The following is a 56077-nucleotide window of genomic DNA, read 5'->3' as shown; positions in this document are numbered from 1 at the left end:
AGATGCCGGTGGAAGCACGGATGAGGATACCGACCGTGACGATGGCCGTGGCGGAAGCAGCACTGGCGGCACCCCGGCCCCTTCCAGCAGCGGAGGTGAAGTCAGCTCCGGCAGTGACATCCATGAGGGACAGCTCCGGCTCAAAGGCGCCCAAAAAGAGTCCGTCGAGAATGGGACCGTACTGGTAACCGTCGACGCTGCGAAAGCGGCCGAACTTATTGCCAAAGCTCCGGAGAATGTGTCTGTATTCCGGCTTGAAGTCCTCTCTGAAGGAACAGCGGTGAAGGTGGAAGTCCCATCCGAGCTGTTAAAAGCACTCTCCTCGAAGAAGCAGGAAGCGATCCTGCAGATCGATTCGTCGAACGGCAGCTACAGCCTTCCGGCAAAGCTGCTGGATCCCGCCGCTGCTGCCAAGCAGCGGGGCGTGTCCGAATCGGATGTGAAGCTGTACATTATGATCGAGAAGGTTCAAGGCGACAAAGCCGCGGATGTGAACGGGGCGGCTTCCAAGCTGGGAGCGAATGTCCTGACAGCGCCGGTCGCCTTCGACATCATCCTTGATGTGAAAGGCAAGGCAGAGGAAATCAACGGGTTCGATACGTATGTAGGACGGATGCTGAAGCTGCCTGGAGAAGTAAACCCGCAGACGGCGGCAGGGGTGATGTATGATCCCGAAACGCAAACGCTGGTGCCGGTTCCGACCGTCATTGAAGGCTCCGAAGCCACCCTGCTGCGCAGGGGCAACAGTATCTATACGGTAATCGAGCATGGGAAGACGTTCGGCGACCTGAGCGGTCACTGGGCGAAGAAGGATGTGGAGACGCTCGCCGGCAAGCTGATCGTAGGCGGCGTATCCGAGACCGAGTTCGCACCGGACGAACAGATTACACGTGCCGAATTCGCGGCGCTGCTTGTACGCGCTCTGGGCTTGACCGAAGAGTCTGCTGCAGGCTTCAGCGACGTCCGTGCCGAAGATTGGTTCTCCGGCGCTGTCGGGGCGGCACAGAGGGCGGATCTGATCGGCGGCTTCGAAGACGGATCGTTCCAGCCCCAGGCGCCGATCACCCGCGAGCAGATGGCGGCCATGATCGTACGGGCGCTGAAGCTGGGCGGCCAGGAAGTCAAAGCGAAGGAAAGTCTGCTTGAGCCGTTCTCCGACCGCTCGGAGATCTCGGGCTGGGCGCAGGTCGCTGCCGCGCAGGCTCTGGCGGCAGGCATCATCCAAGGGACGACGGACTCGACCTTCTCGCCGCAGGAGAAGGCCACCCGCGCCCAGGCCGCAGTCATGCTGAAGCGCACGCTGCAGACCCTCAAGTTCATGAATTGATAACCTCTAAGGGTGCTCCCAGGTTCTATCCCGGGAGCATCTTTTTTTGCTTTCCGGCAGCATGACAGGGAACTTCCTCATACAGGCGTACATAGGAAAAAATGAAGATCTTTGGTCCCCTGATTCAGCTGCAGGGACGTGACCTCGAACGACTCCCCTGCTTCGAAGCGGATGACGAGCCCCGACTTCCCCCTGACTTCGTAGCGGCCCCAGAGGTTTTGGAAGAAGGGACTCCTGCTCATGAGCTCCGGCACAAACTGCGATACCCAGGGGTCCCCGGCATTCCGGTCGCAGAAGGAACGGAATACCGCCGCCGCATACCCCGCGCATTCTTCCCAATTGCTGATCCGCTCTCTAAGCGAGTCATTGGAGAACCACTGCCAAGTCATATTGCGCTCCTGCAGAGGGAGCGAGGAGAATTCGGTGAAGTACCGGGAGGAAGCGGCGTTCCAAGCCAGTACGTCCGAACGGCTGTTTACGATCATAGCAGGATGGGTGAGATCATCAATGAGATTCTGAAGGGATGAAGGCAGTGGTGAGGTGTGATCCATCATGGGGCCGGGCAGAGGGCCTTGGGCAAGAAAGAGCATATGGGCATATTCGTCTTCATTGAGCCGCAAAGCACGGGCAATGCTCTGAAGAACTTCGCGGGAAACATGGATATCCCGGCCCTGTTCAAGCTAGGTATACCATGTCGTGCTCACTCCGGCCAGCAGGGCGGCCTCCTCCCGTTTGAGGCCTGCCGTTCTGCGCTTGGAATGGCTGTCGGGCAATCCGGTATCACGAGGGGTTAACCGGGCACGACGGGATTTTAAGTAGTCTCCCAAGCCCTTCAGCCGGTATTGGTGACGATCCATGGAATGCACCTCCTCAGCTGTTACTGGTAGTGCTATTATAACTAAAATGTGGAAGGCACCCAACGGCAGTGGCACAATAAAAGAGACGTCATCCCAATGATGCCCGCAGAAGAGAGGAGAAGCTGTGATGGAAAGCGTACTATTGAGTTTTTTGGCAGGGGTATTCGGTGCCAACGCCCTGCCGCATTTCGTGAAAGGGATCACGAAAGAGCCTTTCCCTACCCCCTTCGGTTCATCACCGGTCATTAATGTTGTCGCGGGGTGGGCCATGTTCATTCTGGCCGGATTCCTCGGATACGGGGCGCATATCGGGCAATACCCCGCGGCGACCCTCCCCTCCATCGCTCTGGGCGTTCTCCTCATGGGGCTGTTCCATGCCCGGATCGGTGCGTTCGGCAAGAGAACCTAAGATACCATCGCTCACGTTCAAAAATGAAGATGCTCTCCATCTTGAGGGATCACGACCGAGTCCGACAACTGATGCTGCTCCACATATAACGCCAGCTCTTTTCTCGTTAACGTGCAGTGACGAATCGCCTCCATATGCACGGCGATCACTTTCGATGCGGGCGCTGCCTTCAGGATCTTCACGATATCCTGCGGAGTCATGGTTATAATGGAACCGAGCAGCATCTGGGCTCTAGGCGCATTCACGATACATACCTCAGGCTGCTCCTGCTCGAAGACCCGGTGGAGTTCGTCGGTGAGAATGCAATCTCCCACAAGGTACAGGGAGTGCTCCGGGGTGCTTAGGATATATCCGGATACGGGGCCCAGCAGCTTGGACACGATCCCTTTGGCATGCCTGCCGCCGATTCGCTTGAACGTAATGCCATGCCACTCATGGGCGTCCTCTATGGAATGAACGCTGCGGAAGCCGCAGGATTCAATATGCTTCTGATCCGCAGGCTGACAAAGCACCGGAATGTCCTTGGACAGCACTTTCTTGGCCTTTTGATCGAAGTGGTCAAAGTGAACATGAGTCAAGAGTATGGCATCAATCCGGTCGAACGCGGCTAAAGGCACGGGGAGAGGCACGGTGGGGTTCCTGCGGAGGGTCCTTGTAAAAGGAACGGGAGGGAGTTCCCCCACATCACTCAGCATAGGGTCGACTAGAATGAGTTTCCCGTTGATCGTAAGAAGTGAGGTGGCATTGCGGATGTGTTGGACAGTAAGAGACATGGATATCATCCTCCCAGAAGTTTTGAAGCAACGAATTTAAAACCGACCGGTCTGTCTTAAATTAACAGAGCAACGGCTGTTCTGCAAGATATTTTTCATATTGACTTGGGAGGCCAAAGTTTTTCGGACTTGTTTTCCCTATCCGAGGTATGCTAATTTAGGACCAATCGGTATGTTTTGAAGAGGGAGGCTGCCCTATTGCGCAAAGGTGAAATTACCAAAGAGCATATCATCCGCGAGTCGGCGGGATTATTTAATACAAAAGGATACAGCGGGGCTTCCTTAGCCGACATTATGGACCGCTGCGGCCTTCGCAAGGGCGGGATCTACAATCATTTTGAGAACAAAGATGAGCTTGCTCTGGCAGCCTTCGATTATTCGTTCCTGCAGATCTTGGAGCTTTTGTCCGGGGGCGCGGCGAATGCAGCGAATGCCAAAGAGAAGCTGTTTGCCATATGCCATGTTTACGTCGATCTCATCGAGCGCGATACCCTGGAAGGGGGCTGTCCCCTATTAAATACAGCCGTTGAAAGCGACGACGGACACCCCCTGCTGAAAGAACGGGCGCAGCAGGCAATGACCGTGTTGATCGGGAAGTTAACGGCGATCCTCGTAGAAGGAATCGATCAGAAGGAGTTTAAGGAAGACCTATCGCCCGAAGAGGTGAGCACCTATATCATTGCCGTCATTGAGGGAGGCGTTATGCTCAGCAAGCTGTATGACGACAGCAAGTATATCCGTCATTGTGTAAAGAATCTAACTCAATATATCCATGATCGGGTGCTGATCTAAGAACCGACGAATGGAGATAAGAAACTTATGTCATCTCCCCAGACTGTCCCCCGTGGGTTTTGGCGCGATGAGATGAAAATCGGAATTTGTGAAAAAGATATAGGGGATGCAAATGGTGTTGCAGGGGAATCTGTGATACGATGGAGTCTTACAAGGACAAAGGACGTGATTAGGTCGTGACGATTAGCATAACCATCCCGACACCGGAGGTTACGATTACCAAGCAGGAGAACCCGCAGCTGAGCCACATCTACGGCTTCACGGATTTTCACCTGATTACCCGGGAGAAGGGCGGCTTCTTCCTATTCTACAACGACAAGGACGAGCTTCTCTTTGTCGGCAAGGCCCGGAAGCTGCGCCAGCGCATCAAGAAGCACTTCGAAGATACGGTATCCCCGATCAAGAACCATCGGGATGAAGTGACGAAGATCGAGGTATATATCGTGGAAGATCCGGTCGAGCGGGAAATCTACGAAACGTATATCGCGAACAAGCTGAATGCGAAGTACAACCCGGACAAAGTGTCGGGCAGCTGAGCCCAAACCCAAAAGCAGCAAGCACCATCCCTAAGCGGGATCGGGCTTGCTGCTTTTTTTGAAATCTAAGAATTGATATCTCGCCAAGGCTCGATCCCGTGCGGCTCCAGTCCATCTACGAGGAGTTCCAGCTTCGAACCTAGAAGCCGGGACTGCCTCGCCGGGATAGGGACCGCCCTTACGCGGCCGCGGCCCTGCGCTCCGCGATATAACAGGCCATGCCGAGCATCAGCGCCAGTCCGACCAGAACCGCTCCTACCCAAGGCAGAGCGGTCAGGGACAGATGCATAATCACCCAGCCCCCGATGAACGCCCCGGCCGCATTGCCGAGGTTACCCGCCGAGTGGCTGGAGGTGGACGCAAGGGCGGGAGCCGCCTGAGCCAGGCTCATGATCCTTACCTGCAGGCCGGGCATGACGGCGAAGGAGCCGGCACCCCACAAGAAGATGGTGATTACGGCGGCGACGGGACTATGAACGGTCCAGGTGAAGATGGCGAGGATGACACAGACGGCCGAGTAAATCCCAAGGATGGAAGGCATGAGCTTCCAGTCCGCCAGCTTCCCGCCCACAATATTGCCGAAGGTCACGCCGAAGCCGAAGAGAATAAGGATCCAGGTGACACTGTGCTCCATGAAGCCGGTAACCTGGATGAGCAGCGGAGCAATATACGTAAATACGGCGAAGAGACCGGCATTGCCGAGCGCCCCGATGAGCAGGAAGAGCAGGAGCTTGGGACTGGCCAGCGCGGCAATCTGCTGCATGATGCCGGCCGGCTTGTCCTGCCGGAGCTGCGGAATGAAGATCAGGATGCCGATCAAAGCCAGAATCCCCATCAAGGCAATGGCACCGAAGGACGCGCGCCATCCCAGGTGCTGGCCGATGAAGGTACCCAGAGGAACACCGACGATATTGGCAATGGTGAGGCCCGCCATCATGATGGATACGGCACCGGCGCGTTTGTCCGGATGCACCAGGCCGGAAGCGATGACGGCCCCGACGCCGAAGAAGGTCCCGTGGGTCAAGGCCGTAATCATACGGGCGATCATCAGGACGGCATAATTCGGCGCGATCACGGAGATGCCGTTGCCGAGGATAAACAGAAGCATGAGCAGACAGAGCAGCTTCTTCTGGGGTATCCGCTGGGTGAGAATCGTAAGGATGGGGGCTCCCACCGCCACACCGAGGGCATACATCGTAATGAGCTGGCCGGCCGAAGAGATGCTGACCTGCAGATCCTCGGCGACATTAGGCAGCAGGCCCATGATGACGAACTCCGTCATGCCGATCGCGAAGGCGCCCACGGTAAGAGAGAGGATCGAGATGGGGAACGGTTCTTTGGCCGTTTGTTTCCGGGCTATACGTTGAGATAATTCCATGATGTCGATGGCAACCTTTCTGGCTGAATGTATAATCAAGTAGTTTACATAAATTAAAGCAGCCGGGCAAGAACCATTTCCAGGATAAGCTGTTCGTGGTGATTGTCTCCAGAGGGAAGCAGGCAAGAGGAGTTCTCGTTTTCCCCCTTGTTTTACTAAAAACAATCTGGGACAATAATGAAAGAGAGTGCAAACGATCTTGGTCCCTATAGACTAGACTTCCAAGTACCGAAAAGAGGATAACGAATCATGAAACCATCTATATATGGATTAACGCTGGAGCAGCTGACCGCGTGGCTCGGGGAGCGGGGGCACAAGAAGTCCCGCGCGGCCCAGGTATGGGAATGGCTGTACCGCAGGCGGGTGACGGATTTCGCCGAGATGACGGATGTGCATCCGGAGTGTACGTCGCTGCTCGGGGAGCATTTCGTCTTCCGGACGATGAACGAGCATACGAAGCAGGAGTCGGCCGACGGTACGGTGAAGTTCCTGTTCCAGCTGCAGGACGGCAACCTGATCGAGACGGTGCTCATGCGCCACAAGTTCGGTCTGTCGGTCTGCGTGACGACGCAGGTAGGCTGCAACATCGGCTGCAGCTTCTGTGCGAGCGGTCTGCTGGCGAAGAGCCGGGACTTGACGAGCGGCGAGATCGTGGAGCAGATCATGAAGGTTCAGCTGCATCTGGACGCGGCGGGGAAGGACGAGCGGGTGAGCCACATTGTCGTCATGGGCATCGGCGAGCCGTTCGATAACTTCACGAACCTGATCGACTTCCTGGAGGTGGTCATCGACCACAAGGGTCTGGCGATCGGCGCCCGGCATATCACGGTGTCGACCAGCGGCCTGACGCAGAAGATCAAGGAGTTCGCCGATCTGAACATGCGCGTGAACCTGGCCATTTCCCTGCATGCGCCGAACAATGAGCTGCGCTCGCGGATCATGAAGATCAACAATGCGCTGCCCATCGAGAAGCTCATGGAGGCGATGGATTACTACTGGGAGAAGACGAACCAGCGCGTTACGATCGAGTATATTCTGCTGAAGGACGTCAACGACCGTCCGGAGCATGCCCTGGAGCTGTCCGAGCTGCTCGCAGACCGCAAGCAAAGCGTGAACGTCAACCTCATCCCGTACAACCCGGTGGATGAGCACAGCCAGTATCAGCGGACGGAGAAGGAATCCGTGCGGGCGTTCTACGATACGCTCAAAAAGCAGGGACTGAGCTGCAGCGTACGCCTCGAGCACGGCACGGACATTGATGCCGCCTGCGGTCAGCTGCGCAGCAAGCAGCTGAAGGAAGACCGGCCGGCGGCCGAGTCGGCTTTGAGCTGAGCATCGGCCCCGAGGAAGCCAAACACCACACCGCATACCGTTGACACATAGGAATCCCCCTGCCGGACTGCCGGTCAGGGGGATTTTGGCGTGCAGAGGGAGCGATCAGCCTGGGCACCTGCCGAAGCTGATGAAGCCGGGGTCGCGGACGCGGGATCTCACGGACGCGCCAATATCCCCTGACACAGAGTCAGGGGATGGGGGAGGTTATTTGATCCCCTTCATGAAGCCTTGAATCCGGCCCGAGAGCAGGAAGAGGAGCAGACCCAGCAGAATGGAAGCTCCGCCGATGACGCCGAAGTAGACCATCTCGGTCTCCGGCGTGTAGAACTTGACGATCTGGGCGTTGATGGCCTGCGCCGCGGCGTTGGAGAGGAACCACAGGCTCATCGTCTGAGCCGAGAAGGCGGCAGGCGCCAGCTTGGTCGTGGCCGAGAGGCCGACCGGCGACAGGCACAGCTCACCGACAACGACGATGAAGTAGCTTAGCACGAGCCACAGCGGGTTCACCAGCGCATCGCTTCCGCCGAAGTAGGCCGGCAGCAGGATCACGAGGAAGGACAGACCGGCGAACAGCAGGCCCAGCGAGAACTTCCGGGGGATGGTCGGCTGCCGGTCTCCAAGCTTCACCCACAGCCAGGCGAAGACCGGGGCGAAGAGTATGATGAACAGCGGGTTCAGCGACTGGAACCAGGCCGGCGAGATGTGGAGGCCCGCGAAGTCGAGCTGCGTCCGCTTATCCGCGTAGTTGGCCAGAATCGTCGAGCCCTGCTCCTGGATCGCCCAGAACATCACGGAAGCGATGAAGAGCGGAATATAAGCGAGAATCCGGGAGCGTTCCACGGCTGTGGTTTTGGGACTGCGGTACATGACAATAAAGTAGAGGGTAGGGATGAGAATCCCCAGGATCCCGACCAAGGCGATGAAGCCGCGGAACGTCAGCAGGCCCGTCGGAATCGCGACGGCGATGAGTACGGCAGCGGCTAGAATCCCGAGTCCGAGCCGGGTGAACACCGATTTCTTTTCTTCGGGAGAGAGCGGGTTCGCGACCATCGTACCCGCCAGTCCGAGATTGCCTTTCTTCGTCAGGATGAAGACGGTCAGACCGAGCAGCATGCCGATGGCCGCGAGACTGAACCCTAGATGGAAGTTGTATTTCATGCCGAGAGTGCCTACGATCAGCGGAGCCAGGAAGCCCCCAAGGTTGATGCCCATATAGAAAATGCTGAAGCCGGCATCGCGGCGGTGGTCCCTCTCGCTGTAAATTTCACCAACGACACTTGAGACGTTGGGCTTAAGAAGCCCCGTCCCAAGAACAATTAGAACCATCGAGGCGAACAACATGGCAGCGCTTCCAGGTATTGCTAATAAGAGATGCCCCAGCATGATCAAGATCCCGCCGTAGAACACCGCCCTGGATGTGCCGAAGATCCGGTCGGCCAGCCATCCGCCGATGATGCCGGACATATAGACCAGAGAACCGTAAATGGACATCACGGCAAGCGCCGTGCTTTCATCGATGCCAAGGCCTCCTTTGGACACCTCGTAATACATATAGAAAACAAGGATGGCCCTCATGCCGTAATACGAGAACCGTTCCCAGAATTCCGTGAAGAAGAGTGTGAATAGCCCCTTGGGGTGTCCGAAGAATCCCTGCTGGGGTACACTCGCGATGATGGTTTGTTTGTCTGGGCCTGTCATGATATTCCCTCCTATTCTTCTATTATAATACGGGTTAGAGATTTCCATTGTCAAAAACACTTTGGTAATATATGTAATTAATCTTGTTTGAATCTGAAGGAATTATGTATGAAATAATGTTATTTAGCCCGGATTTAATGGGACATCAAACACTTATGCTATCCATAGGTTAATTAATTGCATCGGAGTCAGTAAAAATTTCCCATAAAAACGCTATTGAAACAGCCGGGCAGACCGTGTAAGATAGATAGATAACTTCATAAGACTCGTATAATTTTGGGGATATGGCCCATAAGTTTCTACCGGATGACCAATGCAATCATCCGACTATGAGTGAAAGCGCAGCGGCCCTCTGTGCCCGTTCCCCCTTTTTTTGGCGGATGGGACACGGTTTGGAAGCGGTGCGTACAATAGATTTGTTATTGGTACCATGAGGTTATTAGCGCCCGGGGACAGATTTCACTTGAGAGAAACCATGCTCAAGGAGATCTGTCCTTTTTTATTTTGCACACAAAAGGAGAGCTTGACGCATGAAATTACTCGAAGAACGCATACGCCAAGAAGGCCTGATTCTGTCGGATACGGTCCTGAAGGTGGACTCCTTCCTGAACCATCAGGTAGATACGGAGCTGGCGCTGGAGATCGGCAGGGAGTTCGGCCGGGTCTTCGCCGGCCGGGGGATCACCAAAGTGCTGACGATAGAAGCGAGCGGCATCCAATTCGCGATGGCGGCGGGCATCGCTCTGGGCGTCCCGTTCGTCTATGCCAAGAAGAAAAAGGCCGTCACCCTGGCGGAGAGTGTCTATACGGCACCTGTTCATTCGTTTACCAGGCAGGAAACGTACCAAATCAGCGTCTCGCAGAAATACCTGGGTCCGGAGGACCACATTCTGATCGTGGATGACTTCCTGGCGACAGGCGCCGCGCTCGTCGGCCTGGTGGATATCGTTCATGCCTCTGGAGCGAAGCTGGCCGGTGTCGGCTGCGTCATTGAGAAGAGCTTCCAGGAGGGCCGGAGTCTGCTGGAGAACAAGGGCGTGGAGATCCACTCGCTGGCCCGGATCTCGAGGATGGCACCGGGTGAGGTCTACTTCATCGAGAACGACCGTGTATATCAATCATCTTAAGGAGCGTACATCATGTTAAGCAGACAAAAAGTGTTTACCCTCGGCTTCCAGCACGTGCTTGCCATGTATGCAGGCGCGGTGGTTGTACCTCTGATTGTCGGCGGGGCCCTCAAGCTGACCGGCGAGCAGATGGCGTATCTGATTGCGGCCGATCTCTTCACGTGCGGTCTGGCTACCATCCTGCAGGTCATGGGCACGAAGTGGTTCGGCAGCCGGCTGCCGGTCATCCTCGGCTGTACCTTTACGGCGGTAGGGCCGATCATTGCGATCGCCTCCACCTCGAATCTGGCGACAGCTTATGGCGCCATCATCCTGTCCGGCTTATTCGTCGTTCTGGCGGCACCGCTCTACGGCAAGCTGCTGAAGTTCTTCCCGACCGTTGTGACCGGGTCGGTCGTCACGATCATCGGCCTCTCGCTGATTCCCGTGGCGATGAACAATGCCGCCGGCGGCCAGGGGGCCCCGGACTTCGGGGCGCCCCGCAATCTGCTGCTGGCCTTGGTTACGCTGATCGTGATTCTGCTCCTGAACCGCTTCGCGACCGGCTTCCTGCGCTCGATCTCGGTGCTCGTCGGATTGGCGGCGGGAACGGCGGCGGGCTACGCGATGGGGATCGTCAGCTTCGCTTCCGTAGGACAAGCTTCGTGGGTGAGCATCGCCCAGCCGTTCTACTTCGGTGTGCCGCAGATCAGCATCACGGCGGTCATCACGATGATTCTCGTGAATATCGTCAGTATGGTCGAATCCACCGGCGTTTATTTCGCGGTGGGTAAGGCAACAGACCAGAAGGTCGAGCAAAGCCAGATCGTAAACGGCTTGCGCTCCGAAGGTGTGGCCATCATGCTCGGCGGGATCTTCAACGCATTCCCGTACACGGCGTTCTCCCAGAACGTCGGTCTCATCTCGCTGACCCGCGTGAAGTCACGGGATGTAATCTTCGCCGCGGGCGGCATCATGGTGGTGCTGGGGCTGCTGCCGAAGCTGGCGGCTCTGACTACGGTGATTCCAAGTGCTGTGCTGGGCGGCGCGATGATCGTCATGTTCGGCTCGGTCGCGGCTTCCGGGATCTCGATCCTGTCGGCAGTCGACCTGCGCAAGGACAGCAATTTGTTGATTGCGGCCTGCAGCATCGCGGTCGGCCTCGGTTCGGCTACGCTGCCGCAGATGTTCGACCAGCTGCCGGGCTTCGCGAAGATGCTGCTGCAGAGCGGCATCGTCTCCGGCTCCCTGACGGCCATCGTACTCAACCTGTTCCTCTCGGGAACAGGGGAAGCCTCGGCCGTCGAGGGACCGGCTGAAGCCGGCTCCGCGGCGCAGCATGCGTAAGGCTGCTGCTGTGTCGACGGCAGCGGCAAGCGGGCAATAACACAAGAAAGAGACCTTCCATAGGGCTGATGGAAGGTCTCTTTCTTGTGGGTGGAGATGATCTCTGATCAGCGGGACGGGTCAGAAGTCGAAGTTATCCGGGTCGGGACCGACCCGCAGGTTCCGGTTCAGGCCGCTGATGCGCTCCATTTCCCCGGCGGTCAGCTCGAAGCCGAAGAGATCGGCGTTCTCGGCGATCCGGTGCGCCTTGGTCGACTTCGGGATCGTTACGACGCCCTGCTGCAGGTCCCAGCGCAGGATCACCTGGGCAACGGAGACGCCGTGCTGCGCCGCGATCTCCTTCAGCACCGGATCCTCCAGCAGACCGCCCTGCATGAGCGGGGACCAAGCCTCAGGCTGGATGCCCTGCTCGCGGCAGAACTTCAGCAATTCGGTCTGGGTGAGCTGCGGATGGAATTCGACCTGGTTCACCATCGGCTTCACCTCGGCATCCTGCAGGATGTCCTCGAGGTGGTGAATCTGGAAGTTGCTGACCCCGATCGCCCGGACGCGGCCTGCCTTGTAGAGGGTCTCGAGGGCTCTCCAGGCATCCTTATACTTGCCGGCGACAGGCCAGTGAATGAGATAGAGGTCGAGATACTGCAGGCCGAGCTTGGCGAGGCTTGTCTCATAGGCAGCCAGGGTCGATTCGTAGCCGAGATCGGCGTTCCACACCTTGGAGGTGATGAAGAGCTCCTCCCGGGAGAGGCCGCCCTCCTGCAGGGCTTCACGGATGCCCTGCCCGACGCCGGCTTCGTTGCCGTAAATCGCCGCGGTGTCGATGCTGCGGTAGCCATGGAGGATGGCCGTCTTGACGGCTTGCACGAGCTCCTGGCCTTCTTCGACCTGGAAGACGCCGAGGCCGAGCACCGGCATGGTAACCCCGTTATGCAGGGTGGTGGTGGGTTGAGTGAATGCAGTCATGGAATGGAAACCTCCTGAGGAATGAATGATAGTAGAATAAGGGTTGGTATGCAAAATGCGGGCTGGCCGCCGAGGCAGCGTTAGGAATTGCGGAATTCACACTGAAGCCGGCGACAGCAAGTTCAGAGCCCGGGGCTGGTCAGCGGACGGTAACGCACTCCGCAGCCTCGGCTGCAGGTGCCTGCTCCGGCTGGTCCCGGCGCTCGAGCGACCGGCTCCAGGCCGTGAGCAATACTGCGCCGAGCACCATCAGAGCGCCGACCCAGGTCGTATGAATCAGGCCGATCGTGTCGGCAACGATGCCTCCGAGGTAAGCCCCGATGGCGATGCCTGCATTGAAGGCGGCGATATTCACAGCCGAAGCGACATCCACCGCCCGCGGGGCGAAGCGCTCGGCCAGGGTGACGACATACACCTGCAGGCCGGGAACATTCATGAAAGCGAGCAGCCCGAGGCAGAAGAGCGTGACCAGTCCGGCCGCCTGGAATGGCGCCGTGAAGAACAGGACGAAGAGCACCAGCGCCTGCAGGGCGAACATGAAGAACAAGGCGGTGAGGGGCTGCCGGTTGGCCGCCTTCCCGCCCACGACGTTGCCGATGGCGATCGCGATGCCGTAGAGCAGGAGGATGGCGGCGACCGTGCTTTCCCGGAAGCCGGTGATCTCGTGCAGCAGCGGCGACAAGTAAGTGAAGACGACGAAGGTGCCGCCGTACCCGAGAGCCGTCATGGCGAAAGCAAGCAGGAGACGGCCGTTTCGGACCAGGGGCAGCTGATCCGAGAGCTTGGTCGGCTTGCCCTGACGCAGCCCGGTAGGGATCAGCAGCAGGTTGGCGACGAGCGCGAGAAGGCCTACGGCCGCAATGGCGATGAAGGCGGTCCGCCAGCCCCACTGCTGTCCTAGCAGGGTGCCGAGGGGCACGCCGGTTACCGTGGCGATCGTGAGCCCGGAGAACATGATCGAGATGGCACTGGCCCGGCGGTTCTCGGGTACCAGATCCGCGGCGATCGTGGAGCCGATCGACATGAAGACGCCGTGGGCGAAGGCCGACACGACCCGCGCAGTCAGCAGGAGGGCGATGCCTCCGGCCATCGCGGCCAGGCTGTTGCCCGCCACGAAGACGATCATGATCCAGAGCAGCAGCGTCTTGCGGGAGACCCGGGATGTCAGCGACGTCAGGATAGGGGCGCCCAGCGTGACGCCGAGCGCATACAGCGTGACGGTCAGTCCTGCCGTCGTCAGGGATATGTGCAGGTCTTCAGCGATCAGGGGCAGCAGGCCCACGCTGATAAACTCGGTTGTTCCGATCGCGAAGGCGCTGACGGCGAGCGCCAGCAGCGCCAGGGTACTTCTTTTGGAATCCAGGGACATGCTTCTCACTCCTATATGGTAATCACCGGCCGGTAAGTGGTATTATGAAGTACTCGGACGGATATGAACAGTACGTACCTTGAAGTACTATAGGTACTGTGAAGTGCTATAGGCACTAAAAAGTATCCATACCCATATAGATCAGGAGGGATGGAGCATGACAACCCAAGAGAAGAGCGGCAAAAAGTACAATATCTCGGTGGAGGCCACCCTGGAAGTCATCGGGGGCAAGTGGAAGTGCGTGATTCTCTGCCACCTGACGCACGGGAAGAAGCGGACGAGCGATCTGAAGCGTCTCATGCCCGGCATTACGCAGAAAATGCTGACCCAGCAGCTGCGGGAGCTGGAGGACGACGGCATTGTCAACCGGATCAGCTACAATCAAGTGCCGCCGAAGGTCGAGTACGAGCTGAGCGAGTACGGGTGGAGCTTGAGGTCGATTCTGGATTCCCTCTGCGCCTGGGGCGAGAGGCACATTATCCGGGAATACGGGGACAAGTTCACGGTGCTCGAAGACAATGTCCTCAACCACAAGTCGATGGAGGGCGCCCTGCCGCCAGCATCGGAAGAGAGGGAGCCGGTAGGATGACAGCCGATTTCAGAAAATACAGTCTCAGTGAAGACATCCTCCGTGCGCTGGATACGCTCGGCTATACGCAGCCGACGGAGGTGCAGGTGGCGGTGATTCCCGCTGCCCTGCAGGGGAAGGACATTACGGTGAAATCCCGGACAGGCAGCGGCAAGACGGCCGCCTACGGAATTCCGATTTGCGAGCGGGTCGAATGGGAAGAGAACCGGCCTCAGGCCCTGGTGCTGACCCCTACACGCGAGCTGGCGGATCAGGTCAAGGAGGATCTCACGAACATCGGCCGCTTCAAGCGGCTCCGGGTGGCCGCGCTGTACGGCAGGCAGCCTTTTGCCAAGCAGAAGACCGAGCTCATGCAGAAGGTGCATATCGTCGTAGGCACCCCGGGGCGTGTCATGGATCATATCGAGCGGGGGACCCTGGAGCTTGGGCAGATCACTACGGTGGTTCTGGACGAAGCCGATGAGATGCTGAGCATGGGATTCATCGAGCAGGTGGAGGCGATCCTCGGAGAGCTGCCGGAGAACCGTGTGACGATGCTGTTCTCGGCCACGCTGCCGGAAGGTGTGGAAGAGCTGTGCCACCGCTACATGGTAGATCCGGTCGATATCGAGATGGCTTCGGCGGAGGGAACGGCCGTCCGGATCGACCACTCGATGCTTCCGGTGGAGGAGGAGGGGAAGCCGAAGCTGCTGGAGGACGTGCTTGTTACGGAGAATCCCGACAGCTGCATTCTTTTCTGCCGGACCCAGGTGGGGGTGGACGAGCTCTACGAGAGGCTGGAGCAGCTTGGCAGCTCCTGCGGCCGAATTCACGGCGGCATGGAACAGGACGACCGCTTCGCGGTGATGCATGCGTTCCGGCGGGGGGAGTTCCGCTACCTGGCTGCAACGGATGTGGCGGCCCGGGGTATCGACATCGACAATATTACGCACGTGATCAACTATGACCTGCCCCTGGACAAAGAGAGCTACGTGCACCGGGCCGGAAGAACGGGACGGGCGGGCAGGCAGGGGACCGCGATCTCCTTTGTAACGCCGGAAGAGGAACAGGCTCTGCATACGATCGAGGGGTATATAGGGCAGGAGCTCCGCCGGCGGGAGGCCCCTTCGGCAGAGGAAGTGGAGGCCTCCCGAAAGGCCTTCGAGGCCAAGATGAAAGTGAAGCCCGCCCCCAAGCAGGAGAAGAAGGGCCTGGTCGACCGGGACATCATGCAGCTGTATTTCAGCGGCGGGAAGAAGAAGAAAATCCGGACCGTCGACCTCGTCGGCACGCTGACCAAGATCGAGGGCGTGACCGCCGGCGATATCGGCATCATCAACATCCTCGACAACGTGTCTTATGTAGATATGCTCAACGGCAAAGGACCGCTCGTTATTGAAGCGATGAAGACGATGACGGTCAAGGGCAAGCAGCTCAAGGTGCACGAGGCGGTCAAAAAGAGGTAGAGGCGACGGAAGGGGGCGGTCCGCGTGACGGATACTTTGTCGGTGGTGCTGATCGGCGCGGTGCTGCTCGCCGCCTTGTCGATCGTCTGGGTGAGCTGGAAGAACGGCATTACACCTATGCCCTCCTCGGCCGTAGTACGGCAGGCGGTGATGCGGGAGGTGAGCCGGTTCCCGGAGCACCTCCGCATCGTGGAAGCAGGCTCCGGCTGGGGCCAGCTTGTGCTGCAGCTGGCGAAGGGCTGTCCGGGCCGGCAGCTCGTCAGGATCGAGAATTCACCGATCCCGTACGGGTTCTCGCGGGCCGCGGCGGCCGTGCTCTCCAGGCTGCAGCCCGGAGTCTACGGGGCAGCTGGTGGAGGGCGCATCTCCTTCGTCCGCCGCGATCTGTACCGGTATCCTTGAGGAGGCGGACCTCGTCGTCTGCTACCTGTTCCCGGGTGCGGATGCGGCCCGGGGCGCGTATTGTGAGCATTTACTTTGCCCTGCCCGGGTGGCAGGCGGAGCGGATTGTCACCTGCGGGGATTTTCACCGCACAAGGATTTATGTATATGAGGTGCCGTGAGGTGTCAATCGCTCGGCAGGAAGACCTGCCTAAAACACGGCTTCCAGGCGTCCAAAACCTCCCGCCGCCCACAAGAGGCCACTGAAAAAGTCCGTCTAAAAAAAGCACAGCCCTTCAAGAAACTTGAAGATGCTGTGCTTTTTTTGACGTATAATTGAGTCATCACGAAAAGCGGGTGAGACGGATGATTCGACAACAACAAAGTTTGGTTCTGAGTCCTTATGCAGCTCTGTACGATATCGTCGTGCCGAAGGACAACATGCTCCGTCAAATTAATGAGCTGGTGGACTTTACCTTCATCTATGAGGAACTGGAAACAAAATATTGTTTGGACAAGGGACGTAGCGCAATTGACCCCATCCGAATGTTTAAATATTTGTTGCTAAAAACCATCTTTGAACTATCTGACATGGATATTGTCGAGCGTTCCAAGTATGACTTGTCGTTTAAATATTTCTTAGGCATGGCACCGGAGGACCCGGTCATCGACCCGAGTTCTCTGACAAAATTCCGCAAACTGCGGCTCAAAGACATCAACTTGTTGGATATGCTCATTGGTAAGACGGTAGACCTCGCCATCGAACTGAAAATCCTGAAGAGCAACTCCATTATCGTTGACGCCACGCATACAAAAGCACGCTACAATCAGAAGTCTCCGCTAGAAATTCTGCAAGACCGTGCAAGGAAGCTGCGAAAGTCCGTTTACACGATGGATGAATCAATCAAAGCCAAGATGCCCGCAAAGAACATGAACGGTGTACTCGAAGACGAAATTGAGTATTGTCAAAAGCTTATAACCTTCATCGAGATGGAATCCGGGATCGCGCAAGTGCCAAAGGTTTTGAAGCCGTTAAACCTGCTGAAGGAAACGGTGGAGGATGACATCGAGCAGCTTCGTCTTGCGGCGGACCCGGATGCTCGGGTTGGACATAAAAGCGCCGATTCTGCATTCTTTGGATATAAAACGCACCTGGCCATGACGGAAGAACGCATCATAACGGCAGCTGTCATTACAACAGGCGAGAAGAATGACGGCAAACAACTGCAGACGCTCATCGAAAAAAGCAAGACAACGGGAATGCAAGTGAGGACCGTCATTGGCGATACCGCCTACTCCGAGAAAGATAATATTTTGTACACAACGAACAATGATATTGAACTTGTAGCGAAACTCAATCCGTTGATTACGCAAGGCAGCCGCAAGAAAGAAGAGGAGTTTCTGTTCAACAAAGATGCCGGCATGTATGTATGCCCGGCTGGTCACATGGCGATTCGAAAGGCCCGGCAAGGCAAGAAAGACGTCGGCAAAAACCAGCAGGATACCTATTATTTTGACGTAGAGATCTGTAAGAGTTGTCCCTTCAAGGAAGGCTGTTATAAAGAAGGCGCCAAAAGCAAAACGTATTCCGTAACGATTAAGTCTGAAGTACACTCAGAACAAATGGCGTTTCAGGAAACGGAATATTTCAAGGAGAAATCCAAAGAGCGCTACAAGATTGAAGCAAAAAACAGCGAACTCAAACATAGGCACGGGTATGATGTTGCCACATCCTCGGGTCTGCTTGGCATGGAAATGCAAGGTGCAATGGCCATATTCGCTGTAAATCTTAAGCGGATATTGAAACTGGTGGATTGAAAAGCGCGTCAAGCAGGCCCATTTTGAGCCATTAAAAAAGACATCTGTCTCCAGAAAAATGGAAACAGATGTCTTTTTTGCGATTTATGCAAGGCCCCCGAGGAAAAAGCGTGAGTTCTTCAGTGGCCTCCGCCCACAACAGGCTGTTTTTCCAAGGGTCATCCGTCTGCTGCAGGGAAGATGGGGCCTGCTAGGGTCGCTGCCCCCGCCCATCCGCCTGTATAACACAAAAAGACCTCTCTCCCGGTTGGAGGAAAGGTCTTCTTTGCGTTTCTGTGATCCCTTTTTATGGAGCAATAAATTACTCGGATGGAGCATCCACGACGATCTTCCATGCGCTGCCGATCGGCGGCAGGCTCTTCGTCATCACGGGGCCGTAGACGCCGATGACCTTGGTGCCTTGGGCCAGCGTGCTTGCCGGAACCTTCTCGCCCTTCAGGTTCACGACCGGTGTCTCTGCGCCGATCCGGAGCACAATCTCGGTCTGCGAGCGGTCGGTCAATCCGGTACCTTTGAGCACGACGGAGAAGTCATCCTTCGTGTCTGCGCTGCGCACTTCCTGGATTTCACCGGCTGTAGCCAGCAGGTTCGTCCCTTTCTCTGGGTCAAGCACCGTGATCCGGAAGGCGGAGGTCTGAGGCGGCAGGCTGAGCGTCATCCGATTCGGGTGCTCAACTTCCACGGTCATGCCGATGTGCAGATCGGAGAAGCCCAGCTTCGTGCCGTCCTTCATCTCGAATACCGTCTCCTCGCTGACATGGAGCACCGTACCGTTCATGCCGGTCCCTTGAATCTGCAGGGAGCGGTAATCGTCCTTATAAGTCACGGCCGTTACGACTCCTGTCGTCACGACGTTCTTCTGTGCTTCCGCCTCTGGGGTGATGACAACCGCTTGGCCTTGCACGGATGCTTCCGTATGGAGCACCTTGTTTACGAAGGAGGCCGGAACATAGAGCTTGTTGTCCATGAGAGCCGGTGCCGCGCCAAGCGTGGTATACATACGGTTGATGACGTATTGGTCTTCGCCGGTCTTTACGGTTGTGAAAAGATTTCCCTTGTGCAGATCAACCGAGAGCGTCTCCTGCTTCCACTCGAGCGTGAAGCCGAGCTTCTCGGCCGTGCTGCGCAGCGGAATCATCGGCTCAGCGGCACCTGGCGTCTGGTAGCCGGTTTCAACAAGGGTCTCCCCGTTGATCTTAATCAAGAACGGGACGGCAGCTGTTTCCGGCACGGACACGGCGGATACCGGCTGTGGCACGCTGTCGGTCGAAGCGTAAGCGGCTCCCGTCGTCATCAGGGCGGTGGACAGGGTAAGGAGGGTCAAGCTTTTTTTCATGGATGCTTTCAAGTTGGCGTTCATGGTCCTGCTTCCTCTCTTGATGTGAAGTATAGTGATGTCTGTTTCTCTCACCCTCTCAGACGGGGGGGTTCGCGGATATGTTGCAGGAAACGATACGGGAACAGGGTGCCAAAATATGGAAAACACCCCAAGCCCTAAGGCTGGGGTGTCTATCTGCAGAAACCTACTCTTTCAATTTACCGATGCCCTGCTGGACTTCGCCCTTGAGCTTGTCCATCTTGCCTTCGGCTTGAAGGGAGGCATCGTCGGTTGCGTTGCCGATCTGGTCTTTGACTTCGCCCTTCACTTTGGAGACTGCGCCTTTGACCTTGTCGCTGAGTCCTTGACTGCTGTTCATGTGTATCATCTCCTTGGGGTAAGGTTACTTCTAATTACCCGCTAGGGGGACTACTTAAACGTACGAAGCCGTTAAGCTAACGCTCGAACCGAACATCTGGGTTGAGCGATGACGCGTCAAGAGCCGCCCTGACGAGCGGGCATGGATCTCGGGGACTGCAGCACGGCCCGCTCAACAGGCCCGTAAACAGGAGAGAGCAAGCATCATCGGCATTCCAGGCGCCGGTCTGTACCCGCCTTAACCAGCGAAGCAGGAGCTCAAGAGGCAGGCGCAGAGCTTCAAGAGCAGAGCTTCTGTGCAAGAATGTTATGCTACACTAGGTTGGTAAGGCAAGATGCAGATAGGTGTGGCAGACTTGGGGAACAGAAAGGGGGCGGAGGAGCCATTGAATCCGTATACCGAACGGGTGATCCGAATCATCAAGAGCATACCCGAAGGCTCGGTGATGACCTACGGCCAGATAGCAGCCACTGCCGGAAGTCCGCGGGGGGCCAGGCAGGTCGTGCGCATCCTGCACGCCATGAGCCGCTCCCATCAGCTCCCCTGGCACAGGGTGGTCAATGCCAGAGGCGAGATTGCGCTCCGGGATGAAGAGTCGCGGGCGAAGCAGCTCCTGTACCTGGCCGGCGAAGGGGTGGATGCAGGAGCGGACGGCCGTATCGACCTGGAGCGGTACAGGCATGACCCCGGGGACTTCTTCTAGTAACGATACTCACCCTATGAGGGTGGGGCACAGGAGGCTAGACTTAAGAGAAGGAACGTGCAGCCGAAAGGGGGAAGAACGAATGACCTTGATCGATCGACCCGGCATTCTGCTGCTCACAGGCATCATGGCCAGCGGCAAATCCACGGTGGCCCAGCTGCTCGCGGAGCGCTTCACCCGGTCGGTGCATCTGCGGGGGGACGTGTTCCGCCGCATGATCGTGCAGGACCGCAGGGAAGTACGCCCGGACGACGCCGGGGATGGGCTGGAGCAGCTGCGTCTGCGCTACCGGCTGGCCGCCCAGGCCGCGGATACGTACTTTGAAGCCGGCTTTACCGTCATCGTGCAGGATGTGGCGGTAGGCCGGGTGCTGCCGGAGTTTTTGTCGTATATCCGCAGCCGCCCGCTGTATGCGGCAGTTCTGTGCCCGAGTGTGGAAGCCGTGGAACAGAGAGAGGCGGCCCGGGACAAAAAGGGCTACGGCCTCTGGACGCCGGCCGCACTGGACGGTGTGCTGCGGGAGGAAACCCCGCGGATCGGGCTGTGGCTGGATTCCTCCGCCTGGACACCGGAGGAGACGGCGGGTGAGCTGCTGAAGCGGGTGTGGGACGAGGGAAGAATCGTATGAAGAATCGTGTGAAGGGCTTACCGGGCCTCTCCTCCGCAGGAGGGGCTTTTTGCTGTCTACGGAAGGGGGAAGGGGGCTCTGGGGCATCGGTACGGCAGCATTCCGCAAGGAGGACGCGGTGAAGCCTGGAATCCGTGAAAGTTGAACAGCCTTTCTCCCAGGTCTCCCCAAGTCTCCCCAGGACGCTGCCAGGAAGTCAATCCGGTGTAAGCCTGGAGCCGCCCCCCAGGAACCTCTGCCCGCACGTACAGAGGTTCCTGGGGGGCGGAACCGTGATAGGCTACTCCTTCGGCCTGATGTCGGGGGGAGCCTCCGTTCCCTCAGCTGCCCCCGGAACGGAAGGAGGGGATGCAGCCTCAGGCTTCCTGGCTACGGTGAAGCTGTATTTGCGCAGCACGAGCACAAGCAGGAAGACGAGCAGGGCCAGCACGACGAGCCCGCCGATGATGTAGAGGATCAAGGTCAGGGACAGCCCCGACTGGTCCTGGTTGTTGTTGATCGCCAGGCGCGACTCCGAGATGAAGTTCTGGATATAGGGATACCCGGGGTTGAGCTCGTTGACCTCCCTGAATTTCTCCAGCGCCTTGCTGTACTTGCGGCTGTTGTAGAGGGACAGTCCTTCCTTGTAGATCTTGGTCAGCTGGCTCTCCGACGGGGTGATGTTGCTCTCGTTCAGGAACTGCTTGGCGATGCTGATCGGGACAGCAAAATTCATCCCCTGCACCTCCGCGCCGCTCCCGGTGTTGATGCTGCCGAACGTGGCGATGCCGATGACCTCCCCGCTCTCGTCAAACACCGGACCGCCGCTGTTGCCCCCGCTCATGGCGGCGTCGACCTGCAGAATGTCCCAGCCGCCGGGCATCGTCTTACGGGCGCTGACCAGACCGGAAGTTAGCGTTGATTCCACGACGCTCTCTGTAGCGAGCATAGGATTGAAGGTCGCCGCCCCGGGGTAGCCGACAACATAGATTTTGTCGCCTGTCCGCAGCTTCGAGTCGTCTCCGATCGTCACGGTCGGCAGGTTCGTCTTGTCGATCTTGAGGATCGCCACATCCTTGCCGGGCGTCGGCTCTCCCCGGCGCTTGAGCTCGCTGGGGAATCCTTTCTGCATCACCTGGATGCCGGGGATCGCAACCCCCATCTCCGTGAAGATCTGGGTCTGCACGTTGCTCAGCTGCGCATATTTGACGTAGAACTGGGCGGCGGCCTTGCGAAGCCCGTTCAGGATGTCCTCCGAGGGCTTGTAGTTGTTGCCCTTGACGTCATTGAGGAAATCCGCCACGTCCTTGTCGATGAGCTCCTTGAGCCCGGTTTCGATCAGAGCTACCTTCAGCGTCTCCTCGGGGGTATAGACCACGTGGGCGTTCGTGACGATATACCCGTCCGGCGTTACAATAAATCCGGTACCGACCGAGCCCGTCTGCACCTCCCGGGAAGTAAACGTATCGGTGGGCACCAGATACTTCAGGGGATCCTTGAACAGCTCGAGCAGCAGGGCATCGATGATAGCGTTCGGATTGTTCGCGACCGCCCCGCTCAGGAGGTCGCCGGCCAGCTTCTGCTGAAGTCCCTGCAGTGACTCCTGGGACAAATAAACCTCCGGTACCGAGATGCTCGCCTTGTACAGGGTGGCGATCATAACGACGCCAGGCTTGTTCGTATCGGCCAATACTCTTGGATCCATTGCGGCTGCCGCCTCACCCTGAGCCCCTTGGTGTCCTGCGGGAAGCAGCAGGACGGCCGTCAAGAGGAAGGCCAGCAGAAGCCGCAGGCGTGCGGTACGCCGGGGCCGCCCTACGTTTTGACTGCGCATCATCCCTCCGTGTTCCTCCTCCAAAGGCCCACCCCCGGGATGCCGCCCTGTGAAGAGCCGGCCAGCTCTTGTTTATCCCAAGTGGCCGCTTCTCGGTACGGTCTTCCTCGCGCAGGTGTGCCGATTCATTTCGGTCTTTCGGCAACATATCCATTACCCCACGATTGTATTAGGCTTTGGCGGCAATAGAACGAGTTGATTCAGATTTAACACAGCGGACAGAAGCCGCAAAGCCTTAAGACTGCTTTAGATTGTAGAAGCATCCGTATAATACTGGTAATATATTCATGTTTAGGGAGCCGGAGGAGAGATGGAGGAAGCGTAAGTGGCAGAGGAATCGGCAGAGGTAAGGCAGCTGGGACGCAGGGCTGTCGTGATTGGCGGGAGTATAGCCGGCATGCTGGCGGCCAGGGTGCTCTCGGAGACATTCGGCGAAGTGATCGTGCTGGAGGCGGATCAGCCGCCGGAAGGCATGCTGCCGCGCAAACGGGTGCCGCAGGGGCATCATTCACATCTGCTGCTCCTAAGCGGGCAGCAGGTGCTTGACCGGCTGTTCCCCGGGTTCACCGGGGAGCTGGTGGCGGCCGGCAGCGTGGAGACGGATTTTACGGGGGATATGGCGTGGTATCACTTCGGGGAGTGGAAGCAGCGGTTCCGCAGCGGCCTGCGGAATCTGCAGCAGACCCGGCCTTTCCTGGAGTGGCATCTCCGCAGGCGGCTTGGTGCCTGCCGGAACGTGACCGTTCGGTATGGTGCCATCGTGGAAGGACTGGTCTTGACGCCGGGAGGGGACTATGTCAGCGCCGTGAAGCTGCGGGAAGGCCGGGGAGGCACGGAGGAGCTCTCGGCCGACTTCTTCGTCGATGCCAGCGGGGCCGGATCGCAGTCCCTGCAGTGGCTGACCGGCAGGGAGCCGTCCGCGGAGACAACGGAGAGCGTCCGCATCGGCCTCTGCTATGCAACCCGGTATTATCACGGCCGGCCGGAGGACAAGGGACGCCCATGGAGGAACCTGCTGATCTCGTCTCAGCTGCCCGAGCTGCCGGGCTTCGGGGTGATCCTGTCCTATGAGGACGGCAAGACCGGTGTGACCGTCGGATCGTATCTCGGGGAGGCGGCCGCAACCGAAGAGGCGTTCCTGAAGCAGGCACAGTCCCTTCCCCAGCCGCACGTCTATGATTATATCCGGGAGGCGGAGCCGCTCGGCGAGATCCGGACCTACCGGATTCCGGCGCAGCAGAGGCGCCGCCCGGATCGGATCAGCCGGCTTCCCGGCCGGCTCGTCATGCTCGGGGACGCCTACTGCCGGTTCGATCCGATCTACGGACAGGGGATGTCGGTGGCGGCGATGGAAGCGGAGCTCCTTCAGCGGGAGCTGTCTGGCCTTGCGAACGGTAGCGGGCTGGATACCCTGCACCGACGCTATTACCGGGAGCTCGTCAAGCTGACGGATTATCCCTGGGAAGCTGCGCTGACGGAAGCGTTCCGGCACCCGGCCATCCCGGGGGACCGGCCTCCCGGTCTCCGGCTGAAGCAGTGGCTGACGACGAAGATCTACCGGGCGTCGGCAAAGGATGAGCTGGTGTATACGCGGCTGGTGCAGGCTATGAATCTGACGCATGCCCAGAGCGTATTACTGCATCCTTCGGTGCTGGTCAGGCTTCTGAGATGAAGGTGGGGGGGCGGCCTTGAAATGGCGCTCCCCCTTATACTATACTTTTGGAAACCAACTAACGGACCGGAACCGGGAGCGGAAGACCGCTTCGGGTGCAGCTAGGAGAACCCCATGGACCAATCCCAATCGAATCCCGCCTACGAGGTCGTGCAGGTCTGTCTGCTGGCCGGCAAAATCATGCTGGAGAACGGCGGGGAGACCTACCGGGTCGAGGATACGATGACCCGCATAGCCGGTGCCTTCGGGCTGCCGAACGCCCACAGCTTCGTGACGCCGACCGGAATCATCTTCTCGGTCGAGGGACCGGGCCAGACGACCCGGCTCGTCCGGATCTCGGAGCGGTCGACCGACCTGCGCAAGGTGACGGACGTCAATGCCGTCTCCCGGCGGATCAGCGGCGGTGAAATGACGGCGGCCGAAGCGTACCGCGAACTCGCAGCGATCGAGGCGGCGCAGCCGAGGTATCCCGTAGGGGTCAAGATCGCTGCCGGGGCCCTTGCCAGCGGCTGCTTCCTGATCATGTTCGGCGGGTCTTGGCGGGATTTCATCCCGGCCCTCTTGACCGGCGGAGCGGGGCTGGCCTTTCTTCTCTACTTTCACCGGCTGGTGCCGATCAAGTTTTTTGCGGAATTCCTGTCCTCCCTGCTCATTGGGACGCTGGCCTTGCTTATGCGGAGGCTGGGGCTCGGAGGGGATCTCGATAAGATCATGATCGGTTCGGTCATGCCGCTCGTCCCCGGGCTGCTCATCACCAACGCCGTGCGGGATCTCATGGCCGGCCACTTCGTGTCGGGCCTGTCTAAGGGGGCGGAGGCCTTCCTGACGGCCTTTGCGATCGGGGCGGGGATTGCGTTCGTCTTCGCTTTCTTCGCCGGGGAGGGGGGCCTATGAAGCTCATCGAACAGCTTGCTACCAGCTTCATCGCAACGGCCGCCTTCGCCATTCTCTTCAACGTGCCCAAGGGAACGCTGCTCCAGGGCGGGTTCGTCGGCATGCTGGGGTGGGCTCTGTATCTGGCATTCCTGGAGGTGCCCGTAGACCCCGTCGTCGCCACGCTGCTGTCGTCCTGCTTCGTGGCGGTGGTCTCGCAGGTGTTCGCCAAGATCTACAAGACGCCGGTGATCGTCTTCAGCGTATCCGGCATCATTCCGCTCGTCCCGGGCGGGCTTGCGTATGATGCGATGCGCAGTGCCGTGCAGAACCAGTACGATCTCGCGGTGCCGCTGGCCGCCAAGGCATTCATGATGTCCGGAGCCATCGCGATCGGGCTCGTATTCTCGGAAGTTATCAATCACCTCATCCGGCGGTTCCGGCAGGGATAGGGGAAGGGAGCCCATCCATGTTCAAAAAAGCGGGACTGGCCGTCATCTACCTGGGGGCGACGGGATTGTTCTACTTGTATGGCGACAGCATCCTGGTCTGGCTGCGGCAGGAGAGCAGTCTTCTGCTTGTAACCGGCATGGCGGTTCTTCTCGCCTTGTTCCCCGTACTGCCCTATCCGGTGGTCGGGGGCGTGATCGGTGCAGCTTTCGGCCCGGTCCTGGGCGGGGCGGTGACCTGGGCGGCGTCGACGCTGGCTTCCGTGCTCATGTTCCTGTTCGTCCGCTACGGCTACCGGGAGTGGGGAGCCAAGCTGCTCCATGGACAGAGCGGCCTTGCCAGGCTGAACGGTTACTTTGAGAGGAATGCCTTCCTGGCCGTTCTTTTCGCGCGGATGATTCCTTTCGTCCCGTCGATTGCAGTGAATGGATATGCCGGCTTGAGCAGGATTTCCTTCCTCGTCTACGCATCCGCATCCGCCCTCGGCAAACTGCCGGCCATGCTGCTCTTCGCCCTGGTAGGTGACCGTCTGACCGGGGACCCGAGGCAGGCCTTGGTGACCCTCGGAATGTATGTGATGTTCCTGGGCATCGTCTTCAGTCTGTACCGGTTGTGGAAACGCAGGGGCAGGTCTTCGCAGGTGTAAGGGAAGATGCAGAGATAAAGAGAGGGTGGCGGCGGTCCGTCACCGGTGATCGGATCAACCCACTAAGGCTGCTCCATGCCGTACACCGGCAGGGACAGCCTTATTTGTGCTGTCTGGGGACGGAAGGGAGAGCCAGTAGGAAATTGTTCCCCGGGGAACAAAATTATGGTGGAATTTGGGTATGGGTTGCTCTGGCGCGGAATGGGTAAAAAAGAGGGGGACTGGGCGCACCGGATTCTCTTTTTACATAGAAGATCATTATGCCGCAGCGGCTGTCTGCGGGCAGCAATGGGCTTGCTGCTTGGGGCTGATTTGTCGGGAGTCCCGTGACGCTGCTACCTGGCTGAGCGCCGGCGCAGCCACCAGACCGGCAGGACCGCCAGCACCAGAACGAGGACGAGCGCGGGAAGCAGTGCGGGACTGAGGCCGCGGGATAAGTGGTCGCCGAGAAAGCTGTAGGCGAAGGTGACGGGGATCGTCCCGAGCACCGTGCCGGCAAGGTAAGGGAGGAAGCGGATGGGCGAGAGGCCGGCAGCCAAGGAGACCACATCGAACGGAACGATGGGGATCAGGCGCAGGGATGCGACGGTGAGAAACCCGCGTCCAGCCAGACGCTCCTGCCACTGCCGGATGCCGCCCTCGGGAACGCGGATGAATCGTGCCCCATAACGGCGTGCCAGCAGGAACACCAGCACAGAGTCCCCGGTGAAGCCGAAGATCGTATAGACGGTGCCCCAGTAAGGCCCGAAGGCCAGTCCTCCGGCAAGGCATAGGACCGTTGCGGGAAAGAAGAAGAGGGGCCTTACCGTATAGACCGCAATATAGAGCAAGGGGGCCCACACGCCAAAGCCCACTATCGTATCCCGGACCCCTTGGGGAGTAAAGTGAAAATAATAATGGTTGATGAGCCAGAGCGATAAGGCAGCGGCAAGAACGAGCAGGATTTTGAATCGGTTCATGGGGCTCCCCTCCAGCCTGGAATAGAAGTACTTCAACCTACTATCCCCAGTACACCCACATTGTAACATACGATTCCGGGCGTATGGCGGCCGAAGTACAGAGGGGGGTGACACGGGAGAAGGGGCGGGGAAAGTAGGGGTTGCCTGATGAAGCGCTTTCTTTTACACTTGTAAGGTGACTACCCACGATATGGGAATTGAAGAGGGAGGGATATTGGTAAAAGGCTCGTTAAATTTGTTATGAATATTGACACGTGGTTAGTTATCAACTAGAATGAGGAACATTCATGTTAGGAATAGTTACATAACAGGAAGGGCCGTGCATTCCAGTATGGTAATCCCTTGTCATACGGCGTTCACGGAAAATGTATCAACACAGCCAGGGGCAGCTCCCAGGCGGATTATCCAAGAGGAGGTTTATTCTCATGAAAAAAGTCGGGTCTTTCCTTCTAACAGCACTTCTTGCACTGTCGATCAGCGCCTGCGGTACAAGCGCAGATCAGACAGCCGGTACGTCGCCGGATACGGCCAAGCCGGGTGAAGGAGCGAAGAAGTACGTGTTCGGGACGGATGCGACCTATCCGCCGTTCGAGTTCGAGAAGGACGGGAAGTATGTAGGCATCGATATTGAACTCATCAACGCCATCGCCAAGGAAGAAGGCTTCGAGGTGGAGTTGAAGCCGATGGACTTTAAGGGCATCATCCCCGCCATTACGGCGAAGCAGCTGGATGGAGCCATCGCAGGGATCAGCATCACCGAAGAGCGCAAGCAGGTCGTCGCCCTGTCGGAGTCTTATTACAAGGCAGGATTGTCTCTCGTCGTACGGGAGGACAACAATGAGATCAAAGGACCCGATGACCTGAAGGGCAAAGTGATTGCCATCAAAAAAGGTACGACGGGTGCCAAACAGGCGGAAGAGCTCGGCAAGAAGCACGGCGCTCAGGTCAAACATTTCGATGACAGCCCGGCGATGTTCCAGGAAGTCGTGAACAAGAACGCCGATGTCACCATTGAAGACTATCCGGTGGTCTCCTATAAGATTGCCGTCGATCCGGCATCGAAGCTGAAGATCGTTGGTGACCGGCTGAACGGCGATTTCTACGGCATTGCTGTAGGCAAAGATAACGCGGAGCTCCTGAAGAAAATCAACGACGGGCTGAAGAAAGTCAAAGACAGCGGCAAGCTGGACGAAATCATCAACAAGTACATGAAGTCCGAGTCCAAATAAACGGCAGGATACCATTACAGAAGGGACTGGAAAGTGGATGCCGTCATCATGGCAAGTAATTCTCGATGCAGTCCCCGTGCTGCTCGAAGGCACGCTGATTACCCTGAAGCTGGTTACGATCTCGCTCGCCATCGCTTTTGTGATCGGTCTGATCTCCGGACTGATGAGTACTTCTTCCAACAAGCTGCTGCGCATGCCGGCCCTGTTCTATGTGGATCTCATCCGCGGGACCCCGCTGCTCGTCCAGGTGTTCTTCATCTATCTCGGACTGCCGGTGTTCCTCGACATCCGGATTCCCGCGGAAGCCGCCGGCATTGCCGCCATCTCGCTGAATGCGGGAGCCTACATATCGGAGATCTTCCGCGGGGGGATCGACTCGATTCACCGGGGCCAGATGGAGGCGGCCCGGTCGCTTGGGATGAGCAAATTCCTCACGATGCGGCTGGTGATTCTGCCGCAGGCCATCCGCCGGATGACGCCGGCCTTCGTGAACCAGGTGATCGTCAGTATCAAGGATACGTCCTTGCTGTCGGTCATCGGGATCCGGGAATTGACCCAGAGCGGGGAGATCATCATCGCCGAGAATTTTCGCGCTTTTGAGATATGGGGGGTCGTCGCGATCTTCTACTTCATTATCATCTATGCGCTGTCCTGGCTGGCCCGCAGACTGGAGAGGAGGTTCGCAGTCAAATGATCACCGTGCAGAATCTACAAAAGCGGTTCGGATCGCTCGAGGTGCTCCGGGATATCTCGACCACCATCCGGGAGAAGGAAGTGGTGTGTGTGATCGGGCCGTCGGGTTCCGGCAAAAGCACCTTCCTGCGCTGTCTCAACCTGCTTGAGGAAGTAACGGCGGGTACGATCCGTATCGGTGAGACGGAAGTGACTTCCCCGAAGACCGCAATCGATACCCTACGGGAGCAGGTGGGCATGGTGTTCCAGCACTTTCACCTCTTCCCCCACCTGACGGTGCTGGAGAATATCATGCTCGCCCCCAAATATGTCAAGAAGCGGGACAAAGGGGAGAATGAGAAACAAGCAATGGAGCTGCTTCGTAAGGTCGGCCTTGAGTCGAAGCGGGATGAGTACCCGGACCGCCTCTCTGGGGGGCAGCAGCAGCGGGTGGCGATCGCCCGCGCGCTTGCGATGAACCCGCGGGTGATGCTGTTCGACGAGCCGACCTCCGCGCTGGACCCCGAGATGGTCGGCGAAGTGCTGCTCGTCATGAAGGAGCTCGCCCGCGAGGGCATGACGATGGTGGTCGTCACGCACGAGATGGGTTTCGCCCGGGAAGTGGCCGACCGCGTCCTCTTCATGGACGGGGGCTATATTCTCGAGGAGGGACCGCCCTCCGAGCTGTTCGATGCGCCGAAGCATGAACGGACACAGGCGTTCCTCGGCAAGATTTTGAGCTCAGGTGTACAGGGGGGATACGCCTCGCAAAGCCTGCAGTAAGATACGACACCAAGCGAAGCCCCTTTCTTCCCTGTCCGGGAGGAGGGGCTTTTTGTGCGGTCCGGAAGGCCGCCATGGAGATCGATTGGAGGCGGAGACCTTATTGGGGTTGCCGTGGGGCAGGGAATATTTTACACTAAATGAGTGTAATTCCATGAAATGGAATGGAAAAGGAGGAGAAACGTGAATAAACGGAACACGGCAATCACAGGCGGACTGGCTCTAGCCCTGACCATGGGCTTCATGGGTGGAGCTTATGCGGACGATGCGATCAAGAAAATCTCGGCCCATCTTAACACGCGGATGACGATGCAGGTGGATGGTCATACCGTAGATCTTTCCGACCCTGAAGGAAAAGAAGAGCTGGCGCCGATCGTCTATCAAGGCCGTTCGTATGTACCGGCGAAGCCGCTCGCAGAGGCGCTCGGCGCCAAGGTGAGCTGGGAGGAAGCGACGGAGACGGTGGTCATTACCTCTGCCGAAAAGAATCCAGACCCGGCCGTGCAGGCCGAACCACGGGCATCCGAATCTAAGGCGGCGGACAAGGGGACCAAGGGCGGCGGACAGTCCGATCCGGAGAAGCCGAATGAAGAGAAGGCAGAGCAAGAGAAGTCAGGTAAAGAAACGTCAGATAAAGTAACGTCAGATAAGGAAACGTCAGATAAAGAGAAATCAGCGGAGGAAACATCTGGCGGCAAGCTTCCGGTCACCTACCCAGCCGATACCACCCCTTCGAGGATCTTCGACGATTACAAATCTGCAGCCAGGGAAGGGCTGAACACCTACATCTATGCGCTGCGGACCATGAATACCGACGAGAAGCTGAGGGAGTACGTGTACAAGGTTTATCCGGAGGGCCAAGCGGCAGGCAGTCCGGCGGATGTGTACCGGCGGGTGAGCAGCGGACTGGAACTGACACGCGGGCGAATGCCATTGAAGGAGGTCAAAGAGAGCACGGAAGGGGTACTGGCCGCGCTGAACAGCAGGGACTTCCCGGACAGGACGTCAGGCTATGATGCGACCGAAGGATTAACGCTTCACTATCAGGCGCATACCGATGATGAAGCTGGTACGTTGGTATCGGTGCAATTCAAGTTTGTGAAATCGGGCAATACGTACAAACTGAGCGACCTGGCCTTCTTCGGGACCCTGGCGGCTTCCGCGGATGGGGCCGAGTAGCTTGTTCCGGGCACTACAGAGCGTTGGCCGGGGGCGCCCTCGTCCGGCGGCAAGGAGGAGCGTCCGCCCAAAGGCTTCCGCTTACTCCCGGACAGCTTCATAGGTGAAGATCTGCCGATGGTGGGACGGAGCCCTGCCATACTCGTAATCGGCGGAGACGGTAATATTCGAGAAGCCGACGCTATCCAGCAGCATCCGGAACTCCTCGATCCCGTACCACCGGAGTGCAAGCCTCTGAAGTTCGGATGAAAGCAGGGAGCCCTGACGCCACTTCTCGTATCGAAGGTGGGTCACCACTACTTGACGGAAGAGATCGGCTTCCACGGTCCGGCTCTCCATCGTGATGACATCCCCACCCAGGAGAGGAAAGGCGGAGGTTCCCGTGGTGCCAATCCCCAGGTTCTGCAGATCCGGCATCTCCAGATCCAGGATCAGCCGGCCGCCCGGCACCAGATGGCGGTGGAAGCGGCGAAGCACTTCCACTGACTCCTCCCGGTCTTCGATGAGCAGGAAGGAGCCTGCCGGCACGATAATGGCCTCGTAGAGGTACGGCAGGGACAGCTCCTGCAGCTTCCCTTCGAAGAGGCGGGGGATCAGTCCCCCGGCCTCACAGCGCCCCTGGCAGGAGGCGAGCATCTGGGGCGATTCGTCGATGCCGTCGACGTTAAGGCCCGCCTCGACCAGCGGGATCAGCAGGCGCCCGGAGCCGCACATGGCTTCGAGAGTGCGTCCCCGGCAGGAGGCGAGCCGCTCCCTGTAATACTCAAGGTCCCCGCCGATCGACTTCCCAACCGGCTTCGTCAGATCATAGACTTCCGTGCAGAGCGTACCGTAAGCACCAAGACTCATAAAAAGCATTCCTCCGTGAATGGATATGTAATGGCAGCGAATACACTCCTATGATATGGCTGTCCGGACTCCGTGCAGTAGGGGAAGAACGGCTGTTAACGATTTTCCCCGGCGATAGCGGCCGTGGTGCGGCCCGCCGCGCATGCCAAAGAGCCCTGCCTTGAAGTGGATTTCCCGGGGCAGGGCTTCTATCTGTCGATTCGGGGGCTTAGGCGCGGCTGGCGGCAGGCAGCAGGCCGGCGTGCTCCAGGCCTTTGCGGATGCCGCCCTCGTCGACGTGCGCGGTCACGAAGTCCGCATAAGGCAGCAGCTCGGGATTGGAGTTGCCCATGGCAATGCCGAGGCCGACGTAGGTCAGCATTTCCTTGTCGTTGAGGCCGTCGCCGAATGCAACGCCTTCCTCCGGCGGGATGCCGAGATGCGCGAGGAGCGCCTGGATGCCCTGGGCCTTGGAGCCGCCCACCGGTAGCACGTCCATCGCGGACGGGTGCCAGCGGACCAGCTGCAGGTCAGGAAGCACATCCTTGTAGAGCGCTTCTTCTTCGGCGCTGCAGTGCAGGAACGCCTGGTAAATATCCGCCGTCTGCCAGTAGTTCGGATCGTAGCCGGGCTGGTTCACCTTCAGCGATGCGACCGAATCGAAGACATGCTGGTGCTCCTGACTGTTCGTGAAGAACGCCTCATGGCTTTGGAATACCAGCGCGTGATTGTTCTTCGCCGCATGCTCGACGAGCAGCTGGAGGCTCGTCTTGGGAATGACGCGGGAATAGAGTGCTTCGCCCTTGTACACGACATAGGCGCCGTTCAGGCTGACGAACGATTCCAGTCCCAGCTGTTCCAGCAGCGGGCGGAAGAAATAAGGGGCCCGTCCCGTCGCGATGACCGGCTCCACGCCGCTTGCCTTCAGCTCACGGACCGCATCAATGGTGTCCTGCGGCACGACCTTGTCTTCGTTGACCAGCGTACCATCGATATCGAGAAACACGATTTTGTAAGACATAAAATCCACCCTTCCGTGTGCGCCCCGGGTTGCCCGGAGGCTGCTCTGTATATGGATACTGCCGAGGTATGGTTCTTTGGTCATCATACACCGGGAAGCAGGGGGGAGCAAGGGCCGGGGCGTAATTGTCGCCCCAATACCTCCATATGCTGCCGTACATCGCCGGACGCCTATGGGATAACGCATGCCGATTCCTCCGCCAGTATTATCCTCTCCCACGCAGCGCCCCAAAATGGGGCTGTCCCAAAAGGCAATTCATGATTTTTGATCCCCCAATTTGAATAGGAATTCAGCGATAAAAAATGACCTCATCCTCCACGTAACAATGGATTTTGAGGTCATTTTTGGGTTGTTTACATCTACTGGAAATCCTTTTGGGACAGCCCCTTCCATGCCTTCCGGCTCGGGCGCGGTGGATCGGATCAATAAGGTCCGGCTTCGTGTCCCTTGCTCTCCGCCTTGGACGGGTCGGCGCCGGTTCCCTGCGGCTTGGCGTCCCAGCCGGCCCCGCGGATCGCTTCCGCGACGCGCCTGCCGTAATCGGCATCCGCCTGCGTGAAGTAGCCGATCATCCGCTCCTGGATGTCCGCACGGCAGGTGGCGAGCGCGCTGCCCAGGTTCGCGATCAGCTCGTCACGCTCCCAGTCCTCGAACGAACGGTACGTCTCACCGGCCTGGCCGAAGTCGTTCGTCCGCTCGATCTTCTGGCGGACGAGCTTCGCGTCGTAGCGCGGCTCGTGCTCTTTGCCGCTCTTCGGCGCTTCCTTCAGGCCGCCGAGGGAGGACGGCTCGTAGTTCACGTGCGGGTTCTGTCCCGGCGCGCGGTCCACCTTGTACTGCATCTGGCCGCCGCTCTGGTTCGTCGCCACCCGGGATTTCGGCGCGTTAATCGGCAGCTGCAGGTAGTTGCTTCCGACGCGGTAGCGCTGCGTGTCCGAGTAGGAGAACGTGCGGCCCTGCAGCAGCTTGTCGTCGGAGAAGTCGAGGCCGTCGACGAGGACGCCGGTACCGAACGCCGACTGTTCCACCTCCGTGAAGTAGTCCTCCGGATTGCGGTTCAGGGTCATTTTGCCGACGGGCAGGAACGGGAACTGATCCACGGGCCACAGCTTCGTCGGGTCGAGCGGGTCAAAATCCAGCTCTGGATGCTCATCGTCGCTCATGATCTGAACGCAGAGCTCCCACTCCGGATAGTCCCCGCGTTCGATCGCATGGTAGAGGTCCAGTGTCGCATGGTTGAACTCGGTCGCCTGAATCTCGTTTGCTTCCTTCTGCAGCAGGTTCTTGATGCCCTGGCCGAGAGGCTCCCAGTGGTATTTGACGAGCACGGCTTCGCCCTCCGCGTTCACCCACTTGTATGTATTGACACCCGATCCCTGCATCTGGCGGTAGTTGGCCGGAATACCCCAGGGCGAGAAGATGAACGTGACCATGTGGGTCGCTTCCGGACTCAGCGAAACGAAGTCGAAGAAGCGCTCCATGCTCTGCGCGTTCGTCAGCGGGTCGGGCTTGAAGGCATGGACCATATCGGGAAATTTCAGGGGATCGCGGATGAAAAAGATCTTGAGGTTGTTACCGACGAGATCCCAGTTGCCGTCTTCCGTATAGAACTTGGTGGCGAAGCCGCGCGGATCGCGGAGGGTTTCGGGTGAATGGCCGCCGTGGATGACCGTCGAGAAGCGCACGAACACCGGGGTCTGCTTGCCGGCTTCCTGGAACAGCTTCGCACGGGTATACTTCGATACCGGCTCATCGCCGACTGTGCCGTAGGCTTCGAAGACCCCATGAGCCCCGGCGCCGCGGGCATGCACGACACGCTCCGGGATGCGTTCCCGGTCGAAGTGGCTGATCTTCTCAAGCAGATGGTAGTTCTCCATGGTGGTCGGTCCGCGGCTGCCCACCGTGCGTGTGTTCTGGTTGTCGGTGATCGGGTGGCCCTGACGGTTTGTGAGCGTATTCTCCGCTGATTCAGGTTTGGATTGATTCGGGTTTCCATTCGCTTCGGTCACAAGTAAACCACCTTTCGCCCTATATGGAAGAGTAGGATAAGAAGAGAACAGCCTAAACAATTAACCGCTTTCAGCCTACATGAAACAACCTACTTCCCCAGAGGGACAAAAGATGCGAAAAGGGACACCCGAAGGTGCCCCTGGAAAAGAAGGCTGGACGCTGCTGCCGGTAGGGCCGGTCATGGAGCTGCCTCAAGCCGACATCATATCGGCAGTTGATTACAATGCAGAGTTCTTACTGCGGGTTGGTCGTCCAGATGCCGGCAGCTTTGACGAACACGCGGGCCGGCAGCTTCAGGGCGGCCAGAATCAGGTCCGCAACGTCCTCCGGCTGCATCATCCGGTCTTCGTCGCCGATCGGCAGACCGGCGTTCGAGGCGAGCTCCGTGTTCACGGTGCTCGGAGTGAGTGCGGTCACGCGGATGTTGGACTTGCGCACCTCCTGGAAGAGGGACTCCGTGAAGCCCATGACCGCGAACTTCGACGCACAGTAGGCGGACCCGGTGGCAAAGCCGCGTTCGCCGGCTGTGGAAGCGATGTTGATGATGCTGCCGCTCTGCTGCTCGAGCAGGGTAGGCAGCGCCGCGCGCGTCACATAGTAGGTGCCCATGAGGTTCGTACGGATAATTCCCTCCCACTGCTCCGGGTCCATCTCGGCCACCTTGCCGAAGCTTGCAATGCCCGCATTGTTGATGAGAATGTCGAGGGAGCCGAGCTGTCCGATCAGCCCGCTTACTGCAGCTTCGACTTCGGGACGGCTCGTAATATCGGCTGAGGCGTAGAAGACCTTCACACCGTAGGTGTCTTGAAGCTCGCTCTGCAGGGCTTCCAGATCCCCAGTGCTGCGGGCAATAAGGCCGAGGTGCACGCCTTCTTTGGCCAAAGCGATGGCCGCGGCTTTACCGATTCCCTTGCCGCCGCCGGTGATAATCGCGGTTTTATTTTTGAGTTCCATGTTCCACCACTCCTGTTCAGTTGAGTTCTCTCTAACCCTTTCATTCTACCATTCCCAGGAAGAAGTTTCCTCTATGCGGTCCCCAGGATTCATATGGGATAGGGGGGATCTTGTTCGGGATGTGGGACTTGGATTGAAAAACCAGTCGGGCCCAGGTTATTATTCGATATTAGATCCATTCTATGCAAGGTGGAATAGGGGAAGGATCGTACCTCCGGATACGAAAGGAGCGGGCGGGATTGGGAGATCTGAAGTTCAAGCAGTCGGTCGAACTGACGCTTAAGGTGATCGGCGGCAAGTGGAAGCCGGTGATTCTGTGCCATCTGACCGATGGCACGATGCGGTTCGGGGAGCTGAAGCGCGAGATGCCGTCCATCACGCAGAAGATGCTGACCCAGCAGCTGCGCGAGCTGGAGCAGGACGGCATTATCCACCGCCAAATCTATCATCAGGTGCCGCCCAAAGTGGAATACTCCCTGACCGAGTACGGCATAACGGTCAAAGAGCTGCTCGATGTGATGTCGGCCTGGGGAGAGCGGCACCGGAAGCGGTTTCCTTCGGACGAAGCGGAGCATGCCCCTTCCGAGGGCGGCTGATGCAGGGCCTCCAACCCTTAGGGTTTGGGGGCTTTTTGCTGTGACAGGGGACGGTTGTGAGGCTGCCGCGTTCACCGTAGTATCCTTACGGGTACTACGTTACAAAATAGTGCGTACTTTCACAATCGAATGCATGCGACTACAATGAAACCATTCCAAACAGATCACCATCATCCATCGGGAGGTACTTTTATGAAACTGCAATTGGCATTGGATCTTGTCGATATTCCGGAAGCAAAGAAAGTGGTACAAGAAGTCGAAGCGTACATCGACATTGTCGAAATCGGCACGCCGGTGGTCATTAACGAAGGGCTGCGCGCCGTCAAAGAAATCAAAGAAGCGTTCCCGCACCTGCAGGTGCTCGCTGATCTCAAAGTGATGGACGCGGCCGGCTACGAGGTGATGAAGGCTTCCGAAGCGGGAGCGGACATCGTCACGATTCTGGGCGCTGCCGAAGACGCAACGATCCGGGGCGGCGTGGAGGAAGCCCGCAAGCTTGGCAAGAAGATCCTGGTCGATATGATCTCCGTGAAGAACTTGGAGGAGCGGGCGAAGGAAGTGGACGAGATGGGCGTCGACTATATCTGCGTCCATACCGGGTATGACCTGCAGGCAGCCGGCAAAAACTCATTCGAGGATTTCCTGACGATCAAGCGAGTCGTGAAGAACGCGAAGACGGCCGTGGCCGGCGGGATCAAGCTGGCTACGCTGCCGGAAGTCGTCGCGGCAGGGCCGGATCTGGTGATCGTGGGTGGCGGCATTACAGGCGAGGCAGACAAGAGAGCGGCCGCAGCACAGATGCAGCAGCTGATCAAGGGAGCCTGAGATGGCGGGCGCAGAGCTGCACGTAACGCAGCTGGACCGGATTATCGGAGAGCTGCGGCAGACGGCCGGCCGCATATCCGGGGAGGAGACGGAGCAGCTGGCTGACCGGATTCTGCGGTCGAGGCATATTTTCGTGGCGGGCGCCGGCCGTTCGGGCCTGATGATGCGCGCATTCGCCATGCGTCTCATGCAGATGGGCTTTCAGGCGTATGTTGTAGGCGAGACGGTGACACCGGGCATGACCCGGGACGATCTGCTCCTCATCGGTTCGGGCTCCGGCGAGACGAAGAGTCTGGTATCGATGGCTGCCAAGGCCAAAAGCCTGGGAGCGGCCGTCGCTGCGGTGACGATCATGCCCGATTCGACCATAGGTCAATTGTCGGAAGACGTGGTGACACTGCCCGGGGCACCGAAGGACCGGACGGGGGATGCTTACACTACGGTACAGCCGATGGGGTCTTTGTTCGAGCAGACGCTCCTGCTGTTCTTCGATGCCCTGGTGCTTCGGCTGATGGAGAAGCAGGGACTCGATTCGCAGGCGATGTACGGCCGTCATGCCAATCTGGAGTAGCTTTTGTTTTGATCGTGTCATGGATTGGAGAGCCTTTGAGAGCGTGGGACTGGACGGTCCCGTGCTTTCGGGCTCTTTTTTGGTGCCGACGGAACTTGATCCGGCAGTCGGATCTTGTCCTTAGGCCCTGCAGACCCGGCCCTTCGAACCGTCACAGCCTCTTGTCGCTCCCGCCGGAAACTTCTGCTACAATAGATTCATAGATGAATGTAAACGTGTGCATTGGGCACGGACAGCCAAGGAGGAAAACGCATGAGCAGCCAAGTGAAATGGGGCGTACTCGGATATGCGAGAATCGCCAAGACATCGGTCATCCCGGGAATTCTGCAGTCGGACAATGCGCAGCTGTACGCCATTGCCTCGGGCAGTGAAGAGAAGCGCCAAGAGGTGCGCGACACCTATGAGGGAACGAAGGTGTATGAGAGCTATGAGAAGCTGCTGGACGATCCCGAGGTGCAGGCGGTCTATATACCGCTGCCGAATTCGATGCACAAGGAGTGGGCTATTGCGGCGATGAATCGGGGCAAGCATGTGCTCTGCGAGAAGCCTATTGCGCTGAACGGCGAAGAATGCGATGAGATGATCGCAGCGGCAGAGAAGAACGGCGTGTACCTGATGGAAGCGTTCATGTACCGCTATACCGACCGGGTGCGTAAGCTCCAGGAAGTCGTCCGCAGCGGGGAGATCGGGGAGATCCGCTACATCCACTCGGCCTTCCGCTTCCTGCTGAACCGTCCGAACACGATCAAAGTACAGCCGGAGCTCGGGGGCGGCTCGCTGTATGACGTGGGGTGCTATCCGGTCAACTTCATCGGCATGATCACCGGGGAGACGGCCGAGTCCTGCGTGTCGCAGAGCGTCCAGGAACATGGGGTGGACGTCCTCTTCTCGGCGGTGCTGAAGTATCCGAGCGGCATCGTGGCGTCGATCAACAGCGGCTTCAACGCGTTCGGGCAGATGAACTCGGAGATTGTCGGCACGAAGGGGCGGATCGAGATTCCGGATACGTTCCTCGGGACAGCAGGGAAGATTACAGTGGTTACGGAGGAGGGTAGCCGCGAGATCGAGGTCACCGAATCGGACCGCTACACGCTGGAAGTGACGGACTTCTCCGCCGCTGTGCTTGAAGGGCGTCCGCCGCTGTTCTCCCTGGAGGAGACGCGCCTGAACATGCAGGTGCTGGACATGCTGCTCGCTAGCATGAAATCGGAATAGGAAGGGGGAGGAATCCATGGCGGCAATGAAGTTCGTTCTGATCGGCCACGGTAGTATCTCGCGTTCCTATCTCGAAGCCTTCTCGAAGGTGCCGGAAGCCGAGATCGCCGGTGTGGTGGGGCGGAATCCGGAGAAGGCGGTGGCCTTCGCGGCGGAGCACGGGATCGCGGTCTCGGGCACGGAGCTGGCGGATGTGGCCCGGCGCGCGGCAGCGGAAGCGGTCGTGGTCTGCACCCCGAACGCCGTGCATTACGAGAACGTGATGGAAGCCTCCCGGCTGGGGCTGCACTGCCTCTGCGAGAAGCCGCTGCATATCTCGCCGGAGAAGCAGGCGGAGATGATCGCGAGCTGCCGGGCGAACGGCGTGAAGCTTGGCGTCTCTTACATGCGGCGGTTTATCAGCCATATGGGCTATATCAAGGAGCTTGTCGACTCCGGGGCCCTCGGCCGTATCACCGTCGTCGACGTGACGATCAAGCACTGGCGCGAGGCAGCCTACTATAACTCATGGCACGGCACGTACGAGCATGACGGCGGCGGGCCGTTCATCCAGCAGGGCAGCCATATCATCGATCTGGCGCTCTGGATGTGCGGAGGCTACCGGGAGGTCCTGGAAGCGAAGCGGTTCAAGGCCATCCATGAGATCGAGACGGAGGACCACGGCTATGCCGTCATTCACTACGCCAACGGCGCGGTGGGCATGATCGAGGCCTCCACGGCTAGCAAAGGGATGACGAAGGAGATCCTGGAGATCTCGGGGACGAAGGGCAGCATCGCGGCCAATTACCATGAGATTGTGACGTGGGAGGTTCCGGGTCTCGAGAAGCCGGATCTGGCGGGAGACTCGCCGAACCCGGTGCTGTTCGAGCGGCTGGCCGCCGACTTCGTACGCGCGGTCCGGGAGGACCGGCCGCCGTTCATCGACGGAGAGTCGGCGAAGACAGCCACCGAGCTGATCACCGCCATCTACGCGAAGGCGGGCGACCCGCTCGTGCTGTATTAGACAGGCAGCACCCCAAAAAGCTTCGGAAAACCGGCTGGGACCGGGCTCCGGGGCTTTTTTTGCGGCGGGGTAAGCGGTTGAGAAAGCGGCTAATAGTGCGAGATCAGCTTAACGGGAGGGATGGCCACCGACAGCCAGGAGGAATGGAATGCGGTTCCGTTCCAAGTCAGAAGGTTCTGGACATAACCCAGCGTATCCGCATTATAGGCACCGATGATCCGCTGCAGGGCCATGAGATCATAACGCATGCCCGCAGGGTCCGTAACGATGGGGTACAGCGCACCGAGAGCCAGCACCTCGCCCTGGACCGGCTGCTTCAACTTGCCATCCTCCCGGTAATACGGCGACAGGTATTCGGCCCCCTTATGGCTGATATCCAAGGTGAAGAGCACATCCAGCTGGGGACTTGCCACGCTCACCTTATACCCGTTCTCATAATTCACTTTGAACTTGGAGGATTGGCTGTATTTCTCGGCATCGAATAACTCCTGAAGCAGATGATCGCGGAAAGAGTACAGATAAGCATAGATATATCCCCCGCTTCCTCCGGAATCGATCGTAACCAGGATATCCGCGGTCCGGTCCCCGGTGAAGTCCCCCAGGAACAGCCGGGCACCGTAGCCTGCGTTATGGCGGAGATTCACCGTTGTTCTGGAACGGGTCCATCCGTCTTGGATGACGAGGGTGATGCCTTCTGCGAATCCGGATGGCTCTTGGGGCTTCGTACCGTACAAATAAACGGTATCCGGTATGCCGTCCCCGGTGACATCCCCCTGCTTGGCGTCCAGTATGGCCGGACGGGTACTTCCCGCCGGCGGCTGTTGGTAGCTGCGGTACTGCCAGCTCATGCGCACGACCTCCTTATAAGATGGTAACCTGTCGTCATCCTATGCGGATGCCCACTCCGCGGTGTGGAGTTAGGGTTGGTACCGCATATATACAGGGGTGCGGGTTCCGGAATATAATGGATTATCCGGTTGATTTATAGAAATAGAGCACTTCGATAGGGAAGCGGGAACGGAGGATGTATGCGAATTTTTGTTACCGTGAAGAGCCTGGCCAAGAGGAAGAACTACCTGGACAAGAAGGAGATTGTGCTGGAAGAAGAGCCTAACACGTTAAGAGAGCTGCTTACCGCGCTGGTGGTGCAGAATGTGAAGCGTTTCAACGCATCCGCAGCGGAGGCCCCGCTGGTTCACTATCTAACAGCAGACGAGATCGATCTGCAGCGCGGTGTGGGCAAGGTCGGGTTCGGCACGAAATACAATGAAGCGGCTGTGAAGGAGCAGGAAGCGGTCGATACGGCGATTCTGGCCTTCGAAGACGGACTATACCGCGTATTCATCGGTGAAGAGGAGGCGGAGAGGCTGGACGATCCGTTGTATGTGAACGACGGAGCGGATGTCGCTCTGATCAAATTCACCATGCTGGCAGGACGATTGTGGTGACTGGGGGAGAAGCACGATGATAGAGGAACATATCAACGCATTCGAAGCATTGGAAGGCCGGGCTGCGGCACTGTCTGGTCCAAAGCAAAAGCTGGCGCTTGCCATCATCGCCGAGCTGAAGCGGACAGGCTATACGGGCCATGATTATCTGAACGACGCGAAGGAAGCGCTGCAAGCTTTGGCGGAGGGGGACGGCAGCCGGCTGCTTGACCCCTTGGCAGAGCTGGCGGGGGAGCTGCTCGGTTCCTACGAAAAAGACGTGATGGCTTATATCCTGGCCCACCAGGCGGAATATCCCTACACGGTGGGGTATTACAGGAGACCGCTGCGCACCACCGAGCTCGGAGTGCATAGGGATGGCGCGATCCATAAGCTTGTTGATCTGGCGAAGCTGCATCACAAGGGGTTCCGTATCCTGGACTATTTGACGGCGCCCTCCGAGGAGCCGCACCGCCATGATGTCATCAGCGACATTCTCGCCTATGAACTGGACCGCGGGAACGATCAAGTGATGACGGCCGTCAAAGACATTCTTTACGGGGATAACAACACGGCGCTGCTCAACCGGCGGATGATCAAAGGCCTCTTCCTCTGCCATCTCCCGGAGGCTTATCAAATGATGGGCGACATGCTGATCGCCGCCAGGCTCCAGGAGGGCCTGAGGCAGAGCATCGTGGAGACGATGGACGAGGGCACGCTGGATGCGATGGTGTACATGCTGGACATCATCGTGAAGAACGACTTTTGCCGATTCAGCTCTGTGGAGAGGGCGTTCAATGTGTGGACCGGGCTCGGGCTCGGGGCGGCGCAGAGCCGGGTGCTCAAGCTCAGTCTGGAGTATGCTCAGCAGTGCCTGGCCGACGAAGAGCTGTGCGAAGCGTGGTCCCGGAGCAGCGACGTACTGAAGCTGTATCTGAGTTTGTGGGCCACGGGGATGCGCGACGAAGCGAAGATTCCGGAGCGAATTCACTGGATCTTAGACCACGGGGAGGTGTACCAGAAGGCCGCCGCCCTGTATTACTTGGACCAGAGCCAGAACAACGAATTGAAATATGAGGTGGCCCGGCATCATCTGGATGAGACGGATCCGGAGCTTCAAGCGCTGCTCATCACCAATTACGCCTACCGGGTCCGTTTCTGGGGGGGAGAAGGATATCCGATGGAGCTCGAGCGAACGCCGAGCCTGGAAGACGCGGGCGAGCGCAGGCGGCAGTTCAGCCTGCTGAAGTCGATGCTGCTCGCCATGCCGCAGAAGGAGATGAACTTCCCTTCGCGGGTATTCGAGTGGTTGTGGGTCGTACACTCCACTGATGCCATTGTCCAGAAGATGATGTACCTTGCCGCCTATGCCTTCGAGACCGAATTCGTCGAGGAGCTCGTAGCACTCCAAGATCAGGTTAGTCCCGATGTCCGCGATGATGTGTTGAAGCACTTGGTCAAGGACTTCACCCAGCCCGTGCAGCGGGCATTCGTCTTCGAGTGCTTGGCCGACAAGAGCATGACCATCCGGGAAACGGCGCTCGCCAAACTCAAGAAGATGAAGCTGGCTCCCTCCGAAGTGGAGATCGTGGAGGGAATTCTGAAGCTGAAGACAGGAGCGCTCCGGCAGAGCGCAATTTCGATTCTGCTGGGGCTTGAGCCGCATGAGCTGCGGGAATCCCTTGAACGGCTCCTTGGCAGCGGCCAGGAGCTGCAGCGGCTCGGGGGGCTTGAAGTGCTCTGCCAGGTGAAGGAGGATAAGGAGCGCCTGGGCTCATTCGGAGACATGGCAGCTCTGACCGCCCTGGTGCAGCAGCCGACGAAGAAGGAACGTACGCTGCTGGGGCGGCTGAGCCAGCAGGAAGAGCACGGGCTGCGCAACGGCTTTGGGTTATTCGACCCGGCCGCCGTCCGGGGGCTGAAGCCGATGCCCCCCTGCCCGGACAACGGCGTCCGTTCGTTCTTCACTCTGTCCGCCGGGCGGATCAAGGCATTCCTCGGAGCCCTGTCCGATCTTGTACATGAACACAGGGAGCACGAGTACGAGGTATCTTGGTATTCGGGGAACAAGGAGTCGGTACTGGTCGGCACCAGACTGGTGCACAAGCAGTATTATCATGACTTGCGGGACGGGGAGAAAGAGATGGACGGGTATCCCCTCGCCGATGTATGGAACGGCTATCTGGCCGGGAGCGGCTTCGGGGCCGAAGAGCTTCTTCAGACCGTCTTTTACTGCCGGCACCACGATGACTTGTACCGGTACTATACGGACAGCATGGAGTATTGGAGGAAGGACCGCTACCTGGATATCGATGCCTGGGGCAGGCCCCTCATGACCGAGCTCTACCCGGTTGATATGCTGGCTGAGCTGCATGCTTATCTGGAGAAGCTGGCTTACACGCCTCAGGTGCTCCAGTTGCTGGAGGTTTATGTGGCGGACAGCGATGCGGCGGCGCGGTTCGCTTGGGCCGGTAGAGTGCTGAATCCGATCGTCCGCCGCTTGGAAGAGGAAGCGGACCGCATTCCCGCGGATCAGGGGTATACCCTTCAGCTGTTCGCTTATCCTTGGCTTGGCTGGCTTCGCCAGACGGCCTCCAGCGATGCCTCCTTTACGGAATACTTTGCCTACGGCTTCAATCTGTATGCCCTCTCGGGCTACTATGCCTTCCAGCCGGATACCCAAGAGCTCGCCCGGGCCTATGAGCTGGGTCTGGTCAGCGAGGAAGAACTATACCAAGAGTGCATGATCCGCAGGAGCAGCGGGCGGCGGATTGGGGACCTGACGGATTCGAAGCTGGACATCGTACAGAGCTATCCGTCGCTGGCCCCGCTGAAGGAGCGGATGATCCGGAGAATTCTGGACATCGAGCTCAACCGGGGAGACCTGGCGACCGAGGTGACAGGGCTCGCGCTGAGTATCCGGTATATGGAGGGCATGGACGACTTTGTGGCCCTTCTCTCGAGACTGGACCGGGAGTCCTTCATCCGAGGGTACATCTACGGCGGCGGGGAGAAGACCACCAGGAAGGAAAGCTTCTCTTATCAGCTGCGCATCTGCCACCCGAAGGAAGGGGAGGACGAACTGCACCTGCGGGAGAAGCTCCAAGGCCGCGGAATCACCGAGAAACGGCTGCTGGAGGCGGCCATGTATGCGCCGCAGTGGCTCGATATCGTAGCGAAGCACCTGAATTGGGAGGGGCTGCGCAGTGCCGCCTGGTATTTCCATGCGCATATCAACGAGACGTTCTCGGCAGAGAAAGAAACGGTGGTGGCGCATTATTCTCCTATCGCCTCCCAGGATTTCAATGACGGGGCGTTCGATGTGGAGTGGTTCAAAGAGGCCTACCGTGAGCTCGGCGAGGAGCGATTCGCCATCCTGTACGACTGTGCGAAGTATATCTCGGCGGGTGCCAACCACCGGAGGTCGCAGCTGTTTGCGGATGCGGTACTCGGCCGCCTGGATGCAGCCGAGATGAGCGAGTCCGCGCTGTCCAAGCGCAATAAGGACCACCTGCTCTGCTACAGCCTGATCCCTCTGGGAGACTCCCCTGAGCGCGAGGGAGAGCTGCTGCGCCGGTATGAATTCATCCATGCGTTCCTGAAGGAGAGCAAGAAGTTCGGGGCGCAGCGGAGGGCGAGCGAAACCAAGGCTGGCGGGATCGCGCTGGACAATCTCGCCCGGAATGCCGGATACCCGGATGTCATCCGGATGACCTGGGATCTCGAAGCCAAGAAGATCCAGGAGATGCTGCAGGATCTGGAGCCGCAGCCGCTGGACGACCTGACGGTCCGCATAGCGATTGACGATGAAGGCACAGCTGAGCTTGAGCTGACCAGCAAAGGCAAGGTGCTGAAATCGGTCCCGGCGAAGTACAAGAAGCATGAGCGGATCCTGGAGCTGAGGGAGAAAACGGCCGGGCTCCGCAGCCAGTACAAGCGGGCGAAGGAGGAGCTGGAGCGTTCGATGACCGCCGGAAGCACGTTCACGGGAGCTGAGCTCGCAGGTCTCATGACCAGCCCCGTGATTGCTCCGCTGCTCCGGGCCCTGGTATTCGAAGCGGGAGGCCGGCTCGGATTCTACGGAGAGGGTCTGCTGGAAGATCCGCAGGGAGTGAAGCATGAGATCGCGGCACAAGACGAGCTGCGGATCGCCCATCCGGTTCATCTGCTGGAGAGCGGACACTGGAGCGCTTATCAGAGGCACCTCTTCGATCAAGGCCTCCGGCAGCCGTTCAAGCAGGTCTTCCGCGAGCTGTATGTGCCGAATGCCGATGAGCTGGCGGCAGGCACGCTCTCCCGCCGCTATGCCGGGCACCAGATTCAGCCGCGCAAAGCGGCTGCACTTCTGAAGTCCCGCTTATGGACAGCCAGTTACGAGGAGGGCCTGCAGAAGGTCTATTACAAAGAGAACATCATCGCGCGGATCTATGCGCTGGCCGATTGGTTCTCTCCGTCCGAGGTGGAATATCCGACGATCGAAACCGTGCAGTTCTTTCACCGGCGGACCTATGAGCCGCTGGACATGGGTTCCATTCCTTCGCTGATCTTCTCGGAGGTCATGCGGGATGTCGACCTGGTGGTCAGCGTGGCTCATGCCGGTTCTGTCGATCCGGAAGCGAGCCTCACGACGATTGAACTCCGGAGAGCCATCGCGGCCGAGTCGCTGCGTCTGCTCAAGATCAAGAATGTCCGGCTGGAGGGCAATTATGCCTTGATCGCGGGGAGCCTCGGGGAGTACAGCGTGCATCTCGGCAGCGGGATGTCTTACAAGCAGGCTTCGGGAGCCCTGTACATCATTCCAGTTCACTCGCAGCATAGAGGCCGGATCTTCCTTCCGTTCATGGATGAGGATCCGAAGACGGCCGAGATCCTGTCCAAGATCACGATGCTGGCGCAGGATAACAAGCTGAAGGACCCGAGTATCCTTGCCCAAATCAGCTCCTAACCAACAACAAAACGCCTTCCGCCTGCTCCTGCAGGGGAAGGCGTTTTGTTATTGGTGCTGCAGCACGACTTCGTCGAGCTTCCTGCCGTCGAGATCATAGGCCTGATAGGTCAGCGTCCGGCCCTCGACCGTAATCCCCGCGAACATCCCCTTGCCGTTCTGGAAGTGCACCGCGTGATAGAACTGGTCGTCTTTCTTCTCATTGAACTTCGCTCCGGAAGCATTGGTCACCACATAGACCGTGCCGGCGCGGTTCACCACGGGCCCATTCCCGGAACCGGTAACCTGGCCTCCGCGCAGCGGGTAGGAGCGGGAGTATTCGTGATTGTGGCCCTGCAGCACCAGATCCACCTGGAACTCGTCCAGCACCGGGACCCACTGCAGCACCTTCTTGTACGTATTGCCCCCGTAAGCGCCCCGGTGCATGGCGACGATCTTCCACGGCTGATCGGTGCCTGCCAGGTCGCGGCGGAGCCAGTCGGCCTGTTCGCCGATCTTCGATTCGGTGTTCAGCACGGCGATATGAACCGGACCGTAGTCGAACGAATAGCTCGTGCCGGGAGCCGGGCCGGCTGCGCCGTTGGCCGGGAGGGTGAAGTGGGGGAGGAACCGCCCCGCCTCCCCGTCCACCTCATCATGGTTGCCGGTGACCGGCATCAGCGGGATGCCCCGAAGCCACGGCTGCGCCTTGCCGAAGAATTGATCCCAGGCCGTCTCGTCCTCCGGATTCTCCGTCAGGTCTCCATTGTGGACAATGAAGCGGGCGTCCGGAAAGACGGTGAAGGCCCGCTCCAGCGTCTGGCCCCATAAGGCGAAGTCCGCTTCCGTCTGTCCCTGGGAATCCGTGATATTCAGGAAGGTCAGTTTGCCCTCCGCGTCCCCCTCGGTCGTGAAGGCGGCCGGTTCACTCCAGGCGCCTTCCGCTCCACTCCCTACCCGATACGTATAAGTAGTGCCCGGCTTCAGTCCGGTGACATTCACCTGATGCGAGCTCTGCACCTCGTCACGGTCCGTCTTCACCGGGGTCGTGACACCGCTCACGCTCCAGACCTCCGATCCCTGGAGAACACGCTCTCCCGTTCCTTCGGCAATCTGAACCACGGCGGGGCCCTGCCCCTCGGCCGTGTACCAGGCGAACCCGCGGCTCGTGCGGGCATCTCCGGCAAGCGTCGTGACGATGGACTTCGGCACAGCCGCTCCGGCCGCTCCGGCCGCTCCGCCGTCCTTCCACCATGTGTACCCCGCCCAAGCTGCCGCCAGCACCAAGCCGGCCCCGGCCAGCCACAGCCAGTCCCTGTATTTTGTCATCGTGTATCCTCTCCGATTCCTGCAGCTCCGTCCAAGGGAGCCGCAGGAGTATCTGCTTATTGTAAAGCTAGTGTAAACCCAATGTAAAATCCACGTAAAAACATTCAGTTAACGTTCAGGTTCCGCTAAGGATGAGTTCAGCGGCAGGAGGTACGATTCTTTTTGTAAAGGAAATGTAAAGATCATGCAGCCGAAAACCGGGGTCTATGCAGCAGAGAAAGAGGTGTGAACCATGGAACCGCAAATCCGGAAGAGAGAGCCGAAACCGCTGAAATTCCGGCATGAATTGAAATTTTTCATCAACCGCTACCAGCACTACCTGATCAGCCGCAAGCTGCAGCATCTCATGCAGCGTGACGAGCACGCAGGTCCGACCGGCGAATACCATATCCGGAGCCTGTACTTCGACGATATGCACAACACGGCCCTGCATGAGAAGCTCGGGGGGCTGCGCGACCGGTACAAATACCGCATCCGGATCTACAATGTCGAAGACCGCATCATCCACTTCGAGAAGAAGATCAAGCGGGGCGATTATATCGCCAAGGTCAAAGCATCGCTGACCCGCGGGATGTACGAGTCGATTGTCGGCGGGGATTACGGGGTGCTGAATGTGCCGGAGAAGCCGTTTCTCACCGAGCTGTACAACGAGATGACCCATAAGCTGCTCCGCCCGAAGGTCATTGTCGACTACGTCCGTGAGCCCTATGTGTGCCATAACGGCAACGTGCGCATTACCTTTGACAAGGATCTCCGCACCGGGCTGCATTCCACGGACATCTTCAATAAGCGGCTCGATCCGGTACGGGCCATCGACGAGGACCTGATGATTCTCGAGGTGAAATTCGACGAATACATACCCGAGTATATCCGGGCCGCACTTCAGCTCGACGGGCTGAACCGCCAGTCGGCATCCAAATATGTCATCTGCAGAAAATTTCTGAAATTCAACACGTGGGAGGATTATTGATCATGGCAGCTACAACTACTGCAGCAGCGGCTGAGGCCTCAACAACCAATTTTACGGACATTCTCAAGAACTCGGTGGTCAAAAACTTCGTGTCGGACATCGACCTGACCAAGATGGGCCTGTCCCTGGCCGTCGCCTTCTTCATCGGATTTTTCATCTATATTCTTTATAAGCGGGTCTTCAGCGGCGTTCTGTACTCGAAGAGCTTCAATGTCTCGCTGATCGGGATGACGATGGTGACGGCGATGGTCATCATCGCGGTGAATTCGAATCTCGTATTATCCCTCGGGATGGTCGGCGCCCTGTCCATCGTTCGTTTCCGAACGCCGATCAAGGACCCGACAGACCTCATCTTCCTGTTCTGGGCGGCGGCGGCAGGCATTGTAGCGGGTGCGGGATTCTACTCTCTGGCGATCTTCGGCTCGGCTGTCATCGGATTGATCCTGTTCTTCTTCATCAAGCGGACCTCGTTCGAAACGCCTTATCTGCTTGTCGTCAACTGCGACGGGGATGAGAGCGAGATGGCAGTGCACAAGCTCATGAGCCAGACAGTCAAACGGTTCAACGTGAAACAAAAGAACGTAACGCCAGGCAATATCGAAACCACGCTGGAGATCCGCCTCCGGGACAAGGAAGGCCGCTTCGTGAACCAAATCTCCGAGTTGCCGGGCGTAAGGAACGCCGTACTCATCTCGTACAGCGGGGATTATGTATCCTAGGCCGAGAGAAAAGGAGGATCTCCCATGAACAAGAGAGCCGCGGCGCTGGTCCTGAGCGCCCTCCTGCTCTTCGGTGTCACCGGGTACGGGGTAACAGGCGGAAGTGCCGATACCCTGGGTACAGCTGCCGCGCAGACGGCGGCGGCTGTCACGACGGCCTCGGAGAACGAGGCGAAGATCGATGAGCAGGTGTTTCCCAAGGAGAAGGTCATTGATGTGAAGATCACGATCGATGAAGCCGATTTCGCCGATATGCTGGAGAATGCGAGCGAGGAAGAGTATAAGAGCGCTTCAGTGAATTACAACGGCGTCCAGATCGACAACGTCGCGGTTCGTACGAAGGGCAATCTCAGCCTGCGGAGCGTTGTGAACTCGGATTCGGAGCGCTACAGCTTCAAGATTGCGTTCGACGAATACATCTCGAGCCAGAATCTGTACGGCATTACCAAGATCAATCTCAACAACAACTACAGCGATGCTTCCTACATGCGGGAGTTCCTGACGTATGAGCTTGCGGAGCAGATGGGGCTGCCTGTACCGAAGTATTCTTTTGTGAATGTGTATGTGAATGATGAGCTGAAAGGGTTCTATCTGGCGGTAGAGCAGGTGGGCCAAGCTTATCTTGAGCGCAGCTTCGGCAATGCTTACGGGGCTTTGTACAAGGCGAACGGCAGCACGGGCTCCGATCTGACCTGGATGGAGGATATCGACTCCTATACGGGCCTGACTCTGAAGTCCGAATCGTCGAACGAGGATGTGCTGCTGAAGCTGACGGACGCGCTGAACAACGGCGGCGACCTGGAGCAGGTGCTGGATGTGGACGAGGCGCTGAATTTTATCGCGCTGAATGTGCTCACAGCGAACATGGACAGCTATCTCGGCCAGAATAAGCATAATTATTATCTTTACGAGGACGAAGGCCAATTCTCGGTCCTGCCTTGGGACTACAACATGGCCTTCGGCGGTCTTGGAGGGACCGGGCTGCTCATTGACGAGCCGACACAGGGGACCTTGGCCGAGAGACCTCTGGTGGCGAAGCTGCTTGAGGTCGAAGAATACAAGGAGAAGTACCATGCGATCCTCTCCGAGATGATTGAGGGGTATCTGGCGGACGAGACGTTCAGCGCCCGGGTGCAAGAGCTCTCAAGCCTCATCTCCTCCCATGTGGAGAAGGACCCGACGGCTTTCGTCACCTATGAGGCGTATCAGCAGGGCGTCACCCAGCTGAAGCAGTTCGCGTCGCAGCAGACGGCTTCGATCGCGTCGCAGCTGGACGGCACGTCGCCATCCTCCGGCGACGGCTCCGGCAGCGGCGGAGGAATGGGCGGCGGCATGCCGGGCGGGATGCCGGGCGGCCAAGGGCAGGCAGACCAGGGCGCCGGAGCGGCGGCCGGCAACGGCAAGGCTGTTCAGGCCGACGGCCATGCCGCTCAGACCCAGGCGGGCCAGTCGGTACTCGCAGCCGCAGCAGCCGGCCAGAACGGCCAAGCGGGCCAAGGCGCAGCGGGCGGCCAGATGGGCCAGCGGCAGGGCGGCATGGGGGGCGGCCCCGGGGGCATGCCTCCGGGCGGTATGGGCGGCGGCCCGGGCGGCCCGGGAACGCAGGGGGCGCAGGGCAGCGTCAGCGAAGCGATCGCCTCGGGCGCAGCGCTGATCGTCCTCCTGGCGGCATGCCTCCTCGTCACCTTCTATAAGCGCAACCGGCTGTAGAGCCGGCAAGAAAGCAGAGGGCCCCCTCTCCAGTGACGGAGAGGGGGCCTCTTTGTGCGCGGCGGCCGTTACCCGGCTTCCTGAAGCCCGAACCGCTCATACAGCCGGCGCAGGGGCCGGGGAGCCCACCAGTTGGCCTCTCCTGCAAGCCTCATCAGCGCGGGCACGAGGATGGCGCGGATCAGCGTAGCGTCCACCAGCACCGCCAGGGCCATGCCGACGCCGAGCATCTTCAAGAGCACCACGCTGCCGGAAGCATAGGCCGCAAAGGAGAGGGCGAGAATGCCCGCCGCAGCCGACACAAGCGGGGCACTCCGCTGAATGCCTGCTGCCACGGCCCGCGTGTTATCCCCTGTGCGGTCATACTCTTCCTTGATCCGCGAGAGGATGAACACCTCGTAATCCATCGAGAGGCCGTAGGCAATGCAGAACATCAGGATGGGGATGCTGGGCTCGATCGTGCCGATGGAGGTGAAGCCGAGCAGGCCCGAGAGATGGCCGTCCTGGAACACCCAGACGAGCCCGCCGAACATGACCGACAGGCTGAGCAGGTTCAGCACGGTCGCCTTCAGCGGAAGGAGCAGGGAGCCGCTCATCAGGAAGAGGATCACGAAGGTAACGCCCAGGATGAGGCTGAGCACCAGAGGAAGCCGTTCCACCAGCGAGGCCCGGTAGTCGGCGAGCTCCGCCGGGAATCCGCCGAATAGGACCTCGAACGGCGCAGGCACCGCGCGGAGGCGCTGAAGCAGGCCGTCCGAATCCTGCTCGAGGACGGCAACCGACGGAATCGCAGCGAACCATGTGCCGCGCTCGCTCCCGAACCGATCGTGCGCCGCGCTCCGCTCGATGATTTTTACGCCTCCGGCGAAGGTACCGGCCCAGGAGTTGACCTGGGTGATGCCCGGCACCTGTGACAGCTCGGCGGCATAGCGTTCAATCTCCGAGAGCCGGCCCGCAAGGGGGCCGACGCCTAGGGCCATCACCTGAATGGTATCCGCTTCTTCGGCTTCGAAGCCGGCACGCACGGCATCCTGAGTGACCCGGGAGGAGGCGGAGGCCGGCAGCATCCGGTCGTCGGGCAGCCCGAAGTGCAGTCCGGCAGCGGGAGAGGCGAGGAGCAGCAGCACAAGCAGCGCAGCTCCTCCGGCAGCCGTTGGGCGGCGCATGGTCGCTATGGCGGTCCGGTACCAGAAGCCGGATGGCGGGCCTGCTGCGGCCGGGTGTCCCTGCCGGGCCCCCCGGCTGACTCTGCCGCCCAGAACCGCCAGGGCTGCAGGCAGGAACACGACCGCTCCAAGCATGCCGGAGAGCACGACCAGGACGCCGGCATAGCCGAGCGAGCGCAGGAATGGGAACGGGAACAGCAGCAGAGCCAGCAGCGATACCGCCACGGTGGCCCCGCTGTAGATCACCGTGCGTCCGGCCGTATTCAGTGTCCGGGCAAGGGCTGAGGGCATACCCTGCCCTGCGTCCCACTCCTCCCGGAACCGGGAGATGATGAAGAGGCTGTAATCAATGCCGAGACCGAGTCCCATGACAAGGGTGATGTTCATGGCGAAGGTCGACACTTCCGTGAAGCGTACGATGACGCCGAGCGCCGCGAGGGTGAGGATCATGGAGAAGAGGCCGATCGCAAGGGTCAGGAGAGCGGCGCTCCAGCGGCGGTACAGGAGCAGGAGCAGCAGCAGAACCGAGGGAAGGATGAGGAGCTCGGCGCGGAGGAAGTCCCGGCGGGCGAATTCGCCGACCTGGCGGAACACCTCTTCCTGTCCGCCGACCTGGACCTGGAGCAGCTCATTGTCCACCGTGTACCGGGGGGACAGGCCGGCCAGCGCCGTGCGGACCTCGGTAGCGGTGCCGTTCAGGCGGGCGGTCACCAAGGCTTGGCGGCCATCACGGCTGCGCAGGGCCGGCGACCGGCTCTGCGACCAGTAGGAGGATGCCTCCGCGATCCCTTCCTCGGAAGCGAGTTCCTTGGTCAGGGCGAGACCGGCTTCCCGGACTTCAGGGCTGTCAATGCTTCCCGTCTTCGCGGTAACGACCAGAATGAGATTGGCGCTGCCGGCGCCGAACGCTTCGTGAAGCAGCTCCCGGGTCTGAACGGACTCAGAGCCGGGGGCTTCATAGCGGGACAGCGTGAGCTTGCCAGGAGTGCCGGCGCCGGCGATGACCGATACGATCAGCAGGATCAGTCCGAAGACAAGGACGGGGCGGCGCCGACGGGCAAGGAAAAGACCGAGCCGTCCGAGCGGGGAAAGAGAGAGAGCGGCTTCCTGCGGCTTGATGGGGGGAGGGGACGTCATGGGATCTTCAACTCCTTCAGATAAATAAATAAACTAGATATAACATATATTGAGTTTATTTATTATGTCAATTCTACCGCCGGCCTTAGACCCGCAAGAGCCGGTTTGACATCCGGAGCGAACCCGGTATAGTAGTAGATAATTCAGGCGGAAGAGCGGGTAAGCGTATGAGCTATTCATTGGCGTATTATCAAGGTATCGGCGTCGTCATTCTTACAGCCGTTAAGGTGGAGCGGGGGATCTATGACTATGTCCCCTCCCGGCAGATCTCCGAGATGCTCGCCATCCCTCTGCCGACCACGGTCAAGATTCTTCAGACCCTCAGCCGGGCAGGCATTCTGGAGACCAAAGAGGGTTCGAAGGGAGGCGTCCGGCTCGCGAAGCATCCGGATGAGATCACCCTGCTTGATGTATTCACCGCGATGGAGGCTGAGCGTCCTCTGTTCCGGACGGAATACCCTTCGGGCCTGACGGGCCCGATCGCGCAGGAAGCGGGCCGGAACGTCAGCCTGGCGCTCCAGCGCTCCGAACAGGCGATGAGAGACGCGCTTGCAGGCGTGGCCATCTCGAGCCTGTATCCACGGAATCCGGAGACAGACCCGGGCTAGAGTGCAGCATTCGCTAAGCCGCGGTGCTGCTCTTTTTGCTTCCTGCCGGAGCGTCTTCGTCCCGCTTTGCCGGCTCGTCTCCCATGCCCGCGGCCCGGCCGGACTGCGAAATAATACACGTTTCATCGGTGTCGTTCTTAACAGAAACGGTTCTCTCCATCGTGTACTATAGGTTCATAAGGAAGCGAACAAGACGAAGGAGAGATGAAGGATGAAAAACGTGCGTATCGCAGCAATGGCCATGGCTATGGTGGCCGTAGTGGCCCTGGGCGTAGGAGGCATTGGGGCAGGAGAGGCGGATGCTATGTATTACGGCTACGTTCCAAGCGGAATGAGAGAAACCCTCGAGATGACTTACTGGTGGTACTTCGAGAGATAATAAGCGCTTCGGACCCCATCGCTCAGGCCCTGCGGCCTGGGCGTTTTTTTATTTTGAGGGGCGTGATCATCATTAAGTGCCTTGGTTCGGGAGCAAACTGTAGGGGAGAAGCACCGCGAGTCTTTCCGAGGGTGTTGACATGAAACCTATAGGTGTCATATTATAAACGTGAAACCATTAGGTTTCGCTTTGCAGCGAAAGGACAGATGAGAATGGAAGAGCTGCTGAAGAAGCTGCGGTATAAAGAGGGACGGGCCTTGGTGCTTAACGCCCCGGAGGGGTATCGCCTGGGGATCGAGGAGACAGGCGAGCCCGAGGGAACGTACGACTTTGTCCAGCTGTTCGTGGGCAGCAGCGGGCAGGTTCATGAGTGGGTGCTGCGCACGATCCCTTACTTGAAGGAGGACGCGCTGTTCTGGATCACTTTCCCGAAGGTGAGCTCGAAGGTGAAGACGGACATTAACCGGGACATTCTGTTCAAGCTGGTTGAAGGCATCTCGTCCTACCGTCCGGTCAGCAATGTGGCGGTCGACGACCAGTGGTCCGCACTGCGCTTTCGGCATCAGGATAAAGTGAAGACGAAGAAGTGAAAGATCCCAGTCAGGTAATGGGAAGAGGAACGTACAAAATAAATCCCTGCAAAATGAGGAGGAAACAAACATCATGACAGCTAACGCAGAGAACAACCTTCCGGCTATCCGCCAAACCCAGGTATTCAACGCCCCGATCGACAAGGTCTGGGACGCCGTCGCGACGGCCGAGGGCATTGCCGCCTGGTTTATGCCCAATGACTTTCAGCCGGTGGAAGGCCATGAATTCCATCTGGAGGCCGGTCCGTTCGGCAAGTCGCCCTGCAAAGTGACGGAGATCAACCCGCCGACCGGGTTGTCGTTCCGTTGGGGACAGGATTGGACGCTGAGCTTCGAGCTGAAGGACCTGGGCGGGAAGACGGAGTTCACGCTGATCCACTCCGGCTGGGACCCCGAGAAGGTAACGGAGTTCGGTGAGACGCACCGCGTGGTCCGCGAGCGGATGTCCCAAGGCTGGGTCGGCCTCGTACAGAAGCTGGCCGGCTATGTCGAGGGCGGGGCGTAAGCTGTGTCCGCGCAGCCGAAGCATGATGTCTTCCAGGCGGTGGCCGACCCTACCCGCCGTCAGCTGCTGCAGCTGCTGGCGGGCCGGGAGCTCCCGGTGACCGTCATTGCCGCCCACTTCCCGATCAGCCGGACGGCCGTCTCCAAGCACCTGCGCGTGCTGG

At 58.9% G+C, this 56077-nt stretch carries 54 protein-coding genes and 1 riboswitch (1 of these 55 running past the window's edge); of the genes, 36 read left to right on the top strand and 18 right to left on the bottom strand.

Annotation, left to right across the window (positions count from 1 at the left end):
- Positions 1-454: 454 nt before the first annotated feature.
- Positions 455-1327, top strand: a complete 873-nt coding sequence (locus ACP26L_RS35620; RefSeq protein ID WP_426455230.1) for an S-layer homology domain-containing protein — start codon at positions 455-457, stop codon at positions 1325-1327.
- Positions 1328-1404: 77 nt separating this feature from the next.
- On the opposite strand, the gene ACP26L_RS35615 is transcribed toward ACP26L_RS35620, so the two are convergent.
- Both ACP26L_RS35615 and ACP26L_RS35610 read right to left on the bottom strand, forming a co-directional pair.
- On the bottom strand, positions 1405-1878 hold the full coding sequence (locus ACP26L_RS35615) for a hypothetical protein (RefSeq protein WP_426455228.1): 474 nt from the start codon (positions 1876-1878) through the stop codon (positions 1405-1407).
- A 129-nt stretch (positions 1879-2007) separates the two neighbouring features.
- Complete coding sequence (locus tag ACP26L_RS35610; RefSeq protein WP_426450344.1) at positions 2008-2184, bottom strand: hypothetical protein; 177 nt, start codon at positions 2182-2184, stop codon at positions 2008-2010.
- Between the two features lie 127 nt (positions 2185-2311).
- Here ACP26L_RS35610 and ACP26L_RS35605 point away from each other — a divergent pair, with 127 nt between their 5' ends.
- On the top strand, positions 2312-2593 hold the full coding sequence (locus tag ACP26L_RS35605) for a hypothetical protein (protein ID WP_426450342.1): 282 nt from the start codon (positions 2312-2314) through the stop codon (positions 2591-2593).
- Between the two features lie 17 nt (positions 2594-2610).
- Here ACP26L_RS35605 and ACP26L_RS35600 read toward each other — a convergent pair whose 3' ends face one another.
- Positions 2611-3366 (bottom strand): MBL fold metallo-hydrolase, encoded by a 756-nt coding sequence (locus ACP26L_RS35600; protein ID WP_426450341.1) that lies wholly within the window; start codon positions 3364-3366, stop codon positions 2611-2613.
- 198 nt (positions 3367-3564) lie between these two features.
- Here ACP26L_RS35600 and ACP26L_RS35595 point away from each other — a divergent pair, with 198 nt between their 5' ends.
- Positions 3565-4158: a TetR/AcrR family transcriptional regulator gene (locus ACP26L_RS35595; protein ID WP_426450339.1), complete on the top strand. Its 594-nt coding sequence runs from the start codon at positions 3565-3567 to the stop codon at positions 4156-4158.
- Positions 4159-4334: 176 nt separating this feature from the next.
- On the top strand, positions 4335-4694 hold the full coding sequence (locus tag ACP26L_RS35590; protein WP_426450337.1) for a nucleotide excision repair endonuclease: 360 nt from the start codon (positions 4335-4337) through the stop codon (positions 4692-4694).
- Positions 4695-4872: 178 nt separating this feature from the next.
- Here the strand turns inward: ACP26L_RS35590 and ACP26L_RS35585 are convergent, their stop codons facing one another.
- The gene (locus tag ACP26L_RS35585) at positions 4873-6072 is read right to left on the bottom strand and encodes an MFS transporter (protein WP_426450336.1); all 1200 of its coding nucleotides are present in this window, start codon (positions 6070-6072) and stop codon (positions 4873-4875) included.
- Positions 6073-6318: 246 nt separating this feature from the next.
- Between ACP26L_RS35585 and rlmN the strand changes: the two genes are divergently transcribed.
- Entirely contained in the window at positions 6319-7404 is a 1086-nt protein-coding gene (rlmN, locus tag ACP26L_RS35580; RefSeq protein WP_426455226.1) for a 23S rRNA (adenine(2503)-C(2))-methyltransferase RlmN, read from the top strand.
- Between the two features lie 207 nt (positions 7405-7611).
- On the opposite strand, the gene ACP26L_RS35575 is transcribed toward rlmN, so the two are convergent.
- Positions 7612-9105, bottom strand: a complete 1494-nt coding sequence (locus tag ACP26L_RS35575; protein WP_426450335.1) for a peptide MFS transporter — start codon at positions 9103-9105, stop codon at positions 7612-7614.
- Positions 9106-9351: 246 nt separating this feature from the next.
- Positions 9352-9455, top strand: a riboswitch (purine riboswitch).
- Between the two features lie 180 nt (positions 9456-9635).
- Here ACP26L_RS35575 and ACP26L_RS35570 point away from each other — a divergent pair.
- Together ACP26L_RS35570 and ACP26L_RS35565 are read left to right on the top strand one after the other, a co-directional pair.
- Positions 9636-10232 (top strand): xanthine phosphoribosyltransferase, encoded by a 597-nt coding sequence (locus tag ACP26L_RS35570; protein WP_426450334.1) that lies wholly within the window; start codon positions 9636-9638, stop codon positions 10230-10232.
- A 12-nt stretch (positions 10233-10244) separates the two neighbouring features.
- Entirely contained in the window at positions 10245-11558 is a 1314-nt protein-coding gene (locus ACP26L_RS35565; protein WP_426450332.1) for a nucleobase:cation symporter-2 family protein, read from the top strand.
- Positions 11559-11678: 120 nt separating this feature from the next.
- Here ACP26L_RS35565 and ACP26L_RS35560 read toward each other — a convergent pair whose 3' ends face one another.
- A complete protein-coding gene (locus tag ACP26L_RS35560; protein WP_426450331.1) occupies positions 11679-12521 on the bottom strand; it encodes an aldo/keto reductase in 843 nt (280 codons plus the stop codon).
- Between the two features lie 139 nt (positions 12522-12660).
- Positions 12661-13890, bottom strand: a complete 1230-nt coding sequence (locus tag ACP26L_RS35555) for an MFS transporter (protein ID WP_426450329.1) — start codon at positions 13888-13890, stop codon at positions 12661-12663.
- Positions 13891-14047: 157 nt separating this feature from the next.
- On the opposite strand from ACP26L_RS35555, the gene ACP26L_RS35550 reads away from it, so the two are divergent.
- The 4 genes from ACP26L_RS35550 (at position 14048) to ACP26L_RS35535 (ending at position 18123) form a co-directional block, all read left to right on the top strand.
- On the top strand, positions 14048-14479 hold the full coding sequence (locus ACP26L_RS35550) for a winged helix-turn-helix transcriptional regulator (protein WP_426450327.1): 432 nt from the start codon (positions 14048-14050) through the stop codon (positions 14477-14479).
- A complete protein-coding gene (locus ACP26L_RS35545; RefSeq protein ID WP_426450326.1) occupies positions 14476-15924 on the top strand; it encodes a DEAD/DEAH box helicase in 1449 nt (482 codons plus the stop codon). Before ACP26L_RS35550 ends, ACP26L_RS35545 begins: the two co-directional genes overlap by 4 nt.
- A 24-nt stretch (positions 15925-15948) precedes the next feature.
- On the top strand, positions 15949-16326 hold the full coding sequence (locus tag ACP26L_RS35540) for a hypothetical protein (RefSeq protein ID WP_426450324.1): 378 nt from the start codon (positions 15949-15951) through the stop codon (positions 16324-16326).
- Positions 16327-16671: 345 nt separating this feature from the next.
- Complete coding sequence (locus ACP26L_RS35535) at positions 16672-18123, top strand: IS1182 family transposase (RefSeq protein WP_426450322.1); 1452 nt, start codon at positions 16672-16674, stop codon at positions 18121-18123.
- A 301-nt stretch (positions 18124-18424) separates the two neighbouring features.
- Here ACP26L_RS35535 and ACP26L_RS35530 read toward each other — a convergent pair whose 3' ends face one another.
- Entirely contained in the window at positions 18425-19459 is a 1035-nt protein-coding gene (locus ACP26L_RS35530) for a stalk domain-containing protein (RefSeq protein ID WP_426450321.1), read from the bottom strand.
- A gap of 187 nt (positions 19460-19646) precedes the next feature.
- Positions 19647-19820, bottom strand: coding sequence for a CsbD family protein (locus ACP26L_RS35525; RefSeq protein WP_426450320.1), 174 nt, complete (start codon positions 19818-19820; stop codon positions 19647-19649).
- 385 nt (positions 19821-20205) lie between these two features.
- Here ACP26L_RS35525 and ACP26L_RS35520 point away from each other — a divergent pair, with 385 nt between their 5' ends.
- Positions 20206-20523, top strand: a complete 318-nt coding sequence (locus ACP26L_RS35520; protein ID WP_426455225.1) for an MGMT family protein — start codon at positions 20206-20208, stop codon at positions 20521-20523.
- A gap of 82 nt (positions 20524-20605) precedes the next feature.
- Positions 20606-21151, top strand: a complete 546-nt coding sequence (locus ACP26L_RS35515; RefSeq protein ID WP_426450319.1) for an AAA family ATPase — start codon at positions 20606-20608, stop codon at positions 21149-21151.
- Between the two features lie 280 nt (positions 21152-21431).
- Here the strand turns inward: ACP26L_RS35515 and ACP26L_RS35510 are convergent, their stop codons facing one another.
- On the bottom strand, positions 21432-22967 hold the full coding sequence (locus ACP26L_RS35510; protein ID WP_426450317.1) for a trypsin-like peptidase domain-containing protein: 1536 nt from the start codon (positions 22965-22967) through the stop codon (positions 21432-21434).
- A gap of 322 nt (positions 22968-23289) precedes the next feature.
- On the opposite strand from ACP26L_RS35510, the gene ACP26L_RS35505 reads away from it, so the two are divergent.
- From ACP26L_RS35505 to ACP26L_RS35490, 4 genes are all read left to right on the top strand, one after another.
- Positions 23290-24636, top strand: a complete 1347-nt coding sequence (locus ACP26L_RS35505; RefSeq protein WP_426450316.1) for an FAD-dependent oxidoreductase — start codon at positions 23290-23292, stop codon at positions 24634-24636.
- A gap of 114 nt (positions 24637-24750) precedes the next feature.
- Complete coding sequence (locus ACP26L_RS35500) at positions 24751-25530, top strand: threonine/serine exporter family protein (RefSeq protein ID WP_426450314.1); 780 nt, start codon at positions 24751-24753, stop codon at positions 25528-25530.
- Positions 25527-25961: a threonine/serine exporter family protein gene (locus ACP26L_RS35495; RefSeq protein WP_426450313.1), complete on the top strand. Its 435-nt coding sequence runs from the start codon at positions 25527-25529 to the stop codon at positions 25959-25961. Before ACP26L_RS35500 ends, ACP26L_RS35495 begins: the two co-directional genes overlap by 4 nt.
- A 17-nt stretch (positions 25962-25978) precedes the next feature.
- Complete coding sequence (locus ACP26L_RS35490; protein WP_426450312.1) at positions 25979-26605, top strand: TVP38/TMEM64 family protein; 627 nt, start codon at positions 25979-25981, stop codon at positions 26603-26605.
- 335 nt (positions 26606-26940) lie between these two features.
- Here ACP26L_RS35490 and ACP26L_RS35485 read toward each other — a convergent pair whose 3' ends face one another.
- Positions 26941-27564: a TVP38/TMEM64 family protein gene (locus ACP26L_RS35485; protein WP_426450311.1), complete on the bottom strand. Its 624-nt coding sequence runs from the start codon at positions 27562-27564 to the stop codon at positions 26941-26943.
- Between the two features lie 425 nt (positions 27565-27989).
- Between ACP26L_RS35485 and ACP26L_RS35480 the strand changes: the two genes are divergently transcribed.
- From ACP26L_RS35480 to ACP26L_RS35465, 4 genes are all read left to right on the top strand, one after another.
- A complete protein-coding gene (locus ACP26L_RS35480; protein WP_426450310.1) occupies positions 27990-28793 on the top strand; it encodes a transporter substrate-binding domain-containing protein in 804 nt (267 codons plus the stop codon).
- A gap of 37 nt (positions 28794-28830) precedes the next feature.
- Positions 28831-29487, top strand: coding sequence for an amino acid ABC transporter permease (locus ACP26L_RS35475; RefSeq protein WP_426450309.1), 657 nt, complete (start codon positions 28831-28833; stop codon positions 29485-29487).
- Positions 29484-30248 carry an amino acid ABC transporter ATP-binding protein gene (locus ACP26L_RS35470; RefSeq protein WP_426450308.1) on the top strand — a complete coding sequence of 255 codons (765 nt, stop codon included), beginning with the start codon at positions 29484-29486 and terminating at the stop codon, positions 30246-30248. The genes ACP26L_RS35475 and ACP26L_RS35470 overlap by 4 nt, the downstream gene beginning before the upstream one ends.
- Before the next feature lie 183 nt (positions 30249-30431).
- Positions 30432-31427 carry a stalk domain-containing protein gene (locus ACP26L_RS35465; RefSeq protein ID WP_426450307.1) on the top strand — a complete coding sequence of 332 codons (996 nt, stop codon included), beginning with the start codon at positions 30432-30434 and terminating at the stop codon, positions 31425-31427.
- Positions 31428-31508: 81 nt separating this feature from the next.
- On the opposite strand, the gene ACP26L_RS35460 is transcribed toward ACP26L_RS35465, so the two are convergent.
- The 4 genes from ACP26L_RS35460 to ACP26L_RS35445 all read right to left on the bottom strand — a co-directional run bounded on the left by ACP26L_RS35460 (position 31509) and on the right by ACP26L_RS35445 (position 36240).
- Positions 31509-32276 (bottom strand): class I SAM-dependent methyltransferase, encoded by a 768-nt coding sequence (locus ACP26L_RS35460; protein WP_426450306.1) that lies wholly within the window; start codon positions 32274-32276, stop codon positions 31509-31511.
- A gap of 208 nt (positions 32277-32484) precedes the next feature.
- Positions 32485-33276, bottom strand: a complete 792-nt coding sequence (locus ACP26L_RS35455; protein ID WP_426450305.1) for a Cof-type HAD-IIB family hydrolase — start codon at positions 33274-33276, stop codon at positions 32485-32487.
- A gap of 422 nt (positions 33277-33698) precedes the next feature.
- The gene (locus tag ACP26L_RS35450) at positions 33699-35285 is read right to left on the bottom strand and encodes a catalase (protein ID WP_426450304.1); all 1587 of its coding nucleotides are present in this window, start codon (positions 35283-35285) and stop codon (positions 33699-33701) included.
- A gap of 235 nt (positions 35286-35520) precedes the next feature.
- Entirely contained in the window at positions 35521-36240 is a 720-nt protein-coding gene (locus ACP26L_RS35445; protein WP_426450302.1) for a 3-ketoacyl-ACP reductase, read from the bottom strand.
- Between the two features lie 239 nt (positions 36241-36479).
- Here ACP26L_RS35445 and ACP26L_RS35440 point away from each other — a divergent pair, with 239 nt between their 5' ends.
- From ACP26L_RS35440 to ACP26L_RS35420, 5 genes are all read left to right on the top strand, one after another.
- Entirely contained in the window at positions 36480-36836 is a 357-nt protein-coding gene (locus ACP26L_RS35440) for a winged helix-turn-helix transcriptional regulator (RefSeq protein ID WP_426450300.1), read from the top strand.
- 192 nt (positions 36837-37028) lie between these two features.
- Entirely contained in the window at positions 37029-37661 is a 633-nt protein-coding gene (hxlA, locus tag ACP26L_RS35435; protein ID WP_426450298.1) for a 3-hexulose-6-phosphate synthase, read from the top strand.
- A 1-nt stretch (position 37662) separates the two neighbouring features.
- The gene (gene hxlB, locus ACP26L_RS35430) at positions 37663-38232 is read left to right on the top strand and encodes a 6-phospho-3-hexuloisomerase (protein WP_426450296.1); all 570 of its coding nucleotides are present in this window, start codon (positions 37663-37665) and stop codon (positions 38230-38232) included.
- Between the two features lie 252 nt (positions 38233-38484).
- Complete coding sequence (locus ACP26L_RS35425; protein WP_426450295.1) at positions 38485-39447, top strand: Gfo/Idh/MocA family protein; 963 nt, start codon at positions 38485-38487, stop codon at positions 39445-39447.
- 16 nt (positions 39448-39463) lie between these two features.
- A complete protein-coding gene (locus ACP26L_RS35420) occupies positions 39464-40450 on the top strand; it encodes a Gfo/Idh/MocA family protein (protein ID WP_426450293.1) in 987 nt (328 codons plus the stop codon).
- An 89-nt stretch (positions 40451-40539) separates the two neighbouring features.
- On the opposite strand, the gene ACP26L_RS35415 is transcribed toward ACP26L_RS35420, so the two are convergent.
- Positions 40540-41298 (bottom strand): VCBS repeat-containing protein, encoded by a 759-nt coding sequence (locus tag ACP26L_RS35415; RefSeq protein WP_426450292.1) that lies wholly within the window; start codon positions 41296-41298, stop codon positions 40540-40542.
- A gap of 180 nt (positions 41299-41478) precedes the next feature.
- Here ACP26L_RS35415 and ACP26L_RS35410 point away from each other — a divergent pair, with 180 nt between their 5' ends.
- Together ACP26L_RS35410 and ACP26L_RS35405 are read left to right on the top strand one after the other, a co-directional pair.
- Positions 41479-41898: a hypothetical protein gene (locus ACP26L_RS35410; RefSeq protein ID WP_426450291.1), complete on the top strand. Its 420-nt coding sequence runs from the start codon at positions 41479-41481 to the stop codon at positions 41896-41898.
- A gap of 16 nt (positions 41899-41914) precedes the next feature.
- Complete coding sequence (locus tag ACP26L_RS35405; protein WP_426450289.1) at positions 41915-46822, top strand: DUF4132 domain-containing protein; 4908 nt, start codon at positions 41915-41917, stop codon at positions 46820-46822.
- Positions 46823-46870: 48 nt separating this feature from the next.
- Here the strand turns inward: ACP26L_RS35405 and ACP26L_RS35400 are convergent, their stop codons facing one another.
- On the bottom strand, positions 46871-48130 hold the full coding sequence (locus ACP26L_RS35400; RefSeq protein WP_426450288.1) for a fibronectin type III domain-containing protein: 1260 nt from the start codon (positions 48128-48130) through the stop codon (positions 46871-46873).
- A gap of 232 nt (positions 48131-48362) precedes the next feature.
- Here ACP26L_RS35400 and ACP26L_RS35395 point away from each other — a divergent pair, with 232 nt between their 5' ends.
- The 3 genes from ACP26L_RS35395 to ACP26L_RS35385 are packed head-to-tail and all read left to right on the top strand — an operon-like array spanning position 48363 to position 51529.
- Positions 48363-49100: a polyphosphate polymerase domain-containing protein gene (locus ACP26L_RS35395; RefSeq protein WP_426450287.1), complete on the top strand. Its 738-nt coding sequence runs from the start codon at positions 48363-48365 to the stop codon at positions 49098-49100.
- Positions 49101-49102: 2 nt separating this feature from the next.
- Positions 49103-49819, top strand: coding sequence for a DUF4956 domain-containing protein (locus ACP26L_RS35390; RefSeq protein ID WP_426450285.1), 717 nt, complete (start codon positions 49103-49105; stop codon positions 49817-49819).
- Between the two features lie 24 nt (positions 49820-49843).
- On the top strand, positions 49844-51529 hold the full coding sequence (locus tag ACP26L_RS35385) for a CotH kinase family protein (protein WP_426450283.1): 1686 nt from the start codon (positions 49844-49846) through the stop codon (positions 51527-51529).
- Between the two features lie 68 nt (positions 51530-51597).
- Here ACP26L_RS35385 and ACP26L_RS35380 read toward each other — a convergent pair whose 3' ends face one another.
- A complete protein-coding gene (locus ACP26L_RS35380; RefSeq protein WP_426450282.1) occupies positions 51598-53832 on the bottom strand; it encodes an MMPL family transporter in 2235 nt (744 codons plus the stop codon).
- Positions 53833-53999: 167 nt separating this feature from the next.
- On the opposite strand from ACP26L_RS35380, the gene ACP26L_RS35375 reads away from it, so the two are divergent.
- The 5 genes from ACP26L_RS35375 to ACP26L_RS35355 form a co-directional block, all read left to right on the top strand.
- On the top strand, positions 54000-54440 hold the full coding sequence (locus ACP26L_RS35375) for an RrF2 family transcriptional regulator (RefSeq protein WP_426450281.1): 441 nt from the start codon (positions 54000-54002) through the stop codon (positions 54438-54440).
- Between the two features lie 211 nt (positions 54441-54651).
- Complete coding sequence (locus ACP26L_RS35370) at positions 54652-54819, top strand: hypothetical protein (protein WP_426450280.1); 168 nt, start codon at positions 54652-54654, stop codon at positions 54817-54819.
- Positions 54820-55031: 212 nt separating this feature from the next.
- Entirely contained in the window at positions 55032-55409 is a 378-nt protein-coding gene (locus ACP26L_RS35365) for a hypothetical protein (protein WP_426450279.1), read from the top strand.
- Between the two features lie 73 nt (positions 55410-55482).
- Positions 55483-55914: an SRPBCC family protein gene (locus tag ACP26L_RS35360; protein ID WP_426450277.1), complete on the top strand. Its 432-nt coding sequence runs from the start codon at positions 55483-55485 to the stop codon at positions 55912-55914.
- A 3-nt stretch (positions 55915-55917) separates the two neighbouring features.
- A protein-coding gene (locus ACP26L_RS35355) for an ArsR/SmtB family transcription factor (RefSeq protein WP_426450276.1) crosses the window boundary here: on the top strand, positions 55918-56077 show its start. Its footprint extends 227 nt past the window's final position; the window shows 160 of its 387 coding nt (coding positions 1-160); the start codon lies at positions 55918-55920; its stop codon lies off the right edge, out of view.

The organism is Paenibacillus sp. S-38 (assembly GCF_049942825.1).
Lineage (GTDB): Bacteria > Bacillota > Bacilli > Paenibacillales > NBRC-103111 > Paenibacillus_G.
Note: the sequence above shows the minus strand (reverse complement) of the source record. Positions and strands in the feature narration are given on the sequence as shown.

What these genes read in the sequence shown, in the direction of transcription:
- ACP26L_RS35620 (WP_426455230.1), top strand. Translation starts at nt 455, where the DNA reads ATGATCGAGAAGGTTCAAGGCGACAAAGCCGCGGATGTGAACGGGGCG.
- ACP26L_RS35615 (WP_426455228.1), bottom strand. Translation starts at nt 1,878, where the DNA reads ATGGATCACACCTCACCACTGCCTTCATCCCTTCAGAATCTCATTGAT.
- ACP26L_RS35610 (WP_426450344.1), bottom strand. Translation starts at nt 2,184, where the DNA reads ATGGATCGTCACCAATACCGGCTGAAGGGCTTGGGAGACTACTTAAAA.
- ACP26L_RS35605 (WP_426450342.1), top strand. Translation starts at nt 2,312, where the DNA reads ATGGAAAGCGTACTATTGAGTTTTTTGGCAGGGGTATTCGGTGCCAAC.
- ACP26L_RS35600 (WP_426450341.1), bottom strand. Translation starts at nt 3,366, where the DNA reads ATGTCTCTTACTGTCCAACACATCCGCAATGCCACCTCACTTCTTACG.
- ACP26L_RS35585 (WP_426450336.1), bottom strand. Translation starts at nt 6,072, where the DNA reads ATGGAATTATCTCAACGTATAGCCCGGAAACAAACGGCCAAAGAACCG.
- ACP26L_RS35575 (WP_426450335.1), bottom strand. Translation starts at nt 9,105, where the DNA reads ATGACAGGCCCAGACAAACAAACCATCATCGCGAGTGTACCCCAGCAG.
- ACP26L_RS35570 (WP_426450334.1), top strand. Translation starts at nt 9,636, where the DNA reads ATGAAATTACTCGAAGAACGCATACGCCAAGAAGGCCTGATTCTGTCG.
- ACP26L_RS35565 (WP_426450332.1), top strand. Translation starts at nt 10,245, where the DNA reads ATGTTAAGCAGACAAAAAGTGTTTACCCTCGGCTTCCAGCACGTGCTT.
- ACP26L_RS35560 (WP_426450331.1), bottom strand. Translation starts at nt 12,521, where the DNA reads ATGACTGCATTCACTCAACCCACCACCACCCTGCATAACGGGGTTACC.
- ACP26L_RS35555 (WP_426450329.1), bottom strand. Translation starts at nt 13,890, where the DNA reads ATGTCCCTGGATTCCAAAAGAAGTACCCTGGCGCTGCTGGCGCTCGCC.
- ACP26L_RS35550 (WP_426450327.1), top strand. Translation starts at nt 14,048, where the DNA reads ATGACAACCCAAGAGAAGAGCGGCAAAAAGTACAATATCTCGGTGGAG.
- ACP26L_RS35545 (WP_426450326.1), top strand. Translation starts at nt 14,476, where the DNA reads ATGACAGCCGATTTCAGAAAATACAGTCTCAGTGAAGACATCCTCCGT.
- ACP26L_RS35535 (WP_426450322.1), top strand. Translation starts at nt 16,672, where the DNA reads ATGATTCGACAACAACAAAGTTTGGTTCTGAGTCCTTATGCAGCTCTG.
- ACP26L_RS35530 (WP_426450321.1), bottom strand. Translation starts at nt 19,459, where the DNA reads ATGAAAAAAAGCTTGACCCTCCTTACCCTGTCCACCGCCCTGATGACG.
- ACP26L_RS35525 (WP_426450320.1), bottom strand. Translation starts at nt 19,820, where the DNA reads ATGAACAGCAGTCAAGGACTCAGCGACAAGGTCAAAGGCGCAGTCTCC.
- ACP26L_RS35515 (WP_426450319.1), top strand. Translation starts at nt 20,606, where the DNA reads ATGACCTTGATCGATCGACCCGGCATTCTGCTGCTCACAGGCATCATG.
- ACP26L_RS35510 (WP_426450317.1), bottom strand. Translation starts at nt 22,967, where the DNA reads ATGATGCGCAGTCAAAACGTAGGGCGGCCCCGGCGTACCGCACGCCTG.
- ACP26L_RS35500 (WP_426450314.1), top strand. Translation starts at nt 24,751, where the DNA reads ATGGACCAATCCCAATCGAATCCCGCCTACGAGGTCGTGCAGGTCTGT.
- ACP26L_RS35495 (WP_426450313.1), top strand. Translation starts at nt 25,527, where the DNA reads ATGAAGCTCATCGAACAGCTTGCTACCAGCTTCATCGCAACGGCCGCC.
- ACP26L_RS35490 (WP_426450312.1), top strand. Translation starts at nt 25,979, where the DNA reads ATGTTCAAAAAAGCGGGACTGGCCGTCATCTACCTGGGGGCGACGGGA.
- ACP26L_RS35485 (WP_426450311.1), bottom strand. Translation starts at nt 27,564, where the DNA reads ATGAACCGATTCAAAATCCTGCTCGTTCTTGCCGCTGCCTTATCGCTC.
- ACP26L_RS35480 (WP_426450310.1), top strand. Translation starts at nt 27,990, where the DNA reads ATGAAAAAAGTCGGGTCTTTCCTTCTAACAGCACTTCTTGCACTGTCG.
- ACP26L_RS35475 (WP_426450309.1), top strand. Translation starts at nt 28,831, where the DNA reads ATGCCGTCATCATGGCAAGTAATTCTCGATGCAGTCCCCGTGCTGCTC.
- ACP26L_RS35470 (WP_426450308.1), top strand. Translation starts at nt 29,484, where the DNA reads ATGATCACCGTGCAGAATCTACAAAAGCGGTTCGGATCGCTCGAGGTG.
- ACP26L_RS35460 (WP_426450306.1), bottom strand. Translation starts at nt 32,276, where the DNA reads ATGAGTCTTGGTGCTTACGGTACGCTCTGCACGGAAGTCTATGATCTG.
- ACP26L_RS35455 (WP_426450305.1), bottom strand. Translation starts at nt 33,276, where the DNA reads ATGTCTTACAAAATCGTGTTTCTCGATATCGATGGTACGCTGGTCAAC.
- ACP26L_RS35445 (WP_426450302.1), bottom strand. Translation starts at nt 36,240, where the DNA reads ATGGAACTCAAAAATAAAACCGCGATTATCACCGGCGGCGGCAAGGGA.
- hxlA (WP_426450298.1), top strand. Translation starts at nt 37,029, where the DNA reads ATGAAACTGCAATTGGCATTGGATCTTGTCGATATTCCGGAAGCAAAG.
- hxlB (WP_426450296.1), top strand. Translation starts at nt 37,663, where the DNA reads ATGGCGGGCGCAGAGCTGCACGTAACGCAGCTGGACCGGATTATCGGA.
- ACP26L_RS35425 (WP_426450295.1), top strand. Translation starts at nt 38,485, where the DNA reads ATGAGCAGCCAAGTGAAATGGGGCGTACTCGGATATGCGAGAATCGCC.
- ACP26L_RS35420 (WP_426450293.1), top strand. Translation starts at nt 39,464, where the DNA reads ATGGCGGCAATGAAGTTCGTTCTGATCGGCCACGGTAGTATCTCGCGT.
- ACP26L_RS35415 (WP_426450292.1), bottom strand. Translation starts at nt 41,298, where the DNA reads ATGAGCTGGCAGTACCGCAGCTACCAACAGCCGCCGGCGGGAAGTACC.
- ACP26L_RS35410 (WP_426450291.1), top strand. Translation starts at nt 41,479, where the DNA reads ATGCGAATTTTTGTTACCGTGAAGAGCCTGGCCAAGAGGAAGAACTAC.
- ACP26L_RS35405 (WP_426450289.1), top strand. Translation starts at nt 41,915, where the DNA reads ATGATAGAGGAACATATCAACGCATTCGAAGCATTGGAAGGCCGGGCT.
- ACP26L_RS35400 (WP_426450288.1), bottom strand. Translation starts at nt 48,130, where the DNA reads ATGACAAAATACAGGGACTGGCTGTGGCTGGCCGGGGCCGGCTTGGTG.
- ACP26L_RS35395 (WP_426450287.1), top strand. Translation starts at nt 48,363, where the DNA reads ATGGAACCGCAAATCCGGAAGAGAGAGCCGAAACCGCTGAAATTCCGG.
- ACP26L_RS35390 (WP_426450285.1), top strand. Translation starts at nt 49,103, where the DNA reads ATGGCAGCTACAACTACTGCAGCAGCGGCTGAGGCCTCAACAACCAAT.
- ACP26L_RS35385 (WP_426450283.1), top strand. Translation starts at nt 49,844, where the DNA reads ATGAACAAGAGAGCCGCGGCGCTGGTCCTGAGCGCCCTCCTGCTCTTC.
- ACP26L_RS35380 (WP_426450282.1), bottom strand. Translation starts at nt 53,832, where the DNA reads ATGACGTCCCCTCCCCCCATCAAGCCGCAGGAAGCCGCTCTCTCTCTT.
- ACP26L_RS35375 (WP_426450281.1), top strand. Translation starts at nt 54,000, where the DNA reads ATGAGCTATTCATTGGCGTATTATCAAGGTATCGGCGTCGTCATTCTT.
- ACP26L_RS35370 (WP_426450280.1), top strand. Translation starts at nt 54,652, where the DNA reads ATGAAAAACGTGCGTATCGCAGCAATGGCCATGGCTATGGTGGCCGTA.
- ACP26L_RS35365 (WP_426450279.1), top strand. Translation starts at nt 55,032, where the DNA reads ATGGAAGAGCTGCTGAAGAAGCTGCGGTATAAAGAGGGACGGGCCTTG.
- ACP26L_RS35360 (WP_426450277.1), top strand. Translation starts at nt 55,483, where the DNA reads ATGACAGCTAACGCAGAGAACAACCTTCCGGCTATCCGCCAAACCCAG.